At 60.6% G+C, this 40947-nt stretch carries 43 protein-coding genes (1 of these 43 cut by a window edge); 24 read left to right on the plus strand and 19 right to left on the minus strand.

All coding sequences use genetic code 11. The features are described from left to right. The 3 genes from VFI82_10545 to VFI82_10555 form a co-directional block, all read left to right on the plus strand. Nucleotides 1-74, plus strand: partial view of a prepilin-type N-terminal cleavage/methylation domain-containing protein gene (locus VFI82_10545; protein ID HET7185115.1) — the final stretch only. The gene continues 403 nt to the left of window position 1, outside the view; the window shows 74 of its 477 coding nt (coding positions 404-477); its start codon lies off the left edge, out of view; it ends in the stop codon at nucleotides 72-74. A 247-nt stretch (nucleotides 75-321) separates the two neighbouring features. After that, nucleotides 322-1113, plus strand: coding sequence for a slipin family protein (locus VFI82_10550; GenBank protein ID HET7185116.1), 792 nt, complete (start codon nucleotides 322-324; stop codon nucleotides 1111-1113). A gap of 43 nt (nucleotides 1114-1156) precedes the next feature. Then, entirely contained in the window at nucleotides 1157-1750 is a 594-nt protein-coding gene (locus tag VFI82_10555; protein HET7185117.1) for an SPOR domain-containing protein, read from the plus strand. 111 nt (nucleotides 1751-1861) lie between these two features. Here VFI82_10555 and VFI82_10560 read toward each other — a convergent pair whose 3' ends face one another. The 3 genes from VFI82_10560 to VFI82_10570 all read right to left on the minus strand — a co-directional run bounded on the left by VFI82_10560 (nucleotide 1862) and on the right by VFI82_10570 (nucleotide 4462). After that, on the minus strand, nucleotides 1862-2470 hold the full coding sequence (locus VFI82_10560; protein ID HET7185118.1) for a sulfite oxidase-like oxidoreductase: 609 nt from the start codon (nucleotides 2468-2470) through the stop codon (nucleotides 1862-1864). A gap of 101 nt (nucleotides 2471-2571) precedes the next feature. After that, nucleotides 2572-3312 (minus strand): TonB family protein, encoded by a 741-nt coding sequence (locus tag VFI82_10565; protein ID HET7185119.1) that lies wholly within the window; start codon nucleotides 3310-3312, stop codon nucleotides 2572-2574. Between the two features lie 220 nt (nucleotides 3313-3532). Beyond that, on the minus strand, nucleotides 3533-4462 hold the full coding sequence (locus VFI82_10570) for a hypothetical protein (protein ID HET7185120.1): 930 nt from the start codon (nucleotides 4460-4462) through the stop codon (nucleotides 3533-3535). 319 nt (nucleotides 4463-4781) lie between these two features. Here VFI82_10570 and ftcD point away from each other — a divergent pair, with 319 nt between their 5' ends. The 3 genes from ftcD to VFI82_10585 all read left to right on the plus strand — a co-directional run bounded on the left by ftcD (nucleotide 4782) and on the right by VFI82_10585 (nucleotide 8228). Further along, on the plus strand, nucleotides 4782-6266 hold the full coding sequence (gene ftcD, locus VFI82_10575) for a glutamate formimidoyltransferase (protein HET7185121.1): 1485 nt from the start codon (nucleotides 4782-4784) through the stop codon (nucleotides 6264-6266). Nucleotides 6267-6290: 24 nt separating this feature from the next. Then, entirely contained in the window at nucleotides 6291-6536 is a 246-nt protein-coding gene (locus tag VFI82_10580) for a glutaredoxin family protein (GenBank protein HET7185122.1), read from the plus strand. 90 nt (nucleotides 6537-6626) lie between these two features. Next, nucleotides 6627-8228: an AMP-binding protein gene (locus tag VFI82_10585; protein ID HET7185123.1), complete on the plus strand. Its 1602-nt coding sequence runs from the start codon at nucleotides 6627-6629 to the stop codon at nucleotides 8226-8228. 72 nt (nucleotides 8229-8300) lie between these two features. On the opposite strand, the gene VFI82_10590 is transcribed toward VFI82_10585, so the two are convergent. Next, nucleotides 8301-8711: a carboxypeptidase-like regulatory domain-containing protein gene (locus tag VFI82_10590; protein HET7185124.1), complete on the minus strand. Its 411-nt coding sequence runs from the start codon at nucleotides 8709-8711 to the stop codon at nucleotides 8301-8303. Between the two features lie 16 nt (nucleotides 8712-8727). Continuing rightward, complete coding sequence (locus tag VFI82_10595) at nucleotides 8728-9192, minus strand: Rid family hydrolase (GenBank protein ID HET7185125.1); 465 nt, start codon at nucleotides 9190-9192, stop codon at nucleotides 8728-8730. A 65-nt stretch (nucleotides 9193-9257) separates the two neighbouring features. Here VFI82_10595 and VFI82_10600 point away from each other — a divergent pair, with 65 nt between their 5' ends. Next, on the plus strand, nucleotides 9258-9821 hold the full coding sequence (locus tag VFI82_10600) for a class IV adenylate cyclase (GenBank protein ID HET7185126.1): 564 nt from the start codon (nucleotides 9258-9260) through the stop codon (nucleotides 9819-9821). A gap of 83 nt (nucleotides 9822-9904) precedes the next feature. On the opposite strand, the gene VFI82_10605 is transcribed toward VFI82_10600, so the two are convergent. The 4 genes from VFI82_10605 to VFI82_10620 all read right to left on the minus strand — a co-directional run bounded on the left by VFI82_10605 (nucleotide 9905) and on the right by VFI82_10620 (nucleotide 14189). After that, nucleotides 9905-10348 (minus strand): hypothetical protein, encoded by a 444-nt coding sequence (locus tag VFI82_10605; protein HET7185127.1) that lies wholly within the window; start codon nucleotides 10346-10348, stop codon nucleotides 9905-9907. Between the two features lie 144 nt (nucleotides 10349-10492). After that, complete coding sequence (gene ahcY, locus VFI82_10610) at nucleotides 10493-11770, minus strand: adenosylhomocysteinase (protein HET7185128.1); 1278 nt, start codon at nucleotides 11768-11770, stop codon at nucleotides 10493-10495. A gap of 100 nt (nucleotides 11771-11870) precedes the next feature. Next, nucleotides 11871-13058, minus strand: coding sequence for a methionine adenosyltransferase (gene metK, locus VFI82_10615; GenBank protein ID HET7185129.1), 1188 nt, complete (start codon nucleotides 13056-13058; stop codon nucleotides 11871-11873). A gap of 237 nt (nucleotides 13059-13295) precedes the next feature. Then, a complete protein-coding gene (locus VFI82_10620; protein ID HET7185130.1) occupies nucleotides 13296-14189 on the minus strand; it encodes a RodZ domain-containing protein in 894 nt (297 codons plus the stop codon). 231 nt (nucleotides 14190-14420) lie between these two features. On the opposite strand from VFI82_10620, the gene VFI82_10625 reads away from it, so the two are divergent. After that, a complete protein-coding gene (locus tag VFI82_10625) occupies nucleotides 14421-15473 on the plus strand; it encodes a sensor domain-containing diguanylate cyclase (GenBank protein HET7185131.1) in 1053 nt (350 codons plus the stop codon). Between the two features lie 173 nt (nucleotides 15474-15646). Here VFI82_10625 and VFI82_10630 read toward each other — a convergent pair whose 3' ends face one another. Both VFI82_10630 and mtaB read right to left on the minus strand, forming a co-directional pair. Further along, a complete protein-coding gene (locus tag VFI82_10630) occupies nucleotides 15647-17086 on the minus strand; it encodes a hypothetical protein (protein ID HET7185132.1) in 1440 nt (479 codons plus the stop codon). 25 nt (nucleotides 17087-17111) lie between these two features. Further along, nucleotides 17112-18446 carry a tRNA (N(6)-L-threonylcarbamoyladenosine(37)-C(2))-methylthiotransferase MtaB gene (mtaB, locus tag VFI82_10635; protein HET7185133.1) on the minus strand — a complete coding sequence of 445 codons (1335 nt, stop codon included), beginning with the start codon at nucleotides 18444-18446 and terminating at the stop codon, nucleotides 17112-17114. Nucleotides 18447-18563: 117 nt separating this feature from the next. Here mtaB and VFI82_10640 point away from each other — a divergent pair, with 117 nt between their 5' ends. Next, on the plus strand, nucleotides 18564-19010 hold the full coding sequence (locus tag VFI82_10640) for a response regulator (GenBank protein HET7185134.1): 447 nt from the start codon (nucleotides 18564-18566) through the stop codon (nucleotides 19008-19010). A 138-nt stretch (nucleotides 19011-19148) separates the two neighbouring features. Here the strand turns inward: VFI82_10640 and VFI82_10645 are convergent, their stop codons facing one another. Then, the gene (locus VFI82_10645) at nucleotides 19149-19457 is read right to left on the minus strand and encodes a zinc-ribbon domain containing protein (protein HET7185135.1); all 309 of its coding nucleotides are present in this window, start codon (nucleotides 19455-19457) and stop codon (nucleotides 19149-19151) included. Nucleotides 19458-19710: 253 nt separating this feature from the next. After that, complete coding sequence (rpsU, locus tag VFI82_10650) at nucleotides 19711-19908, minus strand: 30S ribosomal protein S21 (GenBank protein ID HET7185136.1); 198 nt, start codon at nucleotides 19906-19908, stop codon at nucleotides 19711-19713. A gap of 385 nt (nucleotides 19909-20293) precedes the next feature. Here rpsU and VFI82_10655 point away from each other — a divergent pair, with 385 nt between their 5' ends. The 3 genes from VFI82_10655 to lpxB all read left to right on the plus strand — a co-directional run bounded on the left by VFI82_10655 (nucleotide 20294) and on the right by lpxB (nucleotide 24757). Then, on the plus strand, nucleotides 20294-22225 hold the full coding sequence (locus tag VFI82_10655; GenBank protein ID HET7185137.1) for an ABC transporter ATP-binding protein: 1932 nt from the start codon (nucleotides 20294-20296) through the stop codon (nucleotides 22223-22225). A 102-nt stretch (nucleotides 22226-22327) separates the two neighbouring features. Then, entirely contained in the window at nucleotides 22328-23563 is a 1236-nt protein-coding gene (locus VFI82_10660) for a threonine ammonia-lyase (protein HET7185138.1), read from the plus strand. Between the two features lie 63 nt (nucleotides 23564-23626). Continuing rightward, nucleotides 23627-24757 (plus strand): lipid-A-disaccharide synthase, encoded by a 1131-nt coding sequence (gene lpxB, locus VFI82_10665; protein ID HET7185139.1) that lies wholly within the window; start codon nucleotides 23627-23629, stop codon nucleotides 24755-24757. Between the two features lie 56 nt (nucleotides 24758-24813). On the opposite strand, the gene VFI82_10670 is transcribed toward lpxB, so the two are convergent. Then, nucleotides 24814-25836, minus strand: coding sequence for a VWA domain-containing protein (locus VFI82_10670; protein HET7185140.1), 1023 nt, complete (start codon nucleotides 25834-25836; stop codon nucleotides 24814-24816). 356 nt (nucleotides 25837-26192) lie between these two features. Between VFI82_10670 and VFI82_10675 the strand changes: the two genes are divergently transcribed. Both VFI82_10675 and glgC read left to right on the plus strand, forming a co-directional pair. Next, nucleotides 26193-28298, plus strand: a complete 2106-nt coding sequence (locus VFI82_10675) for a M1 family aminopeptidase (protein ID HET7185141.1) — start codon at nucleotides 26193-26195, stop codon at nucleotides 28296-28298. A 222-nt stretch (nucleotides 28299-28520) separates the two neighbouring features. Next, entirely contained in the window at nucleotides 28521-29771 is a 1251-nt protein-coding gene (gene glgC, locus VFI82_10680) for a glucose-1-phosphate adenylyltransferase (GenBank protein HET7185142.1), read from the plus strand. A gap of 103 nt (nucleotides 29772-29874) precedes the next feature. On the opposite strand, the gene VFI82_10685 is transcribed toward glgC, so the two are convergent. Then, complete coding sequence (locus VFI82_10685) at nucleotides 29875-30489, minus strand: carboxymuconolactone decarboxylase family protein (protein ID HET7185143.1); 615 nt, start codon at nucleotides 30487-30489, stop codon at nucleotides 29875-29877. 139 nt (nucleotides 30490-30628) lie between these two features. Next, on the minus strand, nucleotides 30629-30901 hold the full coding sequence (locus VFI82_10690) for a hypothetical protein (GenBank protein HET7185144.1): 273 nt from the start codon (nucleotides 30899-30901) through the stop codon (nucleotides 30629-30631). A gap of 191 nt (nucleotides 30902-31092) precedes the next feature. On the opposite strand from VFI82_10690, the gene VFI82_10695 reads away from it, so the two are divergent. From VFI82_10695 to VFI82_10715, 5 genes are read left to right on the plus strand one after another with little or no spacing between them, the layout of a single operon-like run. Further along, the gene (locus tag VFI82_10695) at nucleotides 31093-31692 is read left to right on the plus strand and encodes a sigma-70 family RNA polymerase sigma factor (protein HET7185145.1); all 600 of its coding nucleotides are present in this window, start codon (nucleotides 31093-31095) and stop codon (nucleotides 31690-31692) included. After that, nucleotides 31692-32420 carry a zf-HC2 domain-containing protein gene (locus VFI82_10700; GenBank protein ID HET7185146.1) on the plus strand — a complete coding sequence of 243 codons (729 nt, stop codon included), beginning with the start codon at nucleotides 31692-31694 and terminating at the stop codon, nucleotides 32418-32420. The genes VFI82_10695 and VFI82_10700 overlap by 1 nt, the downstream gene beginning before the upstream one ends. Beyond that, nucleotides 32417-33106 (plus strand): B-box zinc finger protein, encoded by a 690-nt coding sequence (locus tag VFI82_10705; GenBank protein HET7185147.1) that lies wholly within the window; start codon nucleotides 32417-32419, stop codon nucleotides 33104-33106. Before VFI82_10700 ends, VFI82_10705 begins: the two co-directional genes overlap by 4 nt. Before the next feature lie 9 nt (nucleotides 33107-33115). Continuing rightward, the gene (locus tag VFI82_10710) at nucleotides 33116-33442 is read left to right on the plus strand and encodes a DUF5668 domain-containing protein (GenBank protein HET7185148.1); all 327 of its coding nucleotides are present in this window, start codon (nucleotides 33116-33118) and stop codon (nucleotides 33440-33442) included. Then, nucleotides 33435-35021, plus strand: a complete 1587-nt coding sequence (locus VFI82_10715; GenBank protein ID HET7185149.1) for a DUF4097 family beta strand repeat-containing protein — start codon at nucleotides 33435-33437, stop codon at nucleotides 35019-35021. Before VFI82_10710 ends, VFI82_10715 begins: the two co-directional genes overlap by 8 nt. A gap of 51 nt (nucleotides 35022-35072) precedes the next feature. Here VFI82_10715 and VFI82_10720 read toward each other — a convergent pair whose 3' ends face one another. Then, the gene (locus tag VFI82_10720) at nucleotides 35073-35567 is read right to left on the minus strand and encodes a hemerythrin domain-containing protein (protein HET7185150.1); all 495 of its coding nucleotides are present in this window, start codon (nucleotides 35565-35567) and stop codon (nucleotides 35073-35075) included. A gap of 161 nt (nucleotides 35568-35728) precedes the next feature. Between VFI82_10720 and VFI82_10725 the strand changes: the two genes are divergently transcribed. Both VFI82_10725 and VFI82_10730 read left to right on the plus strand, forming a co-directional pair. Beyond that, nucleotides 35729-35917: a hypothetical protein gene (locus tag VFI82_10725; GenBank protein ID HET7185151.1), complete on the plus strand. Its 189-nt coding sequence runs from the start codon at nucleotides 35729-35731 to the stop codon at nucleotides 35915-35917. Then, nucleotides 35918-36817, plus strand: coding sequence for a 3-hydroxyacyl-CoA dehydrogenase NAD-binding domain-containing protein (locus VFI82_10730; protein ID HET7185152.1), 900 nt, complete (start codon nucleotides 35918-35920; stop codon nucleotides 36815-36817). It abuts the gene before it with no gap. Here the strand turns inward: VFI82_10730 and VFI82_10735 are convergent. Next, nucleotides 36814-38241, minus strand: coding sequence for a pyridoxal-dependent decarboxylase (locus VFI82_10735; GenBank protein ID HET7185153.1), 1428 nt, complete (start codon nucleotides 38239-38241; stop codon nucleotides 36814-36816). The genes VFI82_10730 and VFI82_10735 overlap by 4 nt on opposite strands. Nucleotides 38242-38349: 108 nt before the next feature. On the opposite strand from VFI82_10735, the gene VFI82_10740 reads away from it, so the two are divergent. Both VFI82_10740 and VFI82_10745 read left to right on the plus strand, forming a co-directional pair. Then, nucleotides 38350-38673, plus strand: coding sequence for a hypothetical protein (locus VFI82_10740; protein ID HET7185154.1), 324 nt, complete (start codon nucleotides 38350-38352; stop codon nucleotides 38671-38673). Then, on the plus strand, nucleotides 38670-39872 hold the full coding sequence (locus VFI82_10745) for an SAM-dependent methyltransferase (protein HET7185155.1): 1203 nt from the start codon (nucleotides 38670-38672) through the stop codon (nucleotides 39870-39872). Before VFI82_10740 ends, VFI82_10745 begins: the two co-directional genes overlap by 4 nt. Here VFI82_10745 and VFI82_10750 read toward each other — a convergent pair. After that, the gene (locus VFI82_10750) at nucleotides 39850-40134 is read right to left on the minus strand and encodes a hypothetical protein (GenBank protein HET7185156.1); all 285 of its coding nucleotides are present in this window, start codon (nucleotides 40132-40134) and stop codon (nucleotides 39850-39852) included. The genes VFI82_10745 and VFI82_10750 overlap by 23 nt on opposite strands. 164 nt (nucleotides 40135-40298) lie before the next feature. Here VFI82_10750 and VFI82_10755 point away from each other — a divergent pair, with 164 nt between their 5' ends. After that, on the plus strand, nucleotides 40299-40634 hold the full coding sequence (locus VFI82_10755; protein ID HET7185157.1) for a hypothetical protein: 336 nt from the start codon (nucleotides 40299-40301) through the stop codon (nucleotides 40632-40634). The last annotated feature ends 313 nt before the right edge of the window (nucleotides 40635-40947 follow it).

The following is a 40947-nucleotide window of genomic DNA, read 5'->3' on the forward strand; positions in this document are numbered from 1 at the left end:
TCAGCGACCAGTCGGGCGTGATCCGCTTCAACGTCAGCCAGACCGCCAGCGCCAGCGACAGCCCGCTGCAGTAAACAGGAATCTAGCGTTTCTGTTTGTGCACTGCCTCGGGTAGCATGACGACAGGAGCACCGGACATTCCGGTGCTCCTTTTCCTTGTGAACACCGCGCTGCACCCGATCAGCGAAGATCGCTCTTCCCAACCCGCAACCGGTTACTCGAAGGTTGCACGCGCGGAATCGCCGCTGGAGCCAACCATGAAAACTGCTACAATCCGCGCAGAATGCCCAGGGTTACGCGCCGCGGGAGCGGAGTGTGGATATGAATCCGTTGATGTTCATCCCCATCGCCATTTTTATTCTCTACCTCCTCAACTCCATCAAAATCCTTCCCGAGTATGAGCGCGGCGTCATCTTCCGCCTGGGCCGCGTTCTCGCCGACCCCAAGGGTCCGGGAATTTTCCTGGTATTCGCCCCCATCGACAAGATGGTCCGCGTCTCGTTGCAGCAGGAAGCGCTCGAAGTCCCGCCGCAGGACATCATCACTCGCGATAACGTGACCTTGAAGGTGAACGCGGTCATTTTCCTGCGCGTCGTCGATCCCCGCCGCGCCGTCATCGAGGTCAAGAACTACCTATACCAGACCTCGCAATTCGCGCAGACCACCTTGCGCTCCGTGCTCGGCGAGGTCGAACTCGACGAACTGCTCTCGCACCGCGACAAGCTCAACCTCCGCATCCAGAGCATCCTGGACCAGCACACCGCTCCCTGGGGCGTGAAGGTCGCCAATGTCGAGGTCAAGCAGGTGGACCTGCCGGAATCGATGCTCCGCGCCATGGCCAAGCAGGCGGAAGCGGAACGCGAGAAGCGCAGCAAAATCATTCACGCTGAAGGCGAGTTCTCCGCCGCCCAGCGCCTGGTCGATGCCGCGCACCTGCTCGCCACCGAGCCGGTGACCATCCAGTTGCGTTACCTGCAGACTTTGACCGAAATCGGCGTGGAGAAGAACACGACCATCGTCTTCCCGCTGCCCATCGACCTGATGGAAGGCTTGCAGGCACTGATCGATAAGCGTACCCGGGACCGTGCCGTAACCTCGGGGACGGGAACCTAGTGATGCGATTGGCAATTTCAAAATTCTAATTGCCGGAGCAGGAATGGAATCACAGGATCAGGAAATCACGCTCGGAACCGGCCGCTTGCTGGCCTTGTTCATCGGCTTGGTGATCATTTGCGCCCTCTTCTTCAGCCTGGGATTCTCCCTGGGACACCGCTCGGAACCGGTGTCCGCAGCAAGCTCCGCCGCGCCGTCAAGCGCCGCCGAATCGCGGCTTTCTCCCACGCGGTCCGCCCCGGAGGCCAAGAGCGATCCGGAAGCGACGCCGAAATCCGGCGCCGATGAGCTTACGTTCTACAAGGCGGTAGAGCGCAATGAACCGAAGGCGAAGCTGGAAAAGCCCAACCCGCAGGTCACAACCCGGATTGTGGAATCCCGCCCCGCCGCGCCGGAGTGGCGCCGGTCCAGCGCCGGCGGCGGGTACATGGTGCAGGTGGCAGCCGTCACTAAGCAGGAAGACGCGGACGCGCTGGTCCATGCCCTGCGCAGAAAAAGTTATCCTGTCCTCGCCATTAATGGACCCGGCGACAGGCTCTATCACGTCCAGGTCGGCCCCTTCGGCGAACTGAAGGACGCCGAAGCCGCGCGCTCGAAACTGGTCGGCGACGGCTACAACCCGATCGTAAAAAAATGAAGACTTCAGAATGAAGAATGGATTGAACTCGGACTAAGCGTTATAGCGCGGTCTTGTGAAGGCCAGTTTTTGAACCCCAATGAGCGTCAAAACGTTCCGCATTCTTGATTCTCATTCGGAAAACCTCTGATCTTGGAACGGATCTCCATACATGTGATACCCGTTCTGCTCCCAAAAACCTGCCTGCTCATGGTCGAGAAATTCCAGGCCGCGAACCCACTTCACCGATTTCCAAGCGTACAAATGCGGAACGATCAGGCGCAGCGGATACCCGTGCTCCGCCGTCAGCGGTTCACCGTCATGATGTGTCGCAAACAGAACATTGTCGCGATCGAGATCGGCAAGCGGGATGTTCGCGGTGTAACCCTGTTCCGCGTGAACCAGCGTGTACTTCGCCTCCGGGTGGAGTTGAACCTGCTTCAGAACCTCGCGGAACAGCACGCCGGTCCATGTGTTGTCGAAGCGGCTCCAGCGCGTCACGCAGTGGAAGTCGCTGCTGACTTGTGACTTCGGTAGCCGGTTGAACTCTTCCCAGGAAAGCCGCAGCGGGCTCGCCACCAGTCCCCAGACGCGAAAATCCCACTTCGCGGCATCGAAACCAGGCACCGATCCATACTGCAGCACCGGCCATTTCAGAGTGAGTGATTGCCCTGGAGGCAAGCGCCCGGCTCGTCGCATCTCGTGTTCGCGTTCTTTGCGCTCGTTGCCTTCGAACAGCATGTCTGTTCCGGATCGGATTCCCTGCCGGCGAAAAAGTTTCAGGGTCCAGTTCCAGCCATGTAGCTGGAAAGGACCCTGACAACCACGACAGTATCCCGCTCTTACGAAGCGAGCTTGAAATTGACGGTGACCGTGGACTCGATTTCCACCGGCTGTCCGTTCAGCACGTATGGTTTGTACTGCCACTGCTTGACAGCGGTTGTGGCCGCCTGCGCCAACATCGGCTGCCCGCTGACAACGCGGACCTCTTTCACGCGCCCATCTTTGCCGATCACAGCTTGCAGCACCACCGTTCCCTGTATGCCCGAACTCCTCGCCACCGCCGGATATTCCGGCTTCACCTGATGGATCAGCAGCCCTTGCGTTACGCCTGAGGACACCTTCACCCGGTTGGGCGCGGCCAGTTTTGGCACTGCGGCGCCAACCCCGCCCAGGACGCCCCCCATTACGCCGCCCACGGTTCCGCCTTCAACTCCGCCAGGAACGCCACCCACCACGCCGCCCGCCGCCGGCGCCGCGTCCGCGATCTGGTCCGATTGCGGCAAGTCTTTTACCGTCGTAACCCGCTGCGGAATCTTGAGGGGGACTTCCATTTCGCTCCTCACCTGCGTCTGCTCCACGCGACGCGCTGCGCTCGCCGCTCCGGCCGGAAGTGGCGGTGGGGGCGGCGGTGGCGGCGCCACCAGCGAACTGGTCAACAACCTTGTCGGAAGCGCCTGCGTGAACAGCAGCGGAATGATGACCAGGAACGTCACCAGGCACATCTGCAAGATGAACGAGAGGATCGTGGTCTTGCCTCGGTGTGTCTTGATCTTTTCGTCGATCAACATGTCTTCAAACATGCAAAAGTCCTTTCCGCTGGCCCAGTTGGCGCGGCACAAACAGCGGGCCTTACAAGGCCCGCACGAACATTTTTCGGTTTGACCAATAGTTAGATGGCTTGCGGAAACTATGGGGAACTGCTGCTGAAAACATCGGGAGTTGCTGCGGAAGCAGAGTTGGGATGAGGTGAGAAGAGGCAGGTCAGGAGCGGCGGAGTCGATTCCGCCGCTCGAACCCTGGTTATCGAATCACAGACGAGAACAAATCCGACTGCACCAGGGACTGGAACTTCTTTTCGTCGGACTTGAAGCTCAATTTCAGGTTGGCGCTGTCGGAATCTACGGTCACGCTGTCCAGCGCCGTCTTCTCTACACCCTGCGCGTTCATCTTGCGAAACAGTACCCCCGCCTTGAGCAGCGACGCCAGGGTGGCGGCCGTCATGTTGTCGGAGGTCACCACGCTGAGATTGAAGTTCACGCCGTTGTTGAAGTCCATGGTGTAGCGCGAGCCGAGCAGGCGATTGCGGACCATGTCGTAGTCGGCGAGTTTGGCGGCATCGCCCAGGGTGGAGTGCAGCATGTTCTGCGTCCCCTGCGCATCCAGAACGCTCCACACGGAACCGGCATCGACGGCGACGATGTTATCGGACACCTTGGAATTGCTGGTGAGCGCCGGGGCTTCGCCATCGCGGGCGTCGAGCGCGGCCTTGATGGCCGCCGGCAGGCCAAAAAGCATGGTGAAATCGTCGAGGAAGGTCATGTCCTGCCCGCCGGACATGGAATACAGATCGTTGCCGCGATACTTCAGCGCTTTGACCTTCTTCAGTTTCATCTTCGCCAGGATTTTCTTAGTAGGAAAAGTTCCCTGCGCGAGGCCGATGATGTGAATCGTCTTGCCGTCACGGAACGACGCGAAGGTAAGTTGCTCAACGTCGTTCTCGGGATCGATGCCCACCCCCTTCAGCGAGCTTTCAAACTCCTTCAACTGGTCCGGCAAAACGCGCGCCTTCAGGGCAAGCGCTGTCGGCGAACTCTTCAGCGCGCGATAATCGACGGAAATGATCTGCTGAATGTCAGCGGGGATGACGGCACGCGCCGACGTGCCCAGCGGCACCGCTGCCAGCGGTAATGCGGCCAGCAGCAACACGCAAAGACAAAGTATCCGCTTCATGCGACCTCGCGAGAATAGTTCTTAGTCATCCAGATGGTACTTGCCTGCTTTTGGTTGGAACCCGGTTCTGCTCACATTGTAGCGGAAATCGCCGCCGGGAAAGTACGTGAGATGGCTTACTTCCGAGGGTCGGGGAAACCTTAGTACAGGGGCGGAGGATAAGCGGTTCCCGGTTGTCGGCGATCGGTCCATCGTAAGGCGGCCGTCGGGTTTGGTGATCGGTAACCAGGGGCAGATGAAGAGGTTCGTGTCACACAAGGCGACCGCCGATGGCCGAAAGCCGATAGGCGAAAGCCAAGAAGATGTATCCTAATCCGCTATGTCCACGCTCGTGGAGTGTGTACCGAACTTTTCCGAAGGCCGCGACAAGGCAAAGGTTGACGCCATCATCGAGGCTATGAGGATACCTGGCGTTTACCTGCTTGATCGCGAAATGGACGCGGACCACAACCGCTGCGTGATCACGCTGGCAGGCAACCGGGAAAACATCGGCGAAGCGGCGATTCGCGGCGTCGGCAAGGCCGCCGAACTCATCGACCTGACCCGGCACCAGGGAGCGCATCCGCGGATGGGCGCGGCCGACGTGATTCCCTTCATTCCGATTGACGGCGTCACGCTGGAAGATTGCGTGGCCATCGCGCGCAAGGTGGGCGAAGAGATCTGGCGGCGATTCCAGATTCCGGTGTACTTGTACGAGGCGGCGGCCGCAACGCCGGAGCGGCAGAACCTGGAAAACATCCGGCGCGGGCAGTTCGAGGGCATTCGCGACGAGATTGCCCGCAACCCGGCGCGCAAACCCGATATCGGGGAGCCGCGCCTGCATCCGACGGCGGGCGCGACCGTGGTCGGGGCAAGAAAATTCCTCATCGCTTACAACATCTACCTGAACACGCCGGATGTGGAGATCGCGAAGAAAGTGGCGAAGGCGGTGCGCTTCTCCAACGGCGGCCTGCGCTACGTGAAGGGCATGGGTATCCCGGTACGCGGCCTGGCGCAAGTTTCCATGAACTTGACCGACTTCGAGCAGACAACGGTGGCGCGCGTCTTCGAGTACGTGAAGCGCGAAGCGGTGCGCTACGGGGTGTTACCTGCGTTCAGCGAAATTGTCGGGCTGATTCCGAAAAAAGCCTTGGAAGATGCGGCGGAGTGGTTTCTCCAGGTGGAGAACTTTGACTCCTCGCTGATCCTGGAAAACCGGCTGGCGGCGGTGATGGCCGGGAAAACCGCCGTAGGCGGGTTGCGCGCGGGCGTGGAACCGTTTGTCGAGCAACTGGCGGCCCCGACCGCGACCCCGGGCGGAGGCAGCGCGTCGGCGGCGGCGGGCGCGATGGCGGCGGGCTTGGCGCACATGGTGGCGGGCATGTCTCGCGGAAAGAAAAATTTTCTCCCCTACGAGCGCGAGTTGAGCGATGCGATCGCCCGCCTGTCTCAGTTGCGTGAGGAGTTGAAGTCCGCAATCGATGCCGACGCCGCCTCCTATGACGCGGTGGTGAAGGCATACAAGGCGGCGAAGGATTCGGCGGGGAAAAACGGCGCGGTGAACGCCGCATTGCGCAATGCAACCAATGTCCCGCTGGCGGTGGCGGAGCGCGCGCGCGAGGTCTCGCGAATTACGGAAAGCTTGCGCGGGATGACGAATCCGAAAATGGCTTCGGACCTGACGGTCGCGAAGGCATTGGCAACGGCGGCGATGGAGGGCGCCATCGCCAATGTCGAGATCAACCTGGAGTCGCTGCAGGCGGAAGAGCCAATGTTCGCCGAAGAAGTGAAGGAGAAAGTTGCCGGACTGAAAAGTGGCCACTGAACCGTGATCCTGGCAGCCTCAAACATGAGCGGCCCTGTAGTCATTTTGTACACGCGTGACGGCTGTCACCTCTGCGAGGTGGTGAAGGAGTCGCTGGAACGGCTCGTGCATCGCGCCGCTTTCACCTGGCGCGAGGTCGACATCGACACTGATGAACAGTTGCGCCGTAAGTTTAACGACGAGGTCCCCGTGGTGTTCATCAACGGCAGGAAGGCATTCAAGTACGAAATGGATGAAGAGGAGTTTCTAAAGAAGCTGGCGGCAAGATGATTTTAGTAATTTTGTAATTTAGTAATTTACGGAACGGCGGGACGACGTTTGCAATTACCAGGTTACAAGTTACAAAATCACCGAACCTGAATGCCCTCTCCAACTCAACCTGACCCGCTACGCCTGCGCACGCAGCTCTACGCTGATCCGGCGGGCGTTTACGTTCACGATGCGGTTCTCAGCGCGTGCCGTAAGTTTGGCGGCAAGACGGCCGTGGTTGATACGTCCTGCGCCCCCGCGCGTCGCATTTCCTACACCGAGTACGGAAGCCTGGTTGAGGCGCTGGCGCAAGGGCTGGTGGCGGCGGGAGTGAAGCCGGGCGAACGCGTCGCAATCTTCCTGCCGAATTGCTGGGAGTTTGCCGCGGCGTATCACGCAGCTACCCTGGCGGGTGCGACACCGAGCCCGCTCAATCCCAGCTACAAAGAGCGCGAGGTGCGATACCAACTCGAAACCTCGGGCGCCAGGATATTGCTGAGTGACGGCGCGCTGATTTCCGGTTTCAATCTCGAAGGCCTGCCGGAGTTGATGCGCGTGTACACGACGCGCCATGCCACTGCTGGTACGAGCGAATTCTCCGAACTTCTGCGGCCGACGACATCAACGCTGCCGTCGCCGGAGAAACCACCGGAGCTTATGCTGGCCGCCCTTCCCTTCTCCAGCGGCACCACCGGCCTACCCAAGGGCGTGATGCTGACGCATTACAACCTGGTGGTGAATGTCTACCAGTTGGTAGGGCCGCACGCGGCGCCGTTTACCGCGCAGGAAATCTGCCTGTGTTTCCTGCCGCTCTACCACATCTATGGCTTGAACGTGGTGCTGAATCCCTGCCTGATGCTGGGCTGCACGCTGGTGCTGATGCCGCGCTTCGATCCCGCCCGCGCCGTGCAATTGCTCACCGAGGAGGGCATCACCTTCATGCCCCTGGTGCCGCCGGTGCTGAACGTCTTCTGCCAGGCGGCAGAGGGCGGCGCGTTTCCGCGCCAGCATCGGATCAAGTGGGTGAAATCGGGCGCGGCGCCGCTGGCGCCGGAACTGGCGAAACGCTTCACCTCCCTGACCGGAATCAAGATCGCGCAAGGATACGGCATGACCGAGGCATCACCGGTGACACACGTCGGGTTCGAGCAGGGGCCGCTCTATAACCCGACCTCCATCGGGCAACCGGTGGCGTTAACCGATTGCCGTCTGCTTGGGGAATTGGAGACTGAGGTCGGCGTGGGCGAGATCGGCGAACTGGTCATGCGTGGGCCGCAATTCATGCTGGGATATTGGAAGTCGCCCGAGTCAACCGCCGACGTGCTGCGCGACGGCTGGTATTACTCCGGCGACGTGGCGCGCCGGGACGAAAACGGCTTGTACTACATCGTTGACCGGCGCAAGGAGATGATCAAGTACAAGGGATTTCCGGTGGCCCCGGCGGAGGTGGAGAGCGTGTTGCTGGAGCATCCGGCAGTGCGCGATTGCGGCGTTGTAGGCAAGCAAGATGATGCGGCCGGCGAGATTCCTTGCGCGTTTATCGTCTTGTGCGAAGGCGTGCCATCCACCGACAAGACGAAAGCTGAGATTTGCGGATACGTGGGCGAGCGGCTGACCGGCTACAAGCAGCCACGCGAGGTGCGGTTCGTAACCGCGATTCCGAGAAATCCCTCGGGAAAAATTCTGCGGCGGGAGCTGCGGAAGCAGTTGTGAAGAGTAGTACCTCAGCGCCTAAGTACGTCACACCTCTAAATCAAAGAAATTGCGTCTCAGCTACCCAGGTACTCATTTCGGCTTTTCGTCCTGCTTCTTTTCTTCCGTCGCAGGCTTGTTATCGTAAATCGAGTACTGCGGCTTGGGACGGTGAAGCTTGATGGTGATTTCCTGGTTGGGTTGATTGATTTCGAAGTCCTCGCCGTAAGTCTGGAATCCACGCATCAGGACCTGAATGCGCAGCTTGCCAAAAGGAACGCCCGCGTAGCTGGCCTTGCCGTCGGGGTCGGTTTTGAGTTCGAGGCCTGAGTAGGCCTGTTTTCCATCCTTCTTGACCGGATGAAGCACGATCGCGGCATTGCGCACGGGCTTGCCGTTGTCCGCCTTCACCACGACAAAGGAGAGGTTGGCGTACTTGTCGTCGGCGCGGAGGCCGAGAGCAACCGTCAGGACGAGTAGTATGAGCGCGAACTGTTTCCGCATGGCTCCATTGTAGCGTTTAGCGCTTCACCGCGATCCCATTGATCTCGAAGTGCCCGCCGCGCAGCAGCGGCCCCGAACCGACGAAAGCTCGCGCCGGGTACTCCCGCCCGAAGTAGCTCTTGTAGATGTCGTTGAACTTTCCATAGAGCGAGAGGTCGGGGCAGAAGACCTGGACGAAGACGAGGTCTTCCATGGTCATCCCGGCCTCGGCAAGTACGGACTTGAGGCCGTCGAGCACGATGTGAATTTCCTGCTCGATCGCTTCCGGCGGTTTGCCGGTGTTGGGGTCAACGCCGATGCGGCCGGCGATGTACAGCGTGTTGCCGGCGAGGACGGCGTCGCTGAACGGCGCCTGCACCGGCTTAGGCAGGTTGATGTGGCGGCGGGCCGATGGCGCTGCGTCCTTCGCCGGCGTGGCCTGCGCGGAGAGCGAGACGCCGGCGACGATGATCATCGCGAGCAGCACAACAATCTTTTTCATCCGGACCTCCTGGGGCGGCGATAGTACGGCAAATTGCGGACCACCTGCAATGCTATGCTGGCGTCATGGCGTCCGCGAATGAAGTCGAGATCAAGTTTGCGCTGGATGACGTGGGCGAAATAGAACGCAATCTGCGTGAACTGGGATTCCGCCGCGAGACGGCGCGTACGCATGAGATGAATACCCTGTATGACCTGCCGGACGGAGCGCTCAGGAGTCGGGGCGAGTTGCTGCGACTGCGCAAGTACGGTGATGGATGGAAGCTGACTCACAAGGGGCCGGGCAAGGCGGGGCGTCACAAGACGCGCGCGGAGACGGAAACCGCAGTGGAAGACGGAGGACGTATGGAGGAAATCCTCACCGCGCTTGGCTTCGCGCCCAGCTTCCGCTACGAAAAATTCCGCAGCGAGTGGAGCGACAGCGCGGGACACGTCGTCCTCGACGAGACGCCGATCGGCAATTACGGGGAAATCGAGGGTCCTCCCGAGTGGATCGACAAAACGGCGCGCGCGCTGGGCATCTCGGAATCGCAGTACATCACGGATTCATACGTGCAGCTCTTCAGCAAATGGAAAGAGCGCACCGGTAGCCCGGCAAGGAACATGACTTTCGCGGAAATGAAGAAGTAGCGAGAAAGTAAAAAGGCGAATCGGGTAATCGGGCAAAGTAAGGGCGCTTTACACAATTCGACTCTTCACCTTGTACGTTTTCTTCATGCGGCTTTGCTCGTGCGCGCGTGCTCGTAGCCAACGGCGGCGTAATAGAGGGCGCGATCGAAGAACTGATCGAGCAACTGCAAGAGTTCCAATTCGCCGTAGAGCTGCACCACGCCTTCGGCGAACCCCTCGCGCTGCAGGAAGGCGAACAGGTGTTCCTTACCGACCATGATCGCCCACAAGAACTGCGTCAGCGGGACACCCTGCCGGGCCCGGCGGCTTCCCAGTTGTGTGTAGCGGAGTTCGATGTCGCTCTCCGTCTTGGTAAGAAGCCAGTCGCCGAGATTGGTATAGATTTCGCGAGCGCCGCTGTTCAGTTCCTCCTGCGGCACGTTACGGAATGCCGCGGTACGGTCGGAACTGCGCAGCTTCTTCATCAGCCCTTCGGCGAGTTCGTCGGCGTGGCGCTCGATGAGACGGACAAGATGACCTCCCAGCATGAGTTCCTCCTTAATAGTTGGGATGCGCGGAGTGGACGGCCAGGTGTTTGTTATTAGCTTTTGGCTGGCGCGAAGAAAAAAACCCGGCCGATGGTGGCCGGGCTAGGTCATCGGATTGTGCTCTTCCTGAAGCTTGAAGCCTGCTTAGGTTCCTTCGCTCCAGCTTGCCAGGTATTCTTCCTGCTCCGGAGTGAGGCGGTCGATTTTGATTCCCATGGACTCGAGTTTCAGCTTGGCGACGCGCTTGTCGAGTTCAGCCGGCACGGTATAAACCTTCTTCTCCAAACTCTTGTGGTTCTTGACCAGGTAATCTACCGACAGCGCCTGGTCGGCAAAGCTCATGTCCATGACCGATGGCGGATGACCTTCCGCCGCCGCCAGGTTGATCAGACGTCCTTCGCCTAGCAGGTTGATTTTGCGGCCGTCCTTCAATGAATACTCCTCGACAAAGTTGCGCGTCGTGCGCTTGGCGGAGGACATTCTTTCCAGCGCCGGGATGTCAATCTCGACGTTGAAGTGGCCAGAGTTGCTGATGATGGCGCCGTCCTTCATCTGCTCGAAGTGCTCGGAGCGAATGACGCTCTTATTGCCGGTCACGGTGCAGAAAACGTCGCCGATCTTGGCCGCGTCTGCCATCGACATGACGCGGTAGCCGTCCATCACCGCTTCCAGCGCGCGCGTCGGTTCCACTTCGGTGACGATGACCTCGGCGCCCTGGCCGCGGGCCCGGCTGGCCAGGCCTCGACCACACCAACCGTAACCGGCCACCACGAACTTGGATCCGGCCAGCAGGAAGTTGGTGGCGCGGATGATGCCGTCGATGGTGGATTGCCCGGTGCCGTAGCGGTTATCAAACAGGTGCTTGGTGTCGGCGTCGTTGACGGCGATGATGGGATAAGCGAGCACGCCTTCCTTCGCCATGGCGCGCAGGCGGATTACGCCGGTGGTCGTCTCCTCGGTGCCGCCGAAGACATTCGCCAAAACGTCCTTGCGCTTGGTCAGCGCGATGGTGACCAGGTCGGCGCCGTCGTCCATGGTCAGGTTCGGCTTGTGGTCGAGCGCCGCCATGATGTGCGAGTAGTAGGTGTCGTTGTCCTCGCCCTTGATGGCGAACACCGGGATGTTGTAGTCGCGCACCAGGCAGGCGGCCACGTCGTCCTGGGTAGAGAGCGGGTTAGAGGCGCACAGAGCCACCTCGGCGCCGCCGTCGCGCAGGGTAATCGCCAGGTTCGCCGTTTCCGCGGTCACATGCAGGCACGCCGAGATGCGGACGTCCTTCAGTGGTTGCGTCTTGATGAAGTCTTTGCGAATGATTTGCAGGACCTTCATCGACTGGTTGGCCCAGTCAATACGCTTCTTACCTATGTCGGCCAATTCCATGTTCTTGACGTCGCAGGCGACTTGAGCGGGTGAAGTAGCCATATGCTCCTGTAATTTACTTTGACGGTTTGATTTCTGTCGAAGGAGTCGGCAGTCAGGAGCCAGTCGTCAACCGCTGACTCCCGACTCCTGGCTCCTGAAACTATTTCCTGGCGGCCTGTGCCGTGCCTTGCGACGCGCCCGTGGCCTGCTCGCGCAGCGCCTTGGCCTTGTCGGTTGTTTCCCAGGTGAAGTCGCTGTCATCGCGGCCGAAGTGGCCATAGGCGGCCGTCTTGCGGTAAATCGGGCGGCGCAGCTTGAGCGAATCGATGATACCGCGCGGGGTAAGCTGAAAATTCGCGCGCACCAGTTGCTGGAGTGTTTCGTCCGCAATCTTGCCAGTGCCGAAGCTATCCACCAGCACGCTCACCGGTTCGGCAACTCCGATGGCATAGGCCAATTGGACTTCGCAACGGTCAGCGAGCCCGGAGGCCACGATGTTCTTGGCGATGTGGCGCGCCATGTAAGCAGCCGAGCGGTCGACCTTGGTCGGATCTTTGCCGCTGAATGCGCCGCCCCCGTGGCGTCCCATGCCGCCGTAGGTGTCAACAATGATCTTGCGCCCGGTTAGACCGGTATCGCCCATGGGGCCGCCGATCACGAACCGGCCCGTCGGGTTGATGTGGTACTTGGTGTCGGCATCGAGGAGTTGGGCCGGAATGGTGGCTTGAATGACGTGCTTCAAGATATCGGCCCGGAGTTCCTCGTTGCCGATAGTCTCGGCATGTTGCGTGGAGACGACGACTGCGTCCACCCGCACCGGCTTGTGGTTTTCGTCGTACTCGACCGTGACCTGCGATTTTCCGTCGGGGCGGAGGTACGGGAGTGTGCCATTCTTGCGGACGGTGGAAAGCCTGCGGCAGAGCTTGTGGGCGAGGGAAATCGGGGTGGGCATCAGTTCCGGGGTCTCATTGCTGGCGTAGCCGAACATCATGCCCTGGTCGCCGGCGCCGCCGGTGTCCACGCCCATGGCAATATCGCCCGATTGCTTGTTGATGCTGGAAATCACCGCGCAGGTGTTGGAATCGAAGCCATACAACGCGTTGTCATAACCGATGGAAGCAACCACGCCGCGCACCAGCGTCTGAAAATCCACGTAGGCTTTGGTCGTAATTTCTCCGGCGATGACAACCAGACCGGTGGCGGTAAGGGTCTCGCAAGCGACCCGGCTGTAGGGATCCTGCTCAAAACACGCGTCCAGGATGGCATCGGAAATCTGGTCGGCAATCTTGTCGGGATGGCCCTCGGTCACCGATTCCGAGGTAAACAAAAAACGATTCTTGGCTGGCAAATCATCCTCCTGCTGCAAGCATTACGGGCGGGAAAACCGCTGGAAAAACATTTTTTTGTAGTCCTTAAACTACCAGACGGTTGGGGTGACCGCAACGCTCTTTGTCGCTCCCATTAATGCACGAAGGTAACAGAGCGGCACGACTTCCGCAGTGAAGTGCGAGTTTTCGGCACCGAATGCGTTCCTGGAGTGGTCCCGGTGCACAGGATCTCGAACCAGGCCGTGACAACGTTCAGGCTATCGGCGCACGCCAGTGGGAGTGAATTCAACCGTCTTTACCTGGCCGTTTTCTCCCAGCCGCGGCAAGAGCTTGTCGTTGTGGAACAACTCGATGCCGGCCGCGTTGCCTGTTTTCAGCACCACGTCCCGATGGGCATGGAAAGACCTTTCCGAGTCCGCGGCCAGTTCGCCGGACATGACCTGCTTGCCATCAGCGACAACCGAAAGCCAGGAATTTTCCTTCGCCTTCACCCTGATCACGAACTCTCGCGCGTTCAACGATGAGCTGGCGGTGGTTGCCGTGAGAGGCTGGACTGCGTGCGCGCTGGAAGCTTGTAGATCGGTGGCCTGTACCGGCTGGGCCGCCTCTGCTTTCGCGGCTTGAGCCATGTCCGCCTTTGCGGGTTCGACCGCATCAGCCGCGTAACGCGTCCCGCTAGATCTTGGCGCTGGCGGATGTTGCTGTCCGGCGGCACGGACGGGTCCCACTTTCGGCACCCCGTACTTCGCGTAGTAGCGCCATCCAGCGATCAGAAGAGCGACAATAAGCATGAACGTCAGAATGGCGCCTAGTGGCAGATGAAGCGGCTCCCGCTGTTCGGCTTCGGCGATCGGCTCCCCCACTGTCGGGGGCGGGACGGCAGGTTCCTGCCGGCTAAGGTTACCGGCGGCGGCAGCTTCATTTATTGCCGTCTGGTAGTCAGCGACCGCCTGGTCCTCGTCCAAGCCCAGGTAACGCGCGTAGGCGCGTACGAAACCCCGGTTGAAAATTCCGCCGGGAAGCTTATCGAAGTCCTGTTCCTCGAGAGCGCGTAGCGACCGGGTTCCGATCTTGGTGGCTTCGGCTATTTCTTCCAGCGTGATGCCGCGCAGTTCGCGTTCACGGTGTAATCGATCGCCAAATGATCCCACGCGGCATCCCCGATCTCATAGAAAAGGCGGCGAAAAACGGCACACAAAATCGCCGCCATCATAGGTTTGCCTTCCAACCGTGTCAAAGAAAAAACCTTATATACCAACGTTGGAAGGGGGGTTGGGTCCCTCTCGTACGTGTACCGGCAAGGTGACCGGAGTAACGCTTCTGCAATTGAATGGGCGAAGATTACCCTTATAATGCCGCCAGTGAACTTGGGACACTCCACTATGAGCGAGCTTGCTGCCTCCGACCGTAAGCGGCATGTTCAAGAGCTCTCGATCTTTCATGAGGTCGCCAAGGCGCTGACCTCCTCGCTCAACCTGGATTCCATCCTGCAAACCATCATGGAAAAAGTGGCGGAGTATTTCCGCCCCGACACTTGGTCCTTATTAATGGTGGACGAGAGCGCGGAAGAGCTTTATTTCGCCATCGCGGTAGGAGACGCTGCCGACGCTCTGCGCACGGTGCGTTTGAAGATGGGCGAAGGCATTGCCGGGTGGGTGGCCAAGCATGGCGAGCCGCTCATTGTGCCCGATGTCTACACCGACCCGCGATTTGCCAAGCGCATCGACGAAATGACCAAGTGGGAGACGCGCTCCATCATCTGCATCCCCCTGAAATCGAAACACCGGGTGCTGGCCGTCATCCAGCTCATCAACGTGCCGATGTCGAGCTTCAGCGATAGCGAGATGTTCTTCCTGCGCGCCATTTGTGATTACGCCGCCATCGCCATCGATAACGCGCGCGCCGTGGAGCGTATCCAGGAACTCACCATCACCGACGATTGCACCGGCTTGTACAACGCGCGCCACCTGTACAAGACACTGGAATCGGAGGTTTACCGCTCGGCGCGATTCGGCTACGAATTCACTGTCCTTTTTATCGATCTCGACCACTTCAAGCAGGTCAACGACACGCACGGGCACCTGGCGGGCAGCAAGCTGTTGGCCGAGATCGGCTACACCATCAAGAGCCACCTCCGCCTGATCGATTACGCCTTCCGCTACGGCGGCGACGAGTTCGTGGTGTTGCTGCCGCAGACCGGAAAGGACTCCGGACTGATCGTGGCGCGACGCCTGCTGGAATCTTTCCGCAAGGGGACGTTCCTCAAAGATGATGGCTTAAATCTGAATGTTCGGGCCTCCATCGGCGTGGCTTCCTACCCGGAAGACGCCAAGAGCGCGCACGAGATCATCCGCCAGGCGGACGAGATGATGTACGAAGTGAAAAACTCCAGCCGCGACAACATTGCCGTCGCCCAGCACGGAATGCTGAAGTAACAGTGATGAGTGCTTAGTGATTAAGCGCCAGCTCAAGCAGTGAATCGCTTCCGGAAGGGCACGGCATTAGCCATGCCAACACGCCGCTCACAAACCCTTTTCATTCCGAGCGAGCTCTAGCCCGCGAACGAATCTGCTTTCCCGGCAACTGACCGCTATCCTCCAGCCAGTCCTCATCGCTTCTTGGTCGTCGCCGGCTTTCTGGCGGGCGGCTTTGTCGGTTTAGCGGGTTCGCGATCTTTCTTCACCTGCTCGGCGAGTTGGTCCGCCTCTTTCTCAAATGCGGCCATCACCGCGTTGACACCCAACTGCTCTCCGTCAGCCGCCAGCGGCACCTGCTTCAGCTCCGGTTGCGGCTTCCCGACCCGATATACCGTCATGGCCAGCAGCGCCTGGTACTTGGTCTTGTCCAGCGCAACGCCCTTTAACGCCGCCGGTAAGACGATACCGCCGGCGTCGGGAGCCTTCACCTGGCTGGCGTCGGTGTAAAGGATGTAATCGCACTGCTTTGCCGCGGCTTCGGCCGCCACGGACTCAGTCCCGTCAGCATCGAGCGGAACCGCTTCCATCTGGCGAAGTGTGACCTCGCTCATGAGATTGATGCGCAGATTTTCGGTCGGCAGGTATTGCCCACTGCCGTCGTTGATCTTCACCACGCCGACGCGGGTAACCCCGCTGCCCTTGGCGGTCAGAACGGGCGCCGGCGCAGCGACCGGAGCGGCCGGGGCAGGTGGCTCCGGCTTGGAAGCTGCTGCTGGCGGCGTTGCCGCCGGCGGACGCTCGCCGCCCATCATTCCCGCTACCATGCCGCCGATATTCATCAGTTCCTGGTAGCTGGTGACGACCTTGCATCCGGCGGGCATCTCGAACAGCGAAGCGTCCAGGGGAGAGCTGGTCAGTTCCACCACTTCGGAGACGGTGGTAAAGCTGTGTCCCTCGGATTGGATGGTGGTGGTCTGTTTCAAAGGATATCCGGGGTGTCCGCTCCCGGTGCGCTTGAAACGTACCGTGTCCTGGCAACCGGAACGGCCGCCACTGCTGCGGGAGGGTGGAGGCGTCATGCCCATGGAACATGACAGTTGCGGCGCCAGGTCGGCGTACCAGCCGTCGCTCTCGGTATGCATGCTGGTTTTCGAGCAGGCGTCCGGGCTGGATTCGGCGTTCATCGTCATCTTGATGTGGCGCGCCGTCAGGCCCAGCATCTTCTGGCGCTCGCCGGTGTCCACCGTATTCACGTTGAAAATGATGGTGCCGCCCTTACGGCTGGGTTCGGCGGAAGGGGCGGGGGATGCGGGAGCGGCAGGCGCGCCGCCACCCGCGTCATCGCTGAGCGGCATCACCATGCAGGTGTTCGCCTGCGGGTTAATGGTGATAATGCGCTTCTGATCGCATTGCGTCACCGTGACAAAACCAGGCCCCGCGCCCACATTCATCTCGGTGCGCTCGCGCGCGCCCTTGATGTACACGGTGCCTTCGCTGCTGTGGCCCATGGCGGTATGGCGTGTCTTAATTTTGGTGTCGGCTGAAGCAGCAAGCGAGAACAGGATCAGAGCGGCGAATGCCAGCAACTGCCGGTTATTCATAGGGCCTCCCCAGCGGAGCAGCAGGTACATTTCAAGCTTGGAGGATTTTAACTGTTCAGACCACCGTGGCGAGCAGTTCTTCAGCGCGAACTTCCTGCACCTGCGCTCCCACCCACTGGTTGGCGCCGTGCCGTCCCGCCAGGCGTACCTTCAAGTAATTGTCGGTAAGAGCTTCGGTGGACTCCTGGTTGGCGGCGCTGAGCGTGATCGCGGGCAGTTGGCGGCCGATGAAAGAACGCATGAACTCGCCCTTCTTTTGCGCCGCCAGTTCGCGCAGCACGCGATTGCGTTCGCGCGCCACCTGCACGGGCACCTGCCTGGCCATCGCCGCCGAAGCCGTTCCGGGACGCGATGAGTAGGTGAACACGTGCAGGTAGGTGAGCGGGAGCTGTTCGATCATGCGCCGCGTGGCTTCGAAATCGAAATCGGTCTCGCCCGGAAAGCCGACCATCACGTCGGCGCCAATCGCGGCCGTGGGCATGGCATCGCGGATGCGGCAGATTTTTTCCTCGTAATGCCACGGACGATACTTGCGGTGCATGGCCCGCAGCACGCGATCGCTGCCCGACTGCAAGGGGACATGCGCATGCTTGGCAATGCGTTCGCAACCCGCCACCAGGTCAATCAACTCCGGCGTCCAATCCATCGGTTCCACGGAGCTGATGCGGAGTTTTTCCAGCTCAGTCTGCTCAACGATGGAGCGCACCAGGTTGGCGAAACGATTTGGCGGCGTCAAATCGCGACCCCAGCGGCCCAGGTTGATCCCGGAAATGACCACTTCGCGGAAGCCGCGGGCAAGCAACGCGCCAACTTGCGACAGGACTTCTGCCTTCGGCAGCGAACGGCTGGCGCCGCGCACCGACGGGATGATGCAGAAGGAACAACGATTGTCGCAGCCGTCCTGGACTTTAAGGTTGGGGCGCGTCTTTTCCCCGCCGCCATCGAAGACGGGTGCCGCCATCAGCTCGGTATGGGCAAAGATATCCCCCACGATCACCTGCGCACCGCGCGGGTCGTGGAGGGTGGACACACTGTGCAACGGAATGAATGCAGTCGAGCCGCAGACGACGCTAGCCACCTGATGTTTGTGAGAGTTGCCGACTACCCAGTTGACTCCGGGCAGCTGCGCCAGTTCCTCGGGGGCGCGCTGGGCGTAACAGCCGGTCACGAGAATCTTACAATTCGGATTTTTTCGATGAATGCGGCGGATAGCGGCGCGCACGTCCTGGTCCGCCGACGCGGTTACCGTACAGGTATTGAGCACAACAACTTCGGCGCTGTCGGGTCCGGGCACCCGCCTCAGACCCCGCTCCAGAAGCTGACCTTCGATGGCGGCGCCGTCCGCCTGGGTGGCGCGGCAGCCAAAGTTTTCGACGTAAAAGCCCGGCACGAATGGTATTATACCCGCAGCTTTTGCGCCCCAATGTTTACGGCAGCTACTTACAACTAACGCCGGCGTTCGGCGCATCTCAAGGCACCGGCAGCTTGGATCTGTGGGGGTCGTTCAATGAAACGTCGCATCCTCCTGGTGGATGACGAACTCGCCATATTGCTTACTCTGAAAGCGATCCTGGAAATGAACGGCTTCGAGGTTGAAACCGCTTCCTCCGGGCGCGAAGCGGTGCAGAAACTTGACGGCGGCGTGTTCCAGATGGTCATCACCGATATGCGAATGGAGACCGAAACCGCCGGCTATGACGTGATCCGCGCCGCCAAGCAAAAGCCCTACAATCCCGCCACCTCGATCCTCACCGCGTATCCCTCGCTGGGCAGCGATTGGAAGAGCAAGGGCGCTCAGTCTCTGCTCGTCAAGCCCGTCAATACCCAGGACTTGCTGCGCCAGATCGAGGCGCTTCTGATCTCTCATGAAGACCAGAAGCGGTCGGCGGCCGCCGCCTCCAACAACAAGTCTGGTTCGTCGCGCTCACGCAACGATGTGAAGAGAGCCGGCTAGGCTCGCCTGATTTTTTTCTGGAATAAGAATGAAAAACGCCGGCGGGATTCTCTGCGCGTCGAAGCGCACACTTCCACTCTCTCGAACGCACTCCCCGGGCGTTCTGCCTAAGTGACACCGCCAGAGACTGTCAGAATGTCAGGCGCTAGCGGCCGAAGTACGCTTGGACTGAAAGCATTCCCGGCAAAACACCGGGCGTCCCTGCGTCGGCTTAAAGGGAACCGTGGTTTCTTTTCCGCATTGCGAACAGACGGTCCGGGTCTCCACTTTGGGATAACTGCCTGGGGTGGCGGTCCCCAGCATACCGGCACGCTTGGCCTTGCATGGCTTGCAACGCTTGGGCTCGTTCTTGAACTGCTTGTCGTGGAAGAACAGCTGCTCCCCGGCGGTAAAAACGAAATCGGCGCCACAATCAATGCACTTCAGCACCTTGTCCTGGAATTCCATCGAACCTTACTCCCTTCAGGGTCCCTATCCCGCGCCTGCCCGTGCCGGATAGGATGAGCCCTTGGTCCCTCCCACGGCCGTCTTTCTGAACCGTGGGATCCTGCTGGCCCGGCTCGCCTCCGCAGCGAGCGTACGATACAACGAATGATGCCGCCTCGGAATATGAATGCGACGCTTCGCGTCCCGCCACGGTGAGCGGGTATAAGTAGAACGGGCCGCCAGGGGGGAGTGACTGCGGCCCGCGTTGCTTAAATTAGTCCTGCTCCTTGCGCGCTTTCTTGCGGCTGCGTTTTCGTGCCAACGCTTCCTTCGCGCGCTTTTTCTCGCCCGGCTTGAGATAAAAGGAGTGCCGCTTGACCTCCTTGATAATGTCCTCCTGCTGGACTTTCCTCTTGAATCTGCGTAAGGCGTTCTCTAAGGACTCGCCCTCTTGAACTCTTACTTCAGCCAACCCCGACAACACCCCCAAACCAGCCCAGTTGGACCTAGGTAGTTATCCCAAGGTTTGCCCCTCAAAGTCAAGCATCATATGAATCGATTGCGATTCAAAATGATACAGAATCAAGCGATTAGCCGCTTCGGCTAGGTGGCGCACGCGAAGGAAGAACAACCCTGAAGACGGAAAAACCAACCAGCGAGGGCACGCAGGACACCAGGGAACAGCACAGGCCTTTCCAGCTGCGATCTCTGTCGGAGCCTCGAAACTTCAGAGTGTTTTCCTTCGTGTACCTTCGTGCCCTTGGTGGTTAAAGTGTTGTACCTCGAGTCGGTTTTGGTTAACCACCAGTCTTTTTCCATCCGCGAGCGGGTCGATCTCGTCTGATAACCTAGAACCAATGGCGGCCAATATCCACGAAGAAGAAGTCCTGGGAAAGGCATATGACAGCCGTCTGATGAAGCGGCTGCTCGGCTACTTGCGCCCTTACAAGTGGCAGGTGGCGCTGGCCCTGGCGGCGATCGTGTTGAAATCGGCCGCCGATGTGGTCGGTCCGTACCTCACCAAGACCGCCATTGACAAATACCTGGCGCCCACCACGGTTCGCGGCAGCCACGGCCTCCTGGATCGCTTCCTCAGTTCGCAGCCGCTCTTGGGCATCGCGCAGATCGGCGCCATGTACGTCGGCCTGCTGGTGTTCGGTTTCTTCCTGGAGTTCCTGCAGACCTATTTCATGCAGTGGACCGGGCAGAAGGTCATGTTTGACCTGCGCAGCCAGATTTTCCGCCACCTGCAACGCATGCATATCGGCTTCTACGACAAGAACCCGGTCGGCCGGCTGGTAACCCGCGTCACCACCGACGTGGACGCGCTCAACGAAATGTTCACCTCCGGCGTGGTGGCTATCTTCGAGGACATTTTCGTGCTCGCCGGCATCGTTGCCATCATGCTGAAGATGGATTGGCGCCTGGCGCTGATCACCTTCTCTGTGCTGCCTCTCATCATGGTGGCGACCATGATCTTCCGCAAGCACGTCCGCGATAGCTATCGCCGGATCCGCACTGCCATCGCGCGCATTAACTCCTATCTCCAGGAGCATGTCAGCGGCATGCTGGTGCTCCAGCTTTTCAACCGCGAGAAGCGCGCCTACGACAAATTCGAGAAGATCAATGCCAGCCACATGGAGGCGTTCAAGGACGCGATTCTCGCCTACGCCTTCTATTATCCCGTGGTCGAAGTATTGTCCTCGGTGGCGATCGCCGCCGTGATCTGGTTTGGCGGCTCGCAAACGGTCCGCGGTATCACCACCCTCGGCGTGCTGGTCGCGTTCATGCAGTACGCGCAGCGCTTCTTCCGGCCCATCCAGGACCTGAGCGAAAAATACAACATCCTGCAGTCGGCGATGGCGTCGAGCGAGCGCATCTTCAAGTTGCTGGATACGACCGTCGACATCCAGTCCCCGGCAGTGGTGAAACACGTAACCGGGCCCGGACGCATCGAGTTCGACCACGTCTGGTTTTACTACCGCACCGTGCCGGAGCGAAACGCTGATGGCGAGCTGAACCCCAACGCTGGCGAACCGGACTGGGTGCTGAAGGACGTCAGCTTCGCCGTCGAACCCGGCGAGACGGCCGCCATCGTGGGCCATACCGGCGCCGGCAAGACCACCATGATCTCTCTCCTGCTGCGCTTTTACGACGTGCAGAAGGGCGCCGTCCGCATTGACGGCGTGGACGTGCGCGAGTTGGACCTCACCCAACTGCGCCGCCGCTTCGGCGTGGTGCTGCAGGATCCGTTCCTGTTCACGGGAACCGTGGAGCAGAACATTCGCCTCGGTTCCGAGCACGTCACTGACGAGCAAGTGGAGCGCGCCGCCGAGGACGTCAATCTCGCCGACTTTATCCGTTCCCTGCCCGGCGGTTTCAAGGAACCGGTGCATGAGCGTGGCAGCACGCTTTCCACCGGGCAGAAGCAGCTCATCTCATTTGCCCGCGCGCTGGCACACAATCCCAAGATTCTGGTGCTCGACGAAGCCACCTCCAGCGTGGATACCGAAACCGAGCTGCGCGTCCGCGAAGCGCTATCGCGGCTGGTCGAAGGGCGCACTTCGCTGATCATCGCGCACCGTTTGTCCACCATCCAGCGCGCCGACAAGATCATCGTCATGCACAAGGGACGCCTGCGCGAGATGGGCTCGCACCAGCAACTGCTCACCCAGCGCGGCATCTACTGGAAGCTTTACCAGCTCCAGTACAAGGACCAGGAAGTCTCGCCTGCCATTGCGCCCGCGCAGCTGGGCGGTCCGGCCGTGCCGGTCAGCGGCGACGATTAAAAAACAGTATTGGTAGTGGTAGTTGGTAGCTCGGGAGTAAATTCCCAGCTACCAACTGCCAATAGCCAGCACGACCGGTCCAGTTAGCGAGGCTTTGACGGAATGAGTACGGTTCGAACTCGACCCTCGACGGTCACCCTTCCCGACATCCTGGCAGCGATGTCGCGCATTCGCGAGGCGGTGAAGGTTTCGCCTTGTCCTGAGTCGGAAACTTTCTCCCAGCTCACCGGCAACACCGTTTTCCTGAAACTCGACAGCGCCCAGAAGACCGGCTCTTTCAAGGAGCGTGGCGCCCTCAACAAGCTGCTGCTGCTCGGCGATGCGGAGCGGGCGCGCGGGGTCATTGCAGCCTCCGCCGGCAACCACGCCCAGGGCATTGCCTATCACGCGGGCAAGCTGGGCATCCGCGCTGCCATCTGCATGCCCCTGGCAACGCCGCTGATCAAGGTGTCCGCTACGCGCAGCTACGGCGCCGAAGTCGTTCTTCACGGCACCAACTACGACGAGGCGTACGAAGAAGCTCTCCGGCTCAGCCGCGAGGACCAACTCACCTTTGTCCACGCCTTTGACGACGATGACGTGATCGCCGGCCAGGGTACGATCGCGCTCGAACTGCTGGAACAGCATGCCGACCTGGACATGATCATCGTGCCCATCGGCGGCGGAGGACTGATCGGCGGCATCGGCTGCGCGGTAAAAGAAATTAACAGTAAGGTGCGCATCGTGGGGGTGCAGACCTCACGCCTGCCGTCCATGAAAGTTGCCCTCGCCGAAGGCAAGCCGGTCACGCTCAACCCCGCCATTACCATCGCCGACGGCATCGCCGTGCGCCGCGCCGGGGACAGAACGCTCCCCCTGGTCCAGCGCTACGTGGACGACATCGTTACCGTCGAAGAAGAAGAGATCGCCAATGCCATCCTCCTCCTGCTGGAGCGCGAGAAGACGCTGGCGGAAGGCGCTGGAGCCGCCGCCCTCGCTGCCCTGCTGAACCGCAAGGTCGCAGTCAACGGCAAGCGCGTCGCCGTGCTGGTTTGCGGCGGCAATATCGACGTCACTCTGCTGGCCCGCATCATCGAGCGCGGCCTGGTCAAAGACGGGCGCCTGGTGCGGTTGCGCGTACATCTCGGCGATTATCCCGGCGCTCTACACAAGCTGACCGGAATTCTTGCCCAGCACCGCGCCAACATTGTGGAGACTTCCTACGACCGCGCCTACCACGGCGTCAACCTGGGAGATACCGCGATTGACGTCACCATGGAAACGCGCGGCCCCGATCACATCGCAGAGCTGCTCTCCGCTCTGACCGCCGCCGGCTACGCCCACGAGAAGATTGTGTAACGGCTCTGCTCCAACCTTGGCGGGTTCGTGAAAACCCGGCGCTGCTGCTATGCTTCATGCACCGTGAAAATTCTGCTCTCCGCCGGGGAAGCCTCCGGTGAAAATTACGGCGCGCAGTTGATTGCGGCCCTCAAACAACGCGAGCCCTCTCTGGATTGTTATGGCGTCGGAGGCGAACGCATGCGCGCCGCCGGCTGCCGGATTGTGGTGGACGCCAAAGATACCGCTGTGGTCGGCCTCGCCGAAGTCGTCACCCGCCTGCCGAAAATGTGGGGAGAGTTCCGCAAGCTGCTGCGCGCCGTCGACGCCAACAAGCCCGACGGCGCCGTGCTCATCGATTTTCCCGACTGGAACCTCCGCCTTGCACGCGAGCTCCATCGCCGCAAGATTCCCGTCGTCTACTACGTCAGCCCGCAGCTCTGGGCCTGGCGCCCGAAACGCATTGCGCAGATCAAGCGCTACGTCCGAAGGATGCTGGTCATCTTTCCCTTTGAAGAAGCGTGGTATCGCGAACGCGGTGTCGAAGCCGAGTACGTCGGCCACCCGCTTGCCGACCTGCCCCCGCCCGGCCCGCCACCGCCACTGCGCTCGCCTCAAATTCCGATCGCCCTGCTGCCCGGAAGCCGCAAAAAGGAAATCTTCATCAACATTCCTGCCATGCTGCAGGCGGCGCGCGCGCTCGGCAAGCAGTACCAGTTCATCATTCCGGTCGCATCCACCGTCAGCTCGAAGTGGATGGTAGACCTGATTCACCGCGTCATCGGCCAGGATCCGGGGGTGAATCTCAAACTGGAAACTGACGCGCGGATCGTGCTCTCGCAGGCTCGGGCAGCGGTGATTGCCAGCGGAACGGCCACCGTGGAAGCGGCGCTGATCGGCACGCCGTTCGTCATGGTTTATCGCGTGACGCCGCTGACCTGGAAGCTCGGCCGGCGGTTGGTCAGCGTCCCATTTTTCGCCATGCCGAACCTGATCGTCGGGCGCGAAGTCGTGCCCGAATTGGTGCAGGATAAATTCACGGCGGACGGTATCGTCGCGCGGCTGAATGAAATTCTTGTCGACGGTCCCGCCCGGCAGACGATGTTCGAAGGATTGAAACAGGTGCGCGCCAAACTGGCCGCCCCCGCCGGTTCAGCCGGCGCCTCCGATCGTGCCGCCGACGCGGTGCTGACGGCACTCACCGGCGCAAACTAAAGATTGGGAATTAAGAAAGCAAGGTCAAAAATCCTGCCTGCGCAATCCTCAATTGCTCACGGCCTAGTTGGATGCACGGCGCTCTCCTGCGTTTCGCGCGGCGCGAAGTATCCGCGACGGCAGTGCACCCGCAGTTTATGGTGGTGCGGCACGATCTCAATGCTGCGGAAGCTGCCGTCCAGCTTGAACTCTGCCGGCTTGTACCCGATCGCATACTGGCTGCGCAGCGCTTCCTTCACCCGGTTAAATGCGTTCGCAATCTGCGGCTTGCTGTGCGCCGGCAACACTCCGCCGCCGGTGGGACGCGAAATAAGCTCCAGCACCGCTTCGCCATGGGGGTATTGCTGACCTGAAATATCGTTGGAGCTGAGCACAAAGATGGTGGTCTCGGAGCGCAAGGCCGCATGGATCGCGTCGTACATCAGCGTCTTGCTGCGCGTGTCCTCGCCGTCGCTGATGAGGATGATTGCGCGCCTCGCCGTCGCCGGGCCCGGAGCCTTTGCCAGCTTGTCCGCGGCGAAGCAGATGGCGTCGTATAAACGTGTGTCACCTCCGGCGCGCAACTGCTTGATCGCCTTCGACAGCAAACCAATGTCGCCGGTGAAATCCTGGTGCAGAACGACACTTGACGCGAAGCCGACAATGAATGCTTCGTCTAACTGCGGGCGCAGCACCTTTTCCAGGAACATGGCCGCCGCACTCTTCTCATAGGCGAAACGTTGTGTGATGGAATCGCTGAGATCTACCAGAATCCCGACACGCAACGGCAAATCGCTTTGCCGCTGGAAATAACTGATCCGCTCCGGCGCGCGCTGATCGTCCAGCACCGTCAGGTCATCGAGTGAAAGCTGGTTAACGTACTTCCCCGAGCTGTTGGAGACGGTAAAGATCACGTTGACTTCGTCCACGCGCGTGCGAAAGGTCTCCGCCGCCGGGAGCGCGGGACCGGGGAGGCCGGCATTCTCGTGCGGTAGCATGCTTCCAATGGCGGCCGTTGGTGACTGCGCCCATGCTCCGATTGCGAGAACGAGAAGGCAGGATACGACGGCCGGTGCGCGCGACCTGGTCAGAATGGGCATACTGACCTCCGCTCGAGGTATATCCCGAGCGCCGAGCTAGGAAATTTTGACCAAGACCCAGCGGGAATTCCCACAACTGTCTTGGCGAATTTTACTCCGTCGGATGCGACGAGCAAGCATTTTGGGACGTATCGGGCACAATTCCGAGTCGGAATCTTGCCGCTGCCGCGACGAACTAAGCTCCGCTGGGTTAAAGTAGTAGTGGGCCAGTAGCCGCTCAGATGTCATTTTCCCCTGTTCAGAGACCGGATTTATCTGTTGAAAGCAGTCACAGTTCTGCCCGGAGCTGGCCTGAGCGCATCTTATCTGCCCGCCCATTCATCGAACACAAGCGGGTACTTAGCCGGAGACTTTTCATGTCCTACGCATCACGGCCCTTGAGGTGTGTTGTCGTCCTTCTCGCGGGCCTCGCGACCCTGGCGCTGCCTGCCGCCGCCGCCGAGAAGGTCCGCCTCCGTGTCGACGATTATCAGATTCAGGCCGAGCTTCAGCCCAAAACACACCGCCTGATCGGCCACGCGCGGGTAAAATTCACCGCGCTGGAAGACATCAGCGTCGCTTCCTTCGAACTGCATAACGCGCTCCGGCCCACGCGCATCACTGACGCCGAAGGTCACGCGCTCTCCGCCGAGCGCATTACGCAGGACAACGCCATACGTATAGCCCTGCCCAGCGGTCTTGCCAAGGACGCCAGCACGACTCTCGACTTCGATTATGAGGGCAGCCTCTCATCCGCCGACGACAGCCCCGTACAAGGCCTGAAACTTGCCTACGTTGGCGAGGACACGAGTTATCTGCTGTATGCGGCGCGCTGGTTCCCGCTGAGTGGCTACGGCACCAACCGTTTTACCGCGACCATCAAGATTACGGTGCCCACAGGATGGACTGTTATCGGCAGCGGCGCACAAGCCGCCGGCGCTGCGGCGACGAGCGAACTGCCACCCGCAGTAACTTTGGCGGCGCAGAAGGAAAAGGTCCCTGCGGATCCGAAGCTGTCGCGAAATCGCACGCGTACGCCGCCTGCCAAGGAACCACCTGCCCCGGTTTCGCATGGCGGCAAAACCTTTACCTTTTCCTGGAGCAAGCCCAGTTTTCCCGGAACGATCATCGCCGGCAATTTCCAGGAGAGCACCAGCAACGAGGTCGGATTGAACTTGCGCGTGTTCTTCAAGCCGGTGCACAAGGACCTGGTATCGCTGTACACCGAAACCGCCGTGCGCGAGTTTCAGTTCTACTCGGCGCGTCTTGGACCGCCGTTGTCCAACACGCTGAACCTGGTTGAACTCCCCGACGACACTGTTCCCAGCGCCTGGGCGCCCGAGGTCGCCGCCATGTCCTCGCGGGCCTTGTCCGGAAAGGTGAACTACCGCCTGCTGGCCAACACCATTGCACACCAGTGGTGGGGCGCCGACGTCAGCCCCGCCAGCCGCAGCGACTGGTGGCTGAGCGACGGCTTTGCCCGCTATTCAGAGGCGCGCTACGTCGAATCCGCCGCCGGCACGGCCGCCTTCAACGAAGCGGTCAAGGACATGGAAGTTGGCTCGCTGGCTTACGACACCGTTCCGCTGTCCAGCGTCGGACGGCTCGATCCGTTCGCGCCCGAATTTCAAGCCCTGGTTACTGACAAGGGCGCCATTATCCTGAACATGCTGCGCTGGGTGATCGGCGACGCAGCCTTTGACAAGACGGTCCGGACCTTCTTGCAGCAGTATGCCGGCAAGCCCGCAACCGTGGACGATTTCCGCAAAATCGCGGAACAGAATTACGGCGAGCAGCTGACATGGTTTTTCTCCCAGTGGATCGATTCCACCGGCGCGCCGGAATTCAAGACCAAGTACACCGTCTACCGGGTCGCCAAGGGTTTCCGCGTGGTAGGCGAGATTTCGCAGGACCTGGACCTTTTCCGCATGCCGGTGGAGTTGAAGATCGATACTGACGGCCAGAGCGAGGACAAGCGTGTCGAAGTGGTGGGCACCAATTCCGCCTTCCAGGTGGAAACCTTCGGCCGGCCCCGTCGCATCGTCATTGATCCCGACAACCGCGTGCTCAAGAACTCCCAGGAGCTCAAGGTTCGCGCCTCCATCATGCGCGGCCAGGGGCTGGTCGAGCAGGGGGACCTCGCCGCCGCGCTCCAGGAATTCCAGAAGGCGCTCGACGCCAACAAACATAGCTCGCTGGCCCATTACCGAGTCGCTGAAGTGTTCTTCCTGCAGAAGAATTACCAGGCGGCGGCCAATGCCTACCGCGAATCGTTGAACGGGGATGGTGAACCGCGCTGGACCGAGGTTTGGAGCCACATTCAGCTGGGCAAGATTTTCGATATCACCGGCCAGCGCGAGCGCGCCACCAACGAATATCGCCAGGCGCTGCAGACCAACGACAATACTCAGGGCGCGATGGAAGAAGCGCGCAAGTACCTCTCGACGCCGTATCAGAGAAAGACAGCGAAAGAAGGGGAATAACACGTCGTTTGGATTGCGGTTCGCTTCTTAGCCACAGAGAACACCGAGGGCTTCTTTTCTCTGTGGCTGGGTTGGTTTTGCGTGATGTCGCGCAGAAATAGAAGTGGAGCAAGAGCGGCAGACATCTGCCGCTCTCGACGTTTTCGGTTGTGTTAGCATCGAACCCTCTCGTGGGACTCTAATTGGCTTGGCTTCCTATCACCTTGGTCCGGGAATAAGACGATGAAAGACACGCTTGGCGTCCTGTTGGCGGGAGGTGCTGGGGAGAGGCTGTATCCGCTGACCCGCGACCGCGCCAAGCCGGCGGTAACCTTCGGCGGCATCTACCGGATCATCGACATCACCTTATCGAACTGCATCAACTCCGACTTGCGCAAGGTTTACATCCTGACGCAATACAAGGCGCTCTCGTTGAACCGCCATATCCGCGAAGGGTGGAACATCGTGGCGCGGGATTTGGGAGAGTTCATCGAAATCCTGCCGCCGATGAAGCGGGTGAGCGAGAACTGGTACCTGGGCACCGCCGACGCCGTGTACCAGAACATTTACTCGATCGGTGCGGAGCAGCCCAAGCACGTGATCATCCTGGCGGGCGATCACATCTACAAGATGAACTACGAGCGCATGCTGCGCCAGCACCTGGATTCAGGCGCGGACGTGACGCTGGCCACCATCCTGATCGATCCCGAAGAAACCGCGCGCCTGGGCGTGGTGGACGTGGACCGGGAGGGCCGCATTGTCGGCTTCTTGGAAAAGCCGAAGCAAACCGACATTCGCAGCCCCTATAACCCGCGCATGGTTTCGGGGTCGATGGGCGTGTACCTTTTCAATACCGACGTACTGATCCCGGTGCTGCTGAAGGACGCCGAGGACCCCAGTTCGTCGCACGACTTCGGCCACGACATCCTACCCAAGATGATGGAAGACTACCGGGTGTACTCGTTCAACTTCATCGACGAGAACAAGAAAGAAGCGCTCTACTGGCGGGACGTGGGGACGCTGGAGGCCTACTACGAAGCAAACATGGACCTGGTGGCGGTCTCGCCGGTGTTCAACCTGTACGACGCCAGCTGGCCGATTCGCACCCACCAGCGGCAGTACCCGCCGGCAAAGTTCGTTTTTTCCGACCCCAACCGTTTAGGCGCGGCCTTCGACTCCATCGTGTCGTCGGGCTCGATCGTCTCCGGCGGGACGGTACGCAACAGCGTGATGTCCCCCGACGTGCGGGTGAATTCCTACAGCGAAGTGGATTCCAGCATTATCTTCAGCCACGTGAATATCGGCCGCCATTGCCGGATCCGGCGCTCCATCATCGATCGCGACGTGCACATCCCCGAGGGCACTATCATCGGTTACGACACCGAGGCGGACCGGCAGCGGTACTTCGTCACTGAGAGCGGAATCACGGTGGTCACGCGCGACTACTCCCTGTTCGAGAGCCCGGTGACGGTGGATTACTTTACGTCGGAATAACGATCGGCATCCGCGATCAGCTTGGGGACACACGCGCCCTCGCGCTTGCGATTCGAATCCCTATCACATGACGTTTTCGAGCGCATGCCCTTGATCGTCGGGCCTAGTGCGGCCACGGGACCAGGTCGGGCGAGGATCCCTTCGGCAGCGGCGTGCGCGCGGTGTTGAGCACCATGGCGAGGGCGGTGTAGTAGCCATTCACGCCGATCATGTCCATGACCGTTTGCTCGCCAAACCTGGCCAGAGCGCGCTGGTAGGTGGCGTCGCTGACGCTTTGGTTGCGGTGGAGTTCGATGGAGAACTCGTACACCAGGTCCTCGTCTTCCGACATTGCAGCGGGGCGACGCCCATCTGCAACCGCCTTCACGATTTCGGGATTGAGCCCGGCTTTGAGGGCAATGGGCGCATGCGTTGCCCATTCGTAGTTCTGCGTCCATTGCCGGGCGGTGATGAGGATGACGAACTCGTTTAGCTTTGGCGGCAAAGTGCTCTTGTAACGCAAGTAGTCGCCAAATTCCTTAAATCTCAACATCACTTGCGGGCTGCGCAGCAGCGGGACGAAGGGTCCGAAAACCGGCGTGTGCCGAGTGGCAAGGAATTCTTCTGCCGCTTTTTTCTGCTCCGGCGTCATCTTTTCCGGAGGAATTTCCGGCATGCGGTCTTGCGCGACAGCAGTAATTGCCAAAGTCATCGACAGCAGCAGTACGCTAATCTTCATGATGCGCTCCAGATGTCAGGATACGGCTTCCCGAGCGGCGGCATGGTAGGAAAGCGCCCGTAGTAAAGTCAATTTAGAAGTGCTAAGACACGTTCGTCCACCGCGCTTAGCAGGGCTGCCGCGAATCGCGCCGCAGAAGCTATTTTCGCCTGATCTCGACGCTGACGTTTGGCACTCCATAGTTGCCCCCGCCGATCTCGCAGGGCGTCTGGTCGATCAGGCGCAAGGTTCCATTCTTGTCCTCGAATACCAACCCGTATTTTGAAATGCCCTTGAACCCTCCCCAATCGCTGGGCACGTTGATCACGCAGGGAGTACCCAGCGGCTGCTGGGGAGACGCCTTCACTCCACGAATCCCTACGATCGCGGCGACAGCAACTATGACGGCACACAAACCCAAGCGCACTTTCATGAGTACCTTCCTCCTGGTTTTGACCGGAATGGGCCTAACCCCAGTGTAGCGCGCAGGCAATTGGCCACCTCCGGCCTTGGCGCTGATAAAATCGACGGTTTCCCCTTTTTGGCGCAGGCGGAACATTCGGGCCTTAGCCTGCGTATTCGTCCCAAGCGGCAGTGTGGCTTGGAGTCTCCCAGGAGTGCTGGTTGGACGACAATCAAGCGGTGGCTTCCCTTGTCCGTCGCTGCGTAGCCGGCGACGCCGTGGCATGGGAAGAGATTGTCGAGCGCTTCAATCGCCGCATCTTCAACATCTGCTACAGATTTACCGGTTCGCAGGATGACGCCCAGGACCTCGCCCAGGAGGTCTTCATCAAGATCTACCGCACCCTGAATTCCTACGACACCGACAAAGGCTCCTTCATGACCTGGGTCGCCACCCTGACCCGCAATCTGCTGGTGGACCATTTCCGCAAAAGCAAGCAGGACCGGATTACCGACTCAATGGACGAGCCGGCGACGGTGGAGGAAGACTCCCTCAGAGTGGCCGACCGGCTGGAGGATTCCGGCCCTACACCGGATGTCAGGCTGCAGACCCGTGAAACCCAGGAAATGGTGCAAAAAGCCCTCCAGAAGCTATCTCCGGAGCTGCGGGAGGCGGTCATTTTTCGCGACCTGCAGGACATGGACTACCGGGAAATCGCCCTCGCCCTGAAGGTCCCCGAGGGCACGGTTAAGTCCCGGATAAATCGGGGACGAACGGAACTTGCAAGGCTGCTTTCACGTACCTATAGGCAGGTGACCTGATGTACGAGGAATCCAAATCCGGGATGCAATGCCACGACTTCGAGGCGCTGCTCAGCGAGGCGATTGACGGGACGCTGGCCGCCGGCGAGATGCAGCGGTTCGATGCTCACCGGAGCACTTGCCCGACTTGCGGCCCGGCTTTCGCCGAGGTGAAGCGGGGCATGCAGTTGCTGCGCAGCCTGACCGAAGTTGCGCCGCCGCCGAACTTCGTGCACAACGTGCTGGCAGCGACCGTCGGGCGGGTGGAAGAGGCGCCGGCAGTTCGCGCTGGGGAGAGCTTGTGGGAACGGTTGCGGTCACGCCTGCGGGAGGGACGCGGGCCGGTGCTGCAACCGAAGTTCGCCATGTCGTTCGCGATGGCGTTCTTCTCCATCTCGCTGGTGCTGAACCTGGCGGGAGTGAAGCTGGGCAGCCTGCGTCACCTCGACCTGAGCCCGAACGCGATCGTACGCAGCGCCTATGAAGCGCAGGGCAGGCTGGCAAAGTATTACCAGAACATCCGCTTCGTGTACGAGATCGAATCACGGGTACAGGAACTGAAGCGCGCAACGACGCCGGAAGAGAGCGAAGCGCCGGCGGAGAAACCGAAGGAGCGCAAGGACCACAGTGCGAATCCTGATCAGAAGAAGTATCAGAACTACAGCCGGGAGCTGGAATCGGTGACCATGGCGGAATTGTTCGAGACGGCCCCTTTCGCTGACCAGTTTTTCGCCAGGAGAAACTCATGAACTGCAATGTCCACACCGACGTCCCGGCGACCTCGTACTGCCGCACCTGCGGCAAGGCGATGTGCGAGAAGTGCTCGCACAATGTGCGCGGCGTCGTCTATTGCGAAGATTGCCTGGCCACGCATATGCACGGCACCATGCCGCCGGCGCCGGCCAGTAGCTTTGTCCCCGGCACCACGCCTGTGCCGGTGTTGGTTACCAGCGGTCCGAGCCCCGGTCTTGCTGGTGTGCTGGCCGGATTTTTCCCGTTCGGTGTGGGCGCTGTTTACAACGGCCAGTACGCGAAAGGGCTGGCGCACCTGCTGGTCTTCGTGGCGCTCGTGGTGGGCGCTTCGCAAGGCGGCGACACCGGCGGAGCGATTTTTGGGTTAGGAATTGCATTCTTCTACGTGTACCAGATCATTGACGCTGTCCGTTCCGCCCACGCCATCCGGGCAGGCCAGCCGGCGCCCGATCCATTCGGCCTCGCAAAAGCATTGGGTACCGGCGAGCACATCGATTTCAATCGCGTTCCCGTGGGCGCGGTGGTGCTGATCGGGCTCGGCGTTCTGTTTCTGCTGAACACAATGGGATGGTTCCACGCGTACTGGATCCACCGCCTGTGGCCCGTGATTTTGATCATCATTGGCGTGTGGTTGTTTATGAAGCGCTTCTCACCCCCGGGCGGGGCAGCGGGGGCGATGTAGGGAGGAGCCATGGACGAAAACAAGTACAACAGCAATCCTGGATATGTGGTGCCGGCGGCCGCAACGGCGCGATGCGGGTGTAACCGCTGCCGCTGCCGCGGCTTGATGGCGCCCGCCGTTCTGATCACGCTGGGCGTGCTCTTCATGATGAATGAGTTCGGTGTGGCGCATTTCCACAGCACCTGGCCCATCCTGCTGATCGTGATCGGCCTGGTCAAGATCCTGGGCGGAAACGCGGACATGACGGGGCACGTGGACGTTTACGCGCCGCCACCGCCGCCAGTGCCCGCGGCGCCAACGCAATCTTCTGAACCGAGGCAGGTGGACCATGTCTAGTCCGGCACCGCAACTTCGTTATCCTCGCCGGCGCTCGCTGGCCGGGCCGGTGGTGCTGATCGCGATCGGGGTGATTTTCCTGCTCGGCAACATGCGTTACCTGAGCTGGGCCTCACTGCACCATTACTTCGCGCGCTACTGGCCCGCGCTGCTCATCCTGTGGGGCGTGATCAAGCTGGTGGAGCACATGCAGGATACCCGCGCGGGAGTGCCTTCGCGCGGCATTGGCGCCGGCGGCGTTCTCCTCATCATTTTCCTGGTTCTCTTTGGCATGGGATTCACCGCCACCGATCGCATCAATTGGGGCAACCTGCGCAACCAGATGGAAATCGACGACGACTTGGGAGGAATGTTCGGCAATTCCTACAACTTCAGCAACACGCTGGAACAGCCGTTCACCGCCGGGACGGACCTGCGCGTGGTTTCCGATCGCGGCGACGTGGTGGTGAATACCTGGGCCGAGCCCAAGATCAAGGTCGTGGTACGCAAGAAAGTTGTGGCCGACAACGAGGAACAGGGCAAGAAAGTGGACAGTCAGACCCAGCCGACATTTACCACCGCGGGCTCGGTCATGACACTCAGCGCCAATACCGGCGGTTCCGGCAGCAGCGCGGTCGCCAGCGACCTGGAGATTTATATGCCGGTGAAGGCCAATGTCGACGTTTCCACGCGGCGGGGCGACATCCGGGTTGCCGGTCGGGACGGCAGAGTCACCACCAGCTCGCATGGCGACGTCACCGTCACCGACAATGCCGGGAACGTCTCGATCACCTTGCGGCGCGGCAACATTCGCACCTCCAATATCAAGGGCGACGTCAACGTGGACGGGCGCGCTGACGACGTCAACATCAGCAACGTCAGCGGGCAGGCGCAGTTCAGCGGAGATTTTTTTGGGCAGATGAACCTGGCGAAGATCGCCAAGGGCGTCAATTTTCATTCTTCCCGCACCGACATGCAACTGGGGCGCCTGGACGGCGAGCTGATGATGGAATCGGGCAACCTGCGCGCCAACGCGGTCACTGGCCCGATGCGCGTTGCCACCAGGTCCAAGGACATTCACCTCGAGGACGTCTCCGGCAGCCTGAAGGTCGACAACACCAACGGCGTGGTCGAATATCGAGCTGGAAAAGCGCTGGGCGACGTCGAGATCAACAATCAGCGCGGCACGGTGCAGGTGATGCTGCCGCGTAACGCCGCGTTCCAACTGGACGCGCGCACCAACCGCGGTGACATCGAGAGCGATTTTCCGTCCATCCAGGTGAGGAGCGAGCACAACCAGCAGTACGCCAGCGGGGCGGTCGGCGGACAGGGCGGGCCGCAGATCAAGCTGAACAACAACAACGGCGACGTACAGATCCGGCAGTCTTCGGGGGTGCCGGCGCCGCCGACGCCGCCACAGCCGCCGAGTGCGCCCGGGTTGCAGCGCGGGGCGCTGAGGGATGGCAACGAAGACGGTCAGTTTGTGGTGTATCGCGGCAATCGCCGGGCGAAGATCAATCGCGGACACTTCGAATTCCATAACGGAGAGCCGCGGCTGGTGGTCGAACCGCTGATCAAGTCTTCGCCGGGAACCATGTAGCCATTTGCGATGGTGATGAACGCGGAGCGATTGCGTTTCTTAACCGGCGCGCTACGGGTCCGAAGGTTTCATTTCTCGCAGCGCGCATGTGGCTCCCGGCATGCCGCTGTTGAGGAAGTAGGAGTCCAGCTCAGCCCCCACCCGCGCCAGGTCCTGTGGTGTATAGATTTCCTGTAATCCTTCGAACAGTTGCCGCTCCTCCTTGCGCACGTGCGCCGAGAGGCTGGCCGCAAATATCTGCAGCTCAGGGACGGTAAGGCGCCCGGCGGCAGCCTCGCCGGCATACTGGCGCAGCAAACCATGCTCAATGCGAAGTTCATCCACCAGGTCGCATAGCGACGGTGCGCGTCCGCTGAACGGGAACAGGACCTTCTCCTCGGCTTCGAAGTGATAGCGGATCTCGGATTCAAACAGACGCGCGATTTCTTGCTGCCAATGCCGCGGATCGGGCTTCTCCGACCGCAGGGCGCGCTCGATCTGGACGCAGAGCGCGAGCGCGTGCTGATGCTGGTGAGAGAGCGGGATGAGGTTTCGGTCGCGCAGCATGCTCCCATTATGCCGAAGTTTCTGCGAGCTTGCCCGCGAGCGGCTCGTCCGGCTTTACTAAACTGCCTCGCGCGGCGGAGAATGGTTGTTTGCCCGAACGCCCGCCGCGCCGTCTGCCGCGGGCACGCAATAATCAATCAGCCCGGAAAGAGGATGCTCCTATGCCTGCGAGCGGTGAACTGATCCGCATGATGAACTACGCCGACGACATGATGACCACGCTGCGCCGCATCATCGCCAGCATTCCGTTCATGAACGAAGAGGAAAAGAAGCGCCTTGCCGAATACATGCGCAAGGGGACGGCTGAGGTCGAAGCCGTGATCCAGCGCCTGGAAAAAGAGGCTAAGTAAATGGAGGTGCGCACGGTCGCGGTGATCGGGGCCGGGATCATGGGGCGCGGCATTGCCCACGCCGCTGCGCTCGGGGGGTATCGCACCATCCTGGAGGACATCTTGCCCAGCGCGTTGCGACGCGCCGGCGACGAAATCCGCGCCAATTTCGACAAGGCGGTCGAACTGGGCAAAGTGACGGCGGAAGACGCCAGGAACGCGATCGGCCGCATCGAGTACGCGGGAGCGGTGGAGGAGGCCGCGCGCGCCGCCGACCTGGTGATCGAAGCGGTTCCGGAAGAGATGGAGTCAAAGATCGAGATTTTTACGCTGCTGGACAAGATCTGCCGCCCGGAAACCATTCTTGCCTCAAACACCTCCTCGCTCAGCGTCACCGAGATCGCTTCCGTCACCTACCGTCCGAAGAAATGCGTCGGCATGCATTTCTTTAATCCGGTGCACAAGATGAAGCTGCTGGAGATTGTGCGCGCGCTGGAAACTTCCGACGACACGCTCTCGACCGCCGCAGAGGTTGGCCGCCGCATGCGGAAAGACGTGGTGGTGATCCGGGAATCGCCGGGGTTCATTACCAGCCGCATCAACGCCATGATTGGCAACGAGGCCTTTTACATGCTGCAGGAAGGCATTGCCACGGCGGAGGACATCGACAAGGCGATGAAGCTCGGCCTCAACCACCCGATGGGTCCATTTGAGCTGGTGGACCTGGTGGGCCTGGATACGCGGCTGCACATTCTCGAGTACCTGCACAAGATGCTCGGCGAGAAATATCGTCCCGCGCCGCTGCTGGTGCAGTACGTCAAGGCGGGACGCCTGGGCCGCAAGGCGGGAAGAGGCGTGTACACGTATTCGGAGCAGACGGTCGGTCCGGCAGCGGTGAAAGAAAAATCAGCCACTGATTAGGCCAGCATTTTGCTTTTTTCCTGCAGCAGTTCCCATGCCCGCTGCACGTCTTCCCAGGTTGTCTGCAGGTTGCCGATGGCCACGCGCAGCACGATCCTTCCATTCAACACGGTATGCGACAGGAAGACCTCGCGCGTCGCATTCACCGCCTCCAGCAGGGCGCGGTTCTCCTCGTCACTGCCCTTGTAGCGGAAGCAAACGACAGAGAAGGGCACGGGCGCGACCACTTCGAACCGAGCATCGCGACGGATGGTCTCGGCGAGCTGTTTCGCCCACGCGATGTGCCGGCGCAGGATTGCCTGCGTGCGCTCACGCCCGAAGTAGCGCATCAGGAACCATAGCTTGAGCGAGCGGAAACGCCGGCCGAGAGGAATGCCGTAGTCCATCATGTTGATGGCTCGGGGGTCTTCGCTGGCGCGCAGATATTCGGGGATCAGCGAAAACGCGCGCCGCAGGATGTCGGGCCTGCGGGTGTAGAACGCGCTCAGGTCCACCGGCGTGAACATCCACTTGTGCGGATTCAACACGATCGAGTGCGCGCGCTCCGCGCCTTCGAAAATGTAGCGGCATTCGGGAAGAATCGCCGCCGGCCCGGCATACGCGGCATCGATGTGCAGCCACAGTTTGTGCTTCTCGGCAATACCGGCAATCGCGGCCACCGGATCGACGCTGGTGCTCGACGTCGTACCCACCGTCGCGACCACGCAGAAAGGATGCTTGCCTTGCTGCACGTCCGCTTCGATGGACTGCGCGAGCGCGTCGGGACGCATGCGGTACTCCGCATCCACCGGGATCTTGCGGACGTTTTTCTGCCCGATGCCGAGCGCAATGGCCGCCTTCTCGATGGAGGAATGCGATTCGGCAGAGGTATAGAGTGTGAGCAGCGGCCTGGAACCCTCGACGCGCGCCTCCGGATCGGCCATCTCGCGCGCAGCCGCGAGCGCGTGCAGGCTGCTCACCGACGCCGTGTCGTAAATCATGCCGAAGTAATCGTCGGGCAAGCCCAGCCACTGCCGCAACCAGCCGAGTGCGACCTGCTCCAGTTCAGCGACGGCCGGCGAAGTCTTCCAATGCAGGCCATTCGTGTTGAGCGCGGCCGAGAGCGCCTCGGCCAGGATGGCGGGCGCGGATGCGCTGGTTGCGAAATAGGCCATGAAGCGCGGATGGTTCCAGTGCGTGACCGCGGGAACAATGATGTCGTCGAAATCCCGCAGGATGGCGGCGTAGGTTTCGGCGGATTCGGGCGCTGACGGTGGCAGCGCGTCGGTCAGGTCGCCGGGCTTGACCTTCGGCAGGACGGGGTAATCGCGTGTGTGTTCCAGATAATGGGCAATCCAATCCACGACTTCATGGCCGGCGCGGCGGAAATCCTCGACATAGGCGTTCCACTCCGGCGCCGCTGCTGGACCCGTGCTGGCAGACATAAAGGGCTCCTGGCGGTTCTTTCCTGCAATTGTAAGGCTTGGGATGAGTCGGTCAGTCAATCGGTCTGTCAGTCTCGCGTCCGAGACTGGCACGGTACAATTTCAAACGTGACCGTCGCGCCCAATCCGCGCCTGCAGCGCGTGCTCGACCAGCTCACGTTATACGAGCACCCCCTGCTGGTGTTTGGCGCGCGCGAGCAGGGCGACCGCGTGGAGGTCATCATCAATTTCCGTGATCCCGCCGTTCCGGTGCATACGTATTACTTCAGCATGCATCCACGCGACCTCGATCATCCCCAGTTCGAATGGACTTTCCAGCACCAGCTCTTTGCCTGCTTGCACGATTACCTAATCGAGATGTTCGTGCGCACGCCGCAAACCCAGAAGGCGGATGCTCAGGCGCGCGGCCAGGAAGAAGACACCGGGAAATGACGTTACGGGAATACATCGAGCAGGAAATCCGTGACCGCGGACCAATCCCCTTCTCGCGCTACATGGAGCTGTGCCTGTACGGCGCGCCCGGAGGCGATCCGGCCGGTTATTACTCGCGCTCGCAGGAACAATTTGGGAAAACCGGTGACTTCTACACTTCCAGCGACGTGCACGCCGTCTTCGGCCGCCTGCTGGCGCGGCAGTTCGAGGAGATGTGGCGCGCGCTGGATTCTCCCCAGCGCATTGACCTGGTGGAACTCGGCCCGGGGCGTGGATTGTTCGCGCAGGATGTTCTGGACTGGTCGGTCAAGAAATTTCCCGAGCTGGCGCGCGCCCTGCGCTACACCCTGGTGGAAAGCTCGACGGAACTGGCGCGGCGATTGCGGGAGCGCTTTGCCGATCGGATCGCGAGCGGAACGGTCAAGGTTGCAGCAAGCCTCGATGAGTTACGGGGGCCGTACGACAACGCGGTCGTCTTTGCCAATGAATTTTTTGACGCGCTGCCGGTCGAGATCGTCGCGGACCGCGGGCAGGTATACGTTGACGCCGAGCAGGGGCGCTTTGTAGAGAGATTCCGGCGGCCCTCGTCGGCAGCGCGCGATTTCCTTGATCGGTACGGCATGCTGCCCGGGGAAGGCGAGCGTGTGGAAGCCTGTTCCGCGGCATTGCATTGGATCAAAACCATCTCCGCCGTGATGCGGCGGGGGTTCACCGTGCTGATCGATTACGGTTACACGCGCGAGGAGCAGCTTGCGGGACGTCATCGCGACACGCTCATGACCTACCGCCGCCACTCCGCCGGAACCAATCCTTACGAGGCCCCGGGCGAGCAGGACATTACGGCGCATGTGAACTTCACGGCGCTGCAGCAGGCAGGAATGGCCGTCGGATTGGAACCGCTAGCGTTAATGACACAGGCGCAGTTCCTGATGGGCATTGGGGAAGAAAACCAGTTCGCCGACGCCTTTGAGGGATGCCAGTTACCGCAGGAGCGGGCCAAGGTTGCGCTCCAGCTCAAGCACGTCGCCACCCCGGTAGGGATGGGCGAAGTGTTTAATGCGCTCCTCATGGGAAAGAGAATCGATGAGCGTACCGCGAAAAAACTGAGCGGGCTGAAGTTCGCCAGGAGCCATGAAGGAGAGACTAGAAACCAGGGCCAGAAAGCTAAGCGCCTTCTTATGCAGCGTCATCCAGGCTGATGCGCAACGACTTCAAGAACTTCACATCTTGGGCGTTGACATTGAAATCCGGGTCGCCATTGCGCGCGCTCACCAGCGACGGCTTGCCCGCGGGCTGCTCCTCTTTCTTGTTGAACCCGATGGTCGCCTCCAGCACCAGGAACACGTCGTAGCCGCCGGCCTTGATCTTGGAAATGACCTCGGCGATCTGCTCGCTTTCGGAGAGCGATTCGTTGATCGCCTCGCCGAGTTCCTTCATCAGTTGCTTGAGTCGCTGGTCCACGAGAGCCCCTTTCCGTCACGATGGCCGCCCAGGCCGGCACGAACCGCAGGCGCCTGAAGCCTCTGGCCAAAGCCTGCAGCCTGTTTGTTTGGATGCCCCGCTGCGTCACACGGTTTTGTGATTTATGACCTAACCCGCTGGTTACGCGCTGCTAGAATGGCCTCGTGGGAGGCATCTCCACAGCCCGCAAGCTGAGCCTGGTGGGACGCGTGGCCGCCCGGCAGGCGGGCCAGAGCCGCTGGCTGCGCGCCGGTTACTCGGCCCTGCAGATCACCTCACGCCACTTCGCGCGCGTGCTGCACCTGCTGTGGCTGCAGATCACCGGCGTATTCTTCCTGTTTTTCGCCCTGGCGGGCAGCCTGGCGTGCCGCCGCGAATTCCTGAAATGGCAGAACGGAAAGATCGGCCCCGGCAAGATGGTTCTCGCCGCCGCTTTTGCCGTCGTATTCTTGTGGTTTGGCCTGAGCTCGTTCTGGAGAGCGCAAGGACGTTCTCGGTGATCGGCTGTCGGTGATCGGGCGATCTGGTTTCGGATACTGAGTGCGGAGGACCCTATGGCAGCTCCGAAGAAAACAAAGCACGTAACGAAGCACATAAAGTCCAAGTCGAAGGCGGGTGAGGTTAAGACGAGTGTGCAATTTGGTCGACACAGCAACAAGAAAATGGTCAAGATCATTATCCGCATCCCCCGAGAACACTTGGCCAAACGGCTCAAGGAACTCGAGAAGTGAGGGTTATCGCAAGACTAGCTAATCGCTAATCGTTAATTCCTGCACGGAGGTTCCCTATGGCCGACAAAGACGTCTTGCCTGA

It is taken from the genome of Terriglobales bacterium (assembly GCA_035691485.1).
Lineage (GTDB): Bacteria > Acidobacteriota > Terriglobia > Terriglobales > Acidobacteriaceae > JAIQGF01.

Bases quoted from the DNA above. Each gene is read 5' to 3' on its own strand.
- VFI82_10550 (HET7185116.1), top strand. From the start codon at position 322: ATGAATCCGTTGATGTTCATCCCCATCGCCATTTTTATTCTCTACCTC.
- VFI82_10555 (HET7185117.1), top strand. From the start codon at position 1,157: ATGGAATCACAGGATCAGGAAATCACGCTCGGAACCGGCCGCTTGCTG.
- VFI82_10560 (HET7185118.1), bottom strand. From the start codon at position 2,470: ATGCTGTTCGAAGGCAACGAGCGCAAAGAACGCGAACACGAGATGCGA.
- VFI82_10565 (HET7185119.1), bottom strand. From the start codon at position 3,312: ATGTTTGAAGACATGTTGATCGACGAAAAGATCAAGACACACCGAGGC.
- VFI82_10570 (HET7185120.1), bottom strand. From the start codon at position 4,462: ATGAAGCGGATACTTTGTCTTTGCGTGTTGCTGCTGGCCGCATTACCG.
- ftcD (HET7185121.1), top strand. From the start codon at position 4,782: ATGTCCACGCTCGTGGAGTGTGTACCGAACTTTTCCGAAGGCCGCGAC.
- VFI82_10580 (HET7185122.1), top strand. From the start codon at position 6,291: ATGAGCGGCCCTGTAGTCATTTTGTACACGCGTGACGGCTGTCACCTC.
- VFI82_10585 (HET7185123.1), top strand. From the start codon at position 6,627: ATGCCCTCTCCAACTCAACCTGACCCGCTACGCCTGCGCACGCAGCTC.
- VFI82_10590 (HET7185124.1), bottom strand. From the start codon at position 8,711: ATGCGGAAACAGTTCGCGCTCATACTACTCGTCCTGACGGTTGCTCTC.
- VFI82_10595 (HET7185125.1), bottom strand. From the start codon at position 9,192: ATGAAAAAGATTGTTGTGCTGCTCGCGATGATCATCGTCGCCGGCGTC.
- VFI82_10600 (HET7185126.1), top strand. From the start codon at position 9,258: ATGGCGTCCGCGAATGAAGTCGAGATCAAGTTTGCGCTGGATGACGTG.
- VFI82_10605 (HET7185127.1), bottom strand. From the start codon at position 10,348: ATGCTGGGAGGTCATCTTGTCCGTCTCATCGAGCGCCACGCCGACGAA.
- ahcY (HET7185128.1), bottom strand. From the start codon at position 11,770: ATGGCTACTTCACCCGCTCAAGTCGCCTGCGACGTCAAGAACATGGAA.
- VFI82_10625 (HET7185131.1), top strand. From the start codon at position 14,421: ATGAGCGAGCTTGCTGCCTCCGACCGTAAGCGGCATGTTCAAGAGCTC.
- VFI82_10630 (HET7185132.1), bottom strand. From the start codon at position 17,086: ATGTACCTGCTGCTCCGCTGGGGAGGCCCTATGAATAACCGGCAGTTG.
- VFI82_10640 (HET7185134.1), top strand. From the start codon at position 18,564: ATGAAACGTCGCATCCTCCTGGTGGATGACGAACTCGCCATATTGCTT.
- VFI82_10645 (HET7185135.1), bottom strand. From the start codon at position 19,457: ATGGAATTCCAGGACAAGGTGCTGAAGTGCATTGATTGTGGCGCCGAT.
- VFI82_10655 (HET7185137.1), top strand. From the start codon at position 20,294: ATGGCGGCCAATATCCACGAAGAAGAAGTCCTGGGAAAGGCATATGAC.
- VFI82_10660 (HET7185138.1), top strand. From the start codon at position 22,328: ATGAGTACGGTTCGAACTCGACCCTCGACGGTCACCCTTCCCGACATC.
- VFI82_10670 (HET7185140.1), bottom strand. From the start codon at position 25,836: ATGCCCATTCTGACCAGGTCGCGCGCACCGGCCGTCGTATCCTGCCTT.
- VFI82_10675 (HET7185141.1), top strand. From the start codon at position 26,193: ATGTCCTACGCATCACGGCCCTTGAGGTGTGTTGTCGTCCTTCTCGCG.
- glgC (HET7185142.1), top strand. From the start codon at position 28,521: ATGAAAGACACGCTTGGCGTCCTGTTGGCGGGAGGTGCTGGGGAGAGG.
- VFI82_10685 (HET7185143.1), bottom strand. From the start codon at position 30,489: ATGAAGATTAGCGTACTGCTGCTGTCGATGACTTTGGCAATTACTGCT.
- VFI82_10690 (HET7185144.1), bottom strand. From the start codon at position 30,901: ATGAAAGTGCGCTTGGGTTTGTGTGCCGTCATAGTTGCTGTCGCCGCG.
- VFI82_10700 (HET7185146.1), top strand. From the start codon at position 31,692: ATGTACGAGGAATCCAAATCCGGGATGCAATGCCACGACTTCGAGGCG.
- VFI82_10705 (HET7185147.1), top strand. From the start codon at position 32,417: ATGAACTGCAATGTCCACACCGACGTCCCGGCGACCTCGTACTGCCGC.
- VFI82_10710 (HET7185148.1), top strand. From the start codon at position 33,116: ATGGACGAAAACAAGTACAACAGCAATCCTGGATATGTGGTGCCGGCG.
- VFI82_10715 (HET7185149.1), top strand. From the start codon at position 33,435: ATGTCTAGTCCGGCACCGCAACTTCGTTATCCTCGCCGGCGCTCGCTG.
- VFI82_10720 (HET7185150.1), bottom strand. From the start codon at position 35,567: ATGCTGCGCGACCGAAACCTCATCCCGCTCTCTCACCAGCATCAGCAC.
- VFI82_10725 (HET7185151.1), top strand. From the start codon at position 35,729: ATGCCTGCGAGCGGTGAACTGATCCGCATGATGAACTACGCCGACGAC.
- VFI82_10730 (HET7185152.1), top strand. From the start codon at position 35,918: ATGGAGGTGCGCACGGTCGCGGTGATCGGGGCCGGGATCATGGGGCGC.
- VFI82_10735 (HET7185153.1), bottom strand. From the start codon at position 38,241: ATGTCTGCCAGCACGGGTCCAGCAGCGGCGCCGGAGTGGAACGCCTAT.
- VFI82_10745 (HET7185155.1), top strand. From the start codon at position 38,670: ATGACGTTACGGGAATACATCGAGCAGGAAATCCGTGACCGCGGACCA.